At 57.9% G+C, this 53,863-nt stretch carries 64 protein-coding genes (2 of these 64 only partly in view); 26 read left to right on the forward strand and 38 right to left on the reverse strand.

What is annotated here, in order from left to right:
- The 6 genes from ACR0I7_RS12810 to ACR0I7_RS12835 form a co-directional block, all read left to right on the forward strand.
- Positions 1-785 carry the 3' portion of an MBL fold metallo-hydrolase gene (locus ACR0I7_RS12810; protein WP_480511602.1) on the forward strand. 187 nt of this gene lie to the left of the window's left edge, so the window shows 785 of its 972 coding nt (coding positions 188-972); its start codon lies beyond the left edge, outside the window; the stop codon is at positions 783-785.
- A 397-nt stretch (positions 786-1,182) separates the two neighbouring features.
- Positions 1,183-2,487 (forward strand): extracellular solute-binding protein, encoded by a 1,305-nt coding sequence (locus tag ACR0I7_RS12815; protein ID WP_480511604.1) that lies wholly within the window; start codon positions 1,183-1,185, stop codon positions 2,485-2,487.
- Between the two features lie 72 nt (positions 2,488-2,559).
- Positions 2,560-3,441 (forward strand): ABC transporter permease subunit, encoded by an 882-nt coding sequence (locus ACR0I7_RS12820; protein ID WP_480511606.1) that lies wholly within the window; start codon positions 2,560-2,562, stop codon positions 3,439-3,441.
- A 15-nt stretch (positions 3,442-3,456) separates the two neighbouring features.
- Complete coding sequence (locus tag ACR0I7_RS12825; RefSeq protein WP_480511607.1) at positions 3,457-4,350, forward strand: ABC transporter permease subunit; 894 nt, start codon at positions 3,457-3,459, stop codon at positions 4,348-4,350.
- 11 nt (positions 4,351-4,361) lie between these two features.
- Positions 4,362-5,408, forward strand: coding sequence for an ABC transporter ATP-binding protein (locus ACR0I7_RS12830; protein WP_480511609.1), 1,047 nt, complete (start codon positions 4,362-4,364; stop codon positions 5,406-5,408).
- Positions 5,405-6,442 (forward strand): endonuclease/exonuclease/phosphatase family protein, encoded by a 1,038-nt coding sequence (locus ACR0I7_RS12835; RefSeq protein ID WP_480511611.1) that lies wholly within the window; start codon positions 5,405-5,407, stop codon positions 6,440-6,442. Before ACR0I7_RS12830 ends, ACR0I7_RS12835 begins: the two co-directional genes overlap by 4 nt.
- 58 nt (positions 6,443-6,500) lie before the next feature.
- On the opposite strand, the gene ACR0I7_RS12840 is transcribed toward ACR0I7_RS12835, so the two are convergent.
- Entirely contained in the window at positions 6,501-7,433 is a 933-nt protein-coding gene (locus ACR0I7_RS12840) for a GlxA family transcriptional regulator (RefSeq protein WP_480511613.1), read from the reverse strand.
- Between the two features lie 72 nt (positions 7,434-7,505).
- On the opposite strand from ACR0I7_RS12840, the gene ACR0I7_RS12845 reads away from it, so the two are divergent.
- From ACR0I7_RS12845 to ACR0I7_RS12855, 3 genes are all read left to right on the forward strand, one after another.
- Entirely contained in the window at positions 7,506-8,321 is an 816-nt protein-coding gene (locus tag ACR0I7_RS12845) for an MBL fold metallo-hydrolase (RefSeq protein ID WP_480511615.1), read from the forward strand.
- Positions 8,322-8,588: 267 nt separating this feature from the next.
- Complete coding sequence (locus ACR0I7_RS12850; protein ID WP_480511617.1) at positions 8,589-8,960, forward strand: hypothetical protein; 372 nt, start codon at positions 8,589-8,591, stop codon at positions 8,958-8,960.
- Positions 8,957-9,520 (forward strand): TetR/AcrR family transcriptional regulator, encoded by a 564-nt coding sequence (locus ACR0I7_RS12855; protein WP_480511619.1) that lies wholly within the window; start codon positions 8,957-8,959, stop codon positions 9,518-9,520. The genes ACR0I7_RS12850 and ACR0I7_RS12855 overlap by 4 nt, the downstream gene beginning before the upstream one ends.
- A gap of 106 nt (positions 9,521-9,626) precedes the next feature.
- Here ACR0I7_RS12855 and ACR0I7_RS12860 read toward each other — a convergent pair whose 3' ends face one another.
- The gene (locus ACR0I7_RS12860) at positions 9,627-10,028 is read right to left on the reverse strand and encodes a RidA family protein (protein ID WP_480511620.1); all 402 of its coding nucleotides are present in this window, start codon (positions 10,026-10,028) and stop codon (positions 9,627-9,629) included.
- Positions 10,029-10,094: 66 nt separating this feature from the next.
- Here ACR0I7_RS12860 and ACR0I7_RS12865 point away from each other — a divergent pair, with 66 nt between their 5' ends.
- Positions 10,095-10,691 (forward strand): TetR/AcrR family transcriptional regulator, encoded by a 597-nt coding sequence (locus ACR0I7_RS12865; RefSeq protein ID WP_480511622.1) that lies wholly within the window; start codon positions 10,095-10,097, stop codon positions 10,689-10,691.
- Complete coding sequence (locus ACR0I7_RS12870) at positions 10,688-11,344, forward strand: hypothetical protein (protein ID WP_480511624.1); 657 nt, start codon at positions 10,688-10,690, stop codon at positions 11,342-11,344. Before ACR0I7_RS12865 ends, ACR0I7_RS12870 begins: the two co-directional genes overlap by 4 nt.
- 86 nt (positions 11,345-11,430) lie before the next feature.
- On the opposite strand, the gene ACR0I7_RS12875 is transcribed toward ACR0I7_RS12870, so the two are convergent.
- The 4 genes from ACR0I7_RS12875 to ACR0I7_RS12890 form a co-directional block, all read right to left on the reverse strand.
- Entirely contained in the window at positions 11,431-12,690 is a 1,260-nt protein-coding gene (locus tag ACR0I7_RS12875; protein ID WP_480511626.1) for an FCSD flavin-binding domain-containing protein, read from the reverse strand.
- Positions 12,691-12,713: 23 nt separating this feature from the next.
- Positions 12,714-13,025: a c-type cytochrome gene (locus tag ACR0I7_RS12880; protein ID WP_480511628.1), complete on the reverse strand. Its 312-nt coding sequence runs from the start codon at positions 13,023-13,025 to the stop codon at positions 12,714-12,716.
- A 77-nt stretch (positions 13,026-13,102) separates the two neighbouring features.
- Positions 13,103-13,432, reverse strand: coding sequence for a thiosulfate oxidation carrier complex protein SoxZ (gene soxZ, locus ACR0I7_RS12885; protein WP_480511630.1), 330 nt, complete (start codon positions 13,430-13,432; stop codon positions 13,103-13,105).
- Positions 13,433-13,447: 15 nt separating this feature from the next.
- Entirely contained in the window at positions 13,448-13,885 is a 438-nt protein-coding gene (locus tag ACR0I7_RS12890) for a thiosulfate oxidation carrier protein SoxY (protein WP_480511632.1), read from the reverse strand.
- Positions 13,886-14,064: 179 nt separating this feature from the next.
- Here ACR0I7_RS12890 and ACR0I7_RS12895 point away from each other — a divergent pair, with 179 nt between their 5' ends.
- The 9 genes from ACR0I7_RS12895 to pqqE all read left to right on the forward strand — a co-directional run bounded on the left by ACR0I7_RS12895 (position 14,065) and on the right by pqqE (position 21,144).
- A complete protein-coding gene (locus tag ACR0I7_RS12895) occupies positions 14,065-14,811 on the forward strand; it encodes an ABC transporter ATP-binding protein (protein WP_480511634.1) in 747 nt (248 codons plus the stop codon).
- Positions 14,808-15,599, forward strand: coding sequence for an ABC transporter permease (locus tag ACR0I7_RS12900; protein ID WP_480511636.1), 792 nt, complete (start codon positions 14,808-14,810; stop codon positions 15,597-15,599). Before ACR0I7_RS12895 ends, ACR0I7_RS12900 begins: the two co-directional genes overlap by 4 nt.
- Complete coding sequence (locus ACR0I7_RS12905; protein ID WP_480511638.1) at positions 15,596-17,197, forward strand: sensor histidine kinase; 1,602 nt, start codon at positions 15,596-15,598, stop codon at positions 17,195-17,197. Before ACR0I7_RS12900 ends, ACR0I7_RS12905 begins: the two co-directional genes overlap by 4 nt.
- A 9-nt stretch (positions 17,198-17,206) precedes the next feature.
- Entirely contained in the window at positions 17,207-17,890 is a 684-nt protein-coding gene (locus ACR0I7_RS12910) for a response regulator transcription factor (protein WP_480511640.1), read from the forward strand.
- A gap of 102 nt (positions 17,891-17,992) precedes the next feature.
- Positions 17,993-18,094 (forward strand): pyrroloquinoline quinone precursor peptide PqqA, encoded by a 102-nt coding sequence (pqqA, locus tag ACR0I7_RS12915; RefSeq protein WP_120634970.1) that lies wholly within the window; start codon positions 17,993-17,995, stop codon positions 18,092-18,094.
- Between the two features lie 23 nt (positions 18,095-18,117).
- Positions 18,118-19,014 (forward strand): pyrroloquinoline quinone biosynthesis protein PqqB, encoded by an 897-nt coding sequence (gene pqqB / locus ACR0I7_RS12920; RefSeq protein WP_480511642.1) that lies wholly within the window; start codon positions 18,118-18,120, stop codon positions 19,012-19,014.
- Positions 19,011-19,760 (forward strand): pyrroloquinoline-quinone synthase PqqC, encoded by a 750-nt coding sequence (pqqC, locus tag ACR0I7_RS12925; RefSeq protein WP_480511644.1) that lies wholly within the window; start codon positions 19,011-19,013, stop codon positions 19,758-19,760. Before pqqB ends, pqqC begins: the two co-directional genes overlap by 4 nt.
- Positions 19,760-20,032: a pyrroloquinoline quinone biosynthesis peptide chaperone PqqD gene (pqqD, locus tag ACR0I7_RS12930; RefSeq protein WP_480511645.1), complete on the forward strand. Its 273-nt coding sequence runs from the start codon at positions 19,760-19,762 to the stop codon at positions 20,030-20,032. The genes pqqC and pqqD overlap by 1 nt, the downstream gene beginning before the upstream one ends.
- A complete protein-coding gene (pqqE, locus tag ACR0I7_RS12935; RefSeq protein WP_480511647.1) occupies positions 20,032-21,144 on the forward strand; it encodes a pyrroloquinoline quinone biosynthesis protein PqqE in 1,113 nt (370 codons plus the stop codon). Before pqqD ends, pqqE begins: the two co-directional genes overlap by 1 nt.
- A 2-nt stretch (positions 21,145-21,146) precedes the next feature.
- On the opposite strand, the gene ACR0I7_RS12940 is transcribed toward pqqE, so the two are convergent.
- From ACR0I7_RS12940 to ACR0I7_RS12970, 7 genes are read right to left on the reverse strand one after another with little or no spacing between them, the layout of a single operon-like run.
- The gene (locus tag ACR0I7_RS12940) at positions 21,147-21,743 is read right to left on the reverse strand and encodes an ABC transporter ATP-binding protein (protein ID WP_480511649.1); all 597 of its coding nucleotides are present in this window, start codon (positions 21,741-21,743) and stop codon (positions 21,147-21,149) included.
- On the reverse strand, positions 21,740-22,489 hold the full coding sequence (locus ACR0I7_RS12945; RefSeq protein WP_480511651.1) for an ABC transporter permease: 750 nt from the start codon (positions 22,487-22,489) through the stop codon (positions 21,740-21,742). The genes ACR0I7_RS12940 and ACR0I7_RS12945 overlap by 4 nt, the downstream gene beginning before the upstream one ends.
- 6 nt (positions 22,490-22,495) lie before the next feature.
- A complete protein-coding gene (locus ACR0I7_RS12950; protein WP_480511653.1) occupies positions 22,496-23,461 on the reverse strand; it encodes an ABC transporter substrate-binding protein in 966 nt (321 codons plus the stop codon).
- 20 nt (positions 23,462-23,481) lie between these two features.
- Positions 23,482-23,730, reverse strand: coding sequence for a PepSY domain-containing protein (locus ACR0I7_RS12955; RefSeq protein ID WP_480511655.1), 249 nt, complete (start codon positions 23,728-23,730; stop codon positions 23,482-23,484).
- A gap of 15 nt (positions 23,731-23,745) precedes the next feature.
- Positions 23,746-24,183: a cupredoxin domain-containing protein gene (locus ACR0I7_RS12960; protein ID WP_480511657.1), complete on the reverse strand. Its 438-nt coding sequence runs from the start codon at positions 24,181-24,183 to the stop codon at positions 23,746-23,748.
- A gap of 19 nt (positions 24,184-24,202) precedes the next feature.
- Positions 24,203-25,174 carry a YVTN family beta-propeller repeat protein gene (locus tag ACR0I7_RS12965; protein ID WP_480511658.1) on the reverse strand — a complete coding sequence of 324 codons (972 nt, stop codon included), beginning with the start codon at positions 25,172-25,174 and terminating at the stop codon, positions 24,203-24,205.
- Positions 25,175-25,186: 12 nt separating this feature from the next.
- A complete protein-coding gene (locus ACR0I7_RS12970) occupies positions 25,187-26,377 on the reverse strand; it encodes an ABC transporter substrate-binding protein (protein WP_480511660.1) in 1,191 nt (396 codons plus the stop codon).
- A gap of 298 nt (positions 26,378-26,675) precedes the next feature.
- On the opposite strand from ACR0I7_RS12970, the gene ACR0I7_RS12975 reads away from it, so the two are divergent.
- The 3 genes from ACR0I7_RS12975 to ACR0I7_RS12985 are packed head-to-tail and all read left to right on the forward strand — an operon-like array spanning position 26,676 to position 28,964.
- On the forward strand, positions 26,676-27,215 hold the full coding sequence (locus ACR0I7_RS12975; protein ID WP_480511662.1) for an SRPBCC family protein: 540 nt from the start codon (positions 26,676-26,678) through the stop codon (positions 27,213-27,215).
- Positions 27,181-28,146, forward strand: coding sequence for a YncE family protein (locus ACR0I7_RS12980; RefSeq protein WP_480511663.1), 966 nt, complete (start codon positions 27,181-27,183; stop codon positions 28,144-28,146). Before ACR0I7_RS12975 ends, ACR0I7_RS12980 begins: the two co-directional genes overlap by 35 nt.
- The gene (locus ACR0I7_RS12985) at positions 28,143-28,964 is read left to right on the forward strand and encodes a quinoprotein dehydrogenase-associated SoxYZ-like carrier (protein ID WP_480511665.1); all 822 of its coding nucleotides are present in this window, start codon (positions 28,143-28,145) and stop codon (positions 28,962-28,964) included. Before ACR0I7_RS12980 ends, ACR0I7_RS12985 begins: the two co-directional genes overlap by 4 nt.
- 1 nt (position 28,965) lies before the next feature.
- Here ACR0I7_RS12985 and ACR0I7_RS12990 read toward each other — a convergent pair whose 3' ends face one another.
- The 7 genes from ACR0I7_RS12990 to ACR0I7_RS13020 form a co-directional block, all read right to left on the reverse strand.
- Positions 28,966-29,520, reverse strand: a complete 555-nt coding sequence (locus tag ACR0I7_RS12990; protein WP_480511667.1) for a PQQ-dependent catabolism-associated CXXCW motif protein — start codon at positions 29,518-29,520, stop codon at positions 28,966-28,968.
- A complete protein-coding gene (locus ACR0I7_RS12995; protein WP_480511669.1) occupies positions 29,517-30,359 on the reverse strand; it encodes a substrate-binding domain-containing protein in 843 nt (280 codons plus the stop codon). Before ACR0I7_RS12995 ends, ACR0I7_RS12990 begins: the two co-directional genes overlap by 4 nt.
- On the reverse strand, positions 30,343-30,846 hold the full coding sequence (locus ACR0I7_RS13000) for a c-type cytochrome, methanol metabolism-related (protein WP_480511671.1): 504 nt from the start codon (positions 30,844-30,846) through the stop codon (positions 30,343-30,345). Before ACR0I7_RS13000 ends, ACR0I7_RS12995 begins: the two co-directional genes overlap by 17 nt.
- A gap of 70 nt (positions 30,847-30,916) precedes the next feature.
- Positions 30,917-32,719 (reverse strand): lanthanide-dependent methanol dehydrogenase XoxF5, encoded by a 1,803-nt coding sequence (xoxF5, locus tag ACR0I7_RS13005; RefSeq protein ID WP_480511673.1) that lies wholly within the window; start codon positions 32,717-32,719, stop codon positions 30,917-30,919.
- 133 nt (positions 32,720-32,852) lie between these two features.
- A complete protein-coding gene (locus tag ACR0I7_RS13010; protein ID WP_480511675.1) occupies positions 32,853-33,209 on the reverse strand; it encodes a c-type cytochrome in 357 nt (118 codons plus the stop codon).
- 55 nt (positions 33,210-33,264) lie between these two features.
- A complete protein-coding gene (gene fghA / locus ACR0I7_RS13015; protein ID WP_480511677.1) occupies positions 33,265-34,098 on the reverse strand; it encodes an S-formylglutathione hydrolase in 834 nt (277 codons plus the stop codon).
- 1 nt (position 34,099) lies between these two features.
- Positions 34,100-35,212, reverse strand: coding sequence for an S-(hydroxymethyl)glutathione dehydrogenase/class III alcohol dehydrogenase (locus tag ACR0I7_RS13020; protein WP_480511679.1), 1,113 nt, complete (start codon positions 35,210-35,212; stop codon positions 34,100-34,102).
- Positions 35,213-35,376: 164 nt separating this feature from the next.
- Between ACR0I7_RS13020 and ACR0I7_RS13025 the strand changes: the two genes are divergently transcribed.
- Positions 35,377-35,991 (forward strand): hypothetical protein, encoded by a 615-nt coding sequence (locus ACR0I7_RS13025; RefSeq protein ID WP_480511681.1) that lies wholly within the window; start codon positions 35,377-35,379, stop codon positions 35,989-35,991.
- Positions 35,992-36,007: 16 nt separating this feature from the next.
- Positions 36,008-36,787, forward strand: a complete 780-nt coding sequence (locus tag ACR0I7_RS13030) for a pentapeptide repeat-containing protein (protein ID WP_480511683.1) — start codon at positions 36,008-36,010, stop codon at positions 36,785-36,787.
- A 6-nt stretch (positions 36,788-36,793) separates the two neighbouring features.
- On the opposite strand, the gene ACR0I7_RS13035 is transcribed toward ACR0I7_RS13030, so the two are convergent.
- A complete protein-coding gene (locus ACR0I7_RS13035; protein ID WP_480511685.1) occupies positions 36,794-37,825 on the reverse strand; it encodes a quinoprotein relay system zinc metallohydrolase 2 in 1,032 nt (343 codons plus the stop codon).
- Positions 37,826-37,947: 122 nt separating this feature from the next.
- Between ACR0I7_RS13035 and ACR0I7_RS13040 the strand changes: the two genes are divergently transcribed.
- Positions 37,948-38,760: a quinoprotein dehydrogenase-associated SoxYZ-like carrier gene (locus ACR0I7_RS13040; protein WP_480511687.1), complete on the forward strand. Its 813-nt coding sequence runs from the start codon at positions 37,948-37,950 to the stop codon at positions 38,758-38,760.
- 18 nt (positions 38,761-38,778) lie between these two features.
- Here the strand turns inward: ACR0I7_RS13040 and ACR0I7_RS13045 are convergent, their stop codons facing one another.
- The 17 genes from ACR0I7_RS13045 to ACR0I7_RS13125 form a co-directional block, all read right to left on the reverse strand.
- On the reverse strand, positions 38,779-39,150 hold the full coding sequence (locus ACR0I7_RS13045) for a hypothetical protein (protein ID WP_480511689.1): 372 nt from the start codon (positions 39,148-39,150) through the stop codon (positions 38,779-38,781).
- Positions 39,147-39,821 (reverse strand): hypothetical protein, encoded by a 675-nt coding sequence (locus tag ACR0I7_RS13050; protein WP_480511691.1) that lies wholly within the window; start codon positions 39,819-39,821, stop codon positions 39,147-39,149. Before ACR0I7_RS13050 ends, ACR0I7_RS13045 begins: the two co-directional genes overlap by 4 nt.
- Before the next feature lie 45 nt (positions 39,822-39,866).
- Positions 39,867-42,122, reverse strand: coding sequence for a hybrid sensor histidine kinase/response regulator (locus tag ACR0I7_RS13055; protein WP_480511692.1), 2,256 nt, complete (start codon positions 42,120-42,122; stop codon positions 39,867-39,869).
- Positions 42,123-42,124: 2 nt separating this feature from the next.
- Positions 42,125-43,282 carry an FIST N-terminal domain-containing protein gene (locus tag ACR0I7_RS13060; RefSeq protein ID WP_480511694.1) on the reverse strand — a complete coding sequence of 386 codons (1,158 nt, stop codon included), beginning with the start codon at positions 43,280-43,282 and terminating at the stop codon, positions 42,125-42,127.
- A 9-nt stretch (positions 43,283-43,291) separates the two neighbouring features.
- Positions 43,292-44,146, reverse strand: coding sequence for a response regulator (locus ACR0I7_RS13065; protein WP_480511696.1), 855 nt, complete (start codon positions 44,144-44,146; stop codon positions 43,292-43,294).
- Entirely contained in the window at positions 44,121-45,302 is a 1,182-nt protein-coding gene (locus ACR0I7_RS13070; RefSeq protein ID WP_480511697.1) for a hypothetical protein, read from the reverse strand. The genes ACR0I7_RS13065 and ACR0I7_RS13070 overlap by 26 nt, the downstream gene beginning before the upstream one ends.
- Positions 45,299-45,973 carry a hypothetical protein gene (locus ACR0I7_RS13075; RefSeq protein ID WP_480511699.1) on the reverse strand — a complete coding sequence of 225 codons (675 nt, stop codon included), beginning with the start codon at positions 45,971-45,973 and terminating at the stop codon, positions 45,299-45,301. The genes ACR0I7_RS13070 and ACR0I7_RS13075 overlap by 4 nt, the downstream gene beginning before the upstream one ends.
- On the reverse strand, positions 45,970-46,869 hold the full coding sequence (locus ACR0I7_RS13080) for a vWA domain-containing protein (RefSeq protein ID WP_480511701.1): 900 nt from the start codon (positions 46,867-46,869) through the stop codon (positions 45,970-45,972). The genes ACR0I7_RS13075 and ACR0I7_RS13080 overlap by 4 nt, the downstream gene beginning before the upstream one ends.
- Positions 46,866-47,843 carry a VWA domain-containing protein gene (locus ACR0I7_RS13085; RefSeq protein WP_480511703.1) on the reverse strand — a complete coding sequence of 326 codons (978 nt, stop codon included), beginning with the start codon at positions 47,841-47,843 and terminating at the stop codon, positions 46,866-46,868. The genes ACR0I7_RS13080 and ACR0I7_RS13085 overlap by 4 nt, the downstream gene beginning before the upstream one ends.
- Positions 47,821-48,192 carry a hypothetical protein gene (locus tag ACR0I7_RS13090; protein WP_480511705.1) on the reverse strand — a complete coding sequence of 124 codons (372 nt, stop codon included), beginning with the start codon at positions 48,190-48,192 and terminating at the stop codon, positions 47,821-47,823. The genes ACR0I7_RS13085 and ACR0I7_RS13090 overlap by 23 nt, the downstream gene beginning before the upstream one ends.
- The gene (locus tag ACR0I7_RS13095; protein WP_480511706.1) at positions 48,189-49,094 is read right to left on the reverse strand and encodes a DUF58 domain-containing protein; all 906 of its coding nucleotides are present in this window, start codon (positions 49,092-49,094) and stop codon (positions 48,189-48,191) included. The genes ACR0I7_RS13090 and ACR0I7_RS13095 overlap by 4 nt, the downstream gene beginning before the upstream one ends.
- The gene (locus ACR0I7_RS13100) at positions 49,091-50,047 is read right to left on the reverse strand and encodes an AAA family ATPase (RefSeq protein ID WP_480511708.1); all 957 of its coding nucleotides are present in this window, start codon (positions 50,045-50,047) and stop codon (positions 49,091-49,093) included. The genes ACR0I7_RS13095 and ACR0I7_RS13100 overlap by 4 nt, the downstream gene beginning before the upstream one ends.
- Before the next feature lie 84 nt (positions 50,048-50,131).
- Positions 50,132-51,058, reverse strand: coding sequence for a hypothetical protein (locus ACR0I7_RS13105; RefSeq protein WP_480511710.1), 927 nt, complete (start codon positions 51,056-51,058; stop codon positions 50,132-50,134).
- Positions 51,059-51,316: 258 nt separating this feature from the next.
- Positions 51,317-51,550 carry a hypothetical protein gene (locus ACR0I7_RS13110; RefSeq protein ID WP_480511712.1) on the reverse strand — a complete coding sequence of 78 codons (234 nt, stop codon included), beginning with the start codon at positions 51,548-51,550 and terminating at the stop codon, positions 51,317-51,319.
- Between the two features lie 5 nt (positions 51,551-51,555).
- Positions 51,556-52,197 carry a nucleoside/nucleotide kinase family protein gene (locus tag ACR0I7_RS13115; protein ID WP_480511714.1) on the reverse strand — a complete coding sequence of 214 codons (642 nt, stop codon included), beginning with the start codon at positions 52,195-52,197 and terminating at the stop codon, positions 51,556-51,558.
- A complete protein-coding gene (locus ACR0I7_RS13120; RefSeq protein ID WP_480511715.1) occupies positions 52,194-53,000 on the reverse strand; it encodes an ATP-binding cassette domain-containing protein in 807 nt (268 codons plus the stop codon). The genes ACR0I7_RS13115 and ACR0I7_RS13120 overlap by 4 nt, the downstream gene beginning before the upstream one ends.
- Positions 52,976-53,863: the 3' portion of an ABC transporter permease gene (locus ACR0I7_RS13125; RefSeq protein WP_480511717.1), read on the reverse strand. Its footprint extends 183 nt past the window's final position; 888 of the gene's 1,071 nt are visible here — the last part of the coding sequence; the start codon falls outside the window, past its right edge; it ends in the stop codon at positions 52,976-52,978. Before ACR0I7_RS13125 ends, ACR0I7_RS13120 begins: the two co-directional genes overlap by 25 nt.

Below are 53,863 nucleotides of genomic sequence, written 5' to 3' on the forward strand. Positions count from 1 at the left end.
TTGGGTCCGATTTGATCATCGGATTTGATCAGAAAAAGGCAGATCAGGCACTCAAACGCCAGCATCTGCCCCCTTTCAACGCAACACGGCCCCTGCCTGTCCTGGGGCATATCATAGACACGGGCAGCCAAAAGATCGCCATCGACACCGGAACCGTACCAGGGTTCTCTCCGAAAACAGGCGGGTATCATGCCGCGCTGAAACAGACCGGCATTGATCCGGCTGACATAGATACGGTGCTGATAACCCACCTACACCCCGACCATATCGGCGGCATGATGTCAGGCTCTGAGCGACTGTTCCCCAACGCAGAGATCAAGGTGAGCAAGACAGAGTGGGAGTTTTGGCACGGCGCGGCCGCAGATGCGCTTCCGGATCAGGTGCAGCCGTTTGTGCAAATTGCCCGCAACATGACCCTGCCCTACGGCGAACAGGTCACCCTTTTTGAGCACGAAGAGGAGTTGCTGCCCGGGATTCAGGCCCTCTCAATGCCGGGGCATACGCCGGGCCATGCAGGTTTTCAGTTGCACAGCAACGGCGACGACCTGCTGTTCTGGGGGGACTTGATCCATCTGCCCCGATTGCAGTTTGACAACCCAGACTGGCTCGTGGCCTTTGACATGGATCCGTCACAGACCGTCGCCACACGTTCGCAGATGCTGGACAGAGCTGTGGCAGACGGCATGCAGGTGACCGGAGCGCATCTCGAATTCCCCGGCTTTGGCTATGTCGATCACGTGGCCGGGCGGTACGAATTTGTACCATCTGCCTACGACTACTCATAAGTGTTTGCCCACCATTTCGGAGGCGCATGTATACTCTGACCACCTCCAAAAGAACGGCTGCGGTGCTGACTTTGCACCGCAGCGATCGATCACATCGGTCAGAGAAAAAGCCCCTGAGGTTAGGGACTGAGGTACGGCAGAGCAGGCCCTGCTGGTAGATTTTGCTCTGCCCTCAACCATCTCCAAGCAGTCATCCGGCCCCTCACAATTTATCAATACTGCAATAAATCTTTCACTGAACTGTCATACGACACTCGTACGTGACCGCCTGTGCACAGCCTGTGTACGGCGCGCGGGGTTCTCCCGTTTGCATCAAACTTTTCATGATGAGGGGTCAGTCCCAACAACAGGGCTTGTCTGCCAACACCTAGGGCTGTTCCCGAACCGGAGGATCGAAATGACCAACCTGAAACGCTGCGCGACCGCTGCCGTTGTCGCCTTTGCCGCGACCGCAGCCGTTGCTGAAACCGAAATCACTTGGTGGCACGCGATGGGCGGCCAACTGGGCGAAACCGTCAACAAAATCGCCGAAGATTTCAACGCATCGCAAGACGAATACACTATCACCCCGGTCTACAAAGGCAGCTACGAAGAAACGCTGACAGCCGGTATTGCTGCGTTCCGCGCGGGCGAACAACCCAACGTCATGCAGGTCTTTGACGCGGGTGCCGCCACCGTGATCGGCGCAAAAGGCGCGACCATCCCGGTTCAGGATCTGCTGGCCAACAATGGGGTTAACTTCGACATCAACGACTATATCGCCGGTGTTCGTTATTTCTATGCCGACAGCGATGGCAAGATGATCGGTATGCCGTTCAACTCGTCCACGCCGATCCTGTACTACAATGTCGACGCGCTCGAGGCCGCCGGTGTCACCGCGCCCAAAACCTGGGAAGAGTTTCAGTCGACCACCGCCCCAGCCCTGAAAGACGCAGGCTACATTGCACTGAGCCAATCGCATCTGCCCTGGATTTTCACCGAAAACTTCATGTCGCGCCACAACCTGCCGTTTGCGACCAACAACAACGGCTATGACGGCACGGACACAAAGATCCTGGTGAACAATGATGCAATCAAAGCGCATTTCACCGCTGTGACCGAATGGAAAGACGATGGTCTGTTCGAATGGTACGGCACCGGCTGGGGCGACAACGCAAAGCCGTTCGAAGAAGGCAAGGTCGCGATGTGGCTGGGCTCATCAGGTTCGTTCGGCGGCCTGCTGCAGAAAGACCTGCCGTTTGAATTCAGCGCGGTTGAACTGCCCTATTGGGAAGGTGTGACCGCTGAGCCAACACAAACCTTCATCGGTGGCGCTGCCCTGTTTGCGATGTCCGGCAAGTCGGACGAGGAAAACAAGGCAACGGCTGAATTTTTCCGCTTTCTGACCGCGCCTGAAACCCAGTATTTCTGGCATCAGGAAACCGGGTATGTGCCGATCACCGAAGCGGCCTATGACGTTGCCAAGAAAGACGGCCACTATGACCGGTTCCCGGCTGCCGAAGTGGGTGTGAACCAGCTGCAGGCTAAGGCCGGTGACAACACCAAAGGCTATCGCATGGGTTTTTACGTGCAGATCCGTGACATCATGAACCGCGAATATGGCCGCATCCTGACCGGTGAAACCGACGTGGAAACCGCTTTCAAAACCATCGAAGAGGAAGCCAACGAACTGTTGGCCCGCTTTGGTAAAACCCAGAGTTAACTCTGGGGATCACCCCCAAGGATGGTCGCATCTTTATGATGCGGCCATCATCTTTTTCGGAACGGACAAATCATGAAACGCGCGGGTTTTGATACCATCTGGCTGCCTGTGGCGCTTTTGCTGCCACAGATGATGATCATCGCCATCTTCTTTTATTGGCCTGCCGGCTGGGCGCTGCAATCGTCGTTATTTCTGCAGGACCCATTCGGGTTCGGTTCAACCTTTGTCGGCGCTGACAACTACACCTCGCTACTGGACAACCGTCAGTACAAACGCATCGCATGGTTCACGGTTGTTTTCTCGGTTCTCGTCACCTTTTTCTCGCTGGCTATCGCGCTATTGCTGGCAGTCAAGGCCGACAAGGTGATCCGAGGGGCGAAATCCTATCGAACCCTGCTGATGTGGGTCTATGCTATCGCGCCACCCGTTGCCGGGTTCCTCGGCATATTGTTCTTCGATCAGAGCACGGGCCCCCTGACCAAATTCTTCCAGATGTTCGGTTGGGATTTCAAACTGGGCGTCGACTACAACGCAACCGCAACGACGATGATCATCGTATCCGTCTGGAAACAGATTCCGGTGAACTTCATCTTTTTCCTGTCGGGCCTGCAATCCATCCCGCGCTCTGTACGTGAGGCGGCGATGATCGACAACCGATCCGCTACGGGGCGCTTCTGGCAGGTCACTTTTCCGCTGCTGGCCCCAACCGCTTTCTTTCTGCTGATCATCAACATCACCTATGCGCTGTTCGACACATTCGGCATCATCGATGCGCTGATGAAGGGGGAACCTGGGAACAATCCGATGACGCTGGTCTACAAGGTCTATCTGGACGGTTTCCGTGGGAATGATCTGGGGGGGTCATCCGCACAATCCGTTGTCCTGATGGTTCTGGTTCTGATCCTGACCGTATTTCAATTTCGGCTGGTTGAACGCCGGATTCACTATACCTGAGGGGGGTCTTTATCCATGGCTGATACAACACTTGAAACACCCGCTATCGCCCGCCGCCCTCGCAGAATTCGCTGGGCGGCGATCGGGGACCACGCCGTTCTGATGCTCGGCTCATTGCTGATGATCCTGCCGCCGCTGTTGGCGCTGACCACGGCCAGCCATGATGCGGTGACAATCCATCGCGAGGGGCTGCAACTGACCCTGGGTGATGATCTAGGTAAGAACTTCACTGCCGCCATGTTCGAAAAGGGCGGTTTTACCAAAACCGTCGACGGAATGCTGATGCTGATGAACTCGTTCATTTTGGGCATCGGCTTTGCGCTGGGCAAGATCATCATCTCGATGATGGCCGCCTATGCGATTGTCTATTTTCGGCTGCGGTTTGCAACGCTGGCCTTCTGGGTCATCTTCACCACGCTGCTGCTGCCGCTTGAGGTGCGTATCCTGCCCTCGTATGAGGCGATTCAAAAGCTTGGGCTAGCAAACACGTATACCGGCCTGATCGTACCACTGATTGCCTCGGCCACCGGCACGTTCTTCTTTCGCCAGTTCTTTATGTCCGTCCCTGAGGAATTGGCCGAGGCCGCCCGCATCGATGGCGCTGGCCCATGGAAGTTCTTTGTCGACATCCTTGTCCCGCTCAGCCGGACGATGATTGCGGCGATCTTCATCATCATGTTCGTCTTTGGATGGAACCAGTATCTGTGGCCGACACTGATCACGACCGATGAAAGCTTCTTTACGTTGGTCCGCGGCATAAAGCAGATCGTGCTGTCTTACACCGACGGTCAGATCCCCGAACATGGGCAGGCGTTGGCGCTGGCGATCGTTGCGATGATCCCTCCAGTGGCCATCGTCGTCTTTTTTCAGAACTGGTTCGTCAAGGGCCTCACAGAATCCGACAAATAAGGAATACGCGCATGGCTCAGGTTTCATTAGAGGGCATCCGCAAGGTCTATCCCAATGGGTTTCAGGCCGTAGAGACCACAAATTTCACTATTCGGGATGGCGAGTTTGTCGTTCTGGTCGGCCCCTCGGGCTGCGGTAAATCCACCCTGTTGCGGATGATCGCTGGCCTTGAAGACATCACAGAAGGAACGCTGAAAATAGGCGACCGCGTCGTTAATGACGTGGACCCGGCGGATCGGGACATTGCGATGGTGTTCCAGAACTACGCGCTCTATCCACATATGACGGTCCGCAAGAATATCGGCTATGGGCTCAAAAACCGGGGCACCCCGGTGGCCGAGATCGACGCCAAGGTTCAAGAGGCCGCGAGGATGCTGAACCTGACTGAATATCTGGATCGCAAACCAGCGCAACTTTCGGGCGGTCAGCGTCAGCGCGTTGCCATGGGCCGCGCGGTGGTCCGCGATCCGGCGTTGTTCCTGTTTGATGAGCCGCTTTCGAACCTCGACGCCAAGCTGCGCAATCAGATGCGGATCGAGATCAAAGCCCTGCAACGCCGCCTTGGCACGACAGCAGTCTATGTGACCCATGATCAGGTCGAAGCCATGACGATGGCTGACCGTATCATCGTTCTGAACAACGGCCAGATTGAACAGATCGGCACTCCGTCCGAGATTTACCACAACCCGGCATCGACCTTTGTCGCCTCGTTCATGGGCGCGCCGCCAATGAACCTGATCGAGGCGCGCGTGGACGCGCAGCAATTGTACATCAACGGATTTGATGGGCTGATGCCGGTCCCCGCCTCTTATACCGGCCCGGTCACGATGGGCATCCGCCCCGAGGATGTCGAACTGAACGCGCAGGGCAAAGTGCCGTTCCAAGTCGATATTCTTGAAGAGCTCGGCGCGCACAGGTTGCTGCACGGCACGATCGCCGATCAACCCTTTACGGTCATGGTCGGCAAGGACCACCCTGCCGAAACGGGCGAGACCCGCATTGCCCTCAATCCCGAAGCTTTGCGCCTGTTCAACCCAGAAACCGGAAAAATGCTTTGATTACCGAAACACTGGATGTCCTTCCGACCGTGACGCCCGAACAACGCAGGGAAATCCTGGCCGCGCCGCGTACATCTGCGGCGCATCGGAAACTCTTGTCGGCCCTGCCTGCGATGAACGCATTGCAGCAGGGCGGCGTGGGTATTTCGGATAAATTGCCCGGGCAGTTCACAGTCGCGGCCTGGAATGTCGAGCGCTGCCTGTTCCCCGCAGACACCGCCACTCACCTGGGCCAGATCGCTCCGGATATCGTATTGCTGTCCGAGGTCGACCACGGCATGGCGCGCACCGCCCAGCGCCATACAACCGAAGAGATGGCACGTGCGATGGGCATGGTTTACGCTTTTGGGGTCGAGTTTCTTGAGCTTGATCTGGGTGGCCCGACCGAGCGCGCGTTTTGCACCGATGATTTCAATGCACTAGGCTGGCACGGCAATGCGATCCTGTCCTCGGCTCCGTTTGAGCGCACGGCTTTGATCCGCCTTGACGATCATGGGCACTGGTTCACCGCCGATGATGGCGCCGCAGACCCCCGCCAACCCCGAGTCGGAGGCCGGATGGCTATTGCCGCCGTGGTCCCCACAACGGCCGGTTCAATCTGTGTGGTATCCACACATTTGGAAAGCAACGCAGATGCTATCCATCGGCACAATCAGTTCGAGCTGCTCCTGCAAGCCATCGAGAAGTTCGCCCCTGACCTGCCCGTCCTGATCGGTGGCGATCTTAACACCGGCAATCGTGTCCCCCCAGATTTTGACTGGCGCGATGAAATCTTGTTCGAACTGGCCGAAAACTGGGGCTATTCCTGGGATTTCACAGCCCCAGGCCATACGACGCGCCCCAGCCTGATCACACCTCACCCCGATCGGAGAATGAAACTGGATTGGCTGGCGGGTCGAGATCTGGTGCCGGTCACATCCGGCCTATTGACATCGATCTCTGCATCCGGGACGCCCCTGTCAGATCATGACTGCGTCTGGAGCAGGCTTGAAATTAAGGACCGCCACACATCGTCCGCAACTGCGGCCCAATAGGCCCCCTTGGCTCGACCAGCGCGACAAGACATCCATATGCATGAGGGCGGCGGGTCAGTCAGATGTTGTGCTGCATCTGAAAGTCGTTCCGAAAAGCCGCAGGCGACTGGCCAGCCGCCAACTTGAAGACCCGCAGGAATGAGGTTGTGTCAGCATATCCAACCGCACCCGCTATGGCTGCCACCGAAAGATCGGTGTCAAGCAACAGATCGCGCGCGTGCTCGACCCGGATCCTCTGCTGATACGTCTTGACCGTCAGGCCAGTGGCTTTCTTAAACCGGCGCAAAAACGTGCGCGTGGTCATGGCAGCCCCCTCTGCCAACTTGGCGACCGAAACAGGATCGGCCAGAGTCGCCTCTATCCGCTGTTGCGCCGCCAGGATTGCGGTGTCGCCATGGCGCAATTCAGGAAGAAACCGGCTATAGCGACGCTGATCGCGGCGGCCCGGATCGACCACAAAATGTCGCGCCACTTCGCGCGCCGCCTCGCGCCCGGCCAGCCGCTCGACCAAGACCAACCCAAGATCGACCCAGGACATGATGCCGCCCGCAGTGATCAGATCACTATGCTCAATCAGGATCTGGCTGGTATCCAGATGAAGCGCGGGCCAGTCGCGGTTCATTTGTTGATGCAATCTCCAATGGGTCGTCACCCGCCGCCCCCGATCAACACCAGATTGAGCCACCCACAGCAGCCCCGTGCAGGCCGAGCAGATGATCGCACCATTGCCGCTGCTGTGCTGCAGAAAATCGGCGATCCACGGTATGTCGTCCGGTATTACCTCGCCGGAGGATGGCGGCAGGATGACAGCCGACCAGTTGCGGGCTGCCGCGCCCTCGGGGGTTGAGACAACTGTCACCCCCAACGCAAGCGACGCCTGATCGGCGCCGTAGCCCAGCAGATCCTGAAAGCCCAGCACAGCCGACTCCATCACGCCAGGATGGCTGACAATACAGACCTGCACTGCAGAATTGTCCGATTTGATCATCATCTTGTCATTTTTGCCAATCGCCTGCGGGACGTCAATCCGGGACAGATGTCATGGCAAAACAGGAGACCCAACATGTTGGACAAAACAATACCCACAAATTCCCTGACCGTCGGTGCGGCCAAAGTGACGATCTTTGACGATGGCGAACTGACACTGCCTGTGCAGATGTTTGCCGGATTGCCCGAGGGTGCCGAGGCTGATCTGCCCACTGCCCTGACGGTTGGTGCAAACACCTGGCTTATTGAGATCGAAGACCGAAAGGTGCTGGTCGACACGGGCAGCGGTGACAATCTCAAGCAGCGGTTTCCCCGGTCCGGAGAGGCTCTGACAACGCTGCAGGACCTGACGGTCACCGATGTGGTGTTAACCCATTTACACCCCGACCATATTGGCGGGCTGACACGCGGCAACCCGTTCCCGGGTGCCAATATCCACATGGCCGACATCGAATGGGGGTTTTGGACGACGCCCGGCCTGGCTGACACGGTGCCGGCCGAACATCGGGATACCGTGCTGTTGATCCAGTCCATTGTCACCCCGCTGGAGGGGCGCATCACACGCCATAGTGGGGAAACCGATCTTGGCAATGGCCTGACGCTGGTGCCTCTGCCGGGGCATACACCGGGCCATTCCGGATTGCGGCTCACGTCAAAAGGCGAGACGCTTTTTATCATCGCCGATACCGTGATCTCAGAAGAGGTTCACTTCTCTTATCCTGATGTGGGCTATACCCTGGATCTTGATCCTGACGCCGCCGCACAGACCCGCGCCGCAACACTGGCTGAACTGGCGCAGGACGGCTCCCGCGTCGCGGCCACACATCTGCCATTCCCGGGGACGGGCACAGTGCGCCGCAAAGAGGATACCTACATGTTCGAGGCCGACTAAACGCCGCGTCGGGCACCTGAAACCCGGGTGCCCGCGCCTTTCCCGACAGCGCTATCCAATGCCAGCACAGTCCGAAGCGTTAAACGCCGAACGCGTCCTGAACCGAAACATTCAAACCGTTAGTTGGACTGCAAAAGGCCAAAGGTCCGTTTGCGCAATGTTGGTTCACACTGCGTCATTGCAGTTCTCCGCACGCCAAACGTACCTTATTGTATGTTTTACCCCAGAAGCATACAATAAGGTATGTTTATCCAAGAAGGACAGACCATGGGCTTTTGGCTTTTCATCTCTGCCGCGCTGATATCGCTGCTGTGGCTACTTGTTCACCTAACTGCTGGAGAGCGCGAAATTGCGCGCCCAATGTTGGGCGCGGCAGATCTGGACGAAGTCGTGCGAGAAACACAGTATCTGTGCTGGCATTTCACCAGCATTTCTATCGCCTGCATGGCGGGTTTCTTTCTGTTGGCCGCCATGCTGGACGACCGCGGGCTGGCGGTGGCCGGGACGGCCCTCGCCGCCGGGTTCGCGTTCTCAGGGATCGGCCTCGTTCTGACCCGCAAGAAGAGCCATCTCAAAATGCCGCAGGGCTGGCTGTTCGTTCCCGTCGCTGCACTGGGGCTATGGGGCCTTCTGATATGACCAGGAAACAAAGGCTCAGCGCAAAAGACTGGGTTGCATTGGGGTTGTCCGAGCTGTCAAAGCACGGCCCCGAAGCGGTCAAGCTGGAAGCCATCTGTAAAGCCGCGAACCTAACGCGCGGATCGTTCTACCACCATTTCGAAGACCATAAGGCATTTCTGCACGCCATGGCGCATGCCTGGACACAGCAATCGACGATGGATGTTGTGCAAGACATCTCGTATTCCGACACCGCCGAGACGCGCGCAGCATCCCTTACTAAGGCAGCATTGCAAGTTGACTATGGCCTGGAATTGGGCCTGCGCGAGCTTGCCCGGCGGATACCGGAAATCGAGGAAATCGTCGCAGCGACTGACCGAACGCGGCTTGAAATTCTGGCCAGCATATATGCAGATCGCTTTGGGTTGGGCAGAGACGAAGCTGCTGATCTGGCGCTTTTGGAATACGCGGCCTTTGCTGGCATGGTCCTCTTAAAGCCGGATATGCCCTTGGAAAATCAACAAAAACTGGCGGACAAATACGATACCCTGGTCAAATGCGCATTAGCGACAAGCCTATAACGAAACCGCTGTGCCATCGCCTCGCTGCTGCGAGAGCGTCAAATGAATTCGAAGTAACAGATGCTACGAGGTACGCGAGTGTCCAGAAGCGTCGGAACGTGCCGTTCTAGAGAAGCTTGGCAATTGTTTTGATCGCCAACAGCAGTTCGGGATCTGCAAGATTAACAGTGCCGATCGCGGTCCAGTTCGGGAAAGGTGGCTTCTGGAAGACCTTTCGCTTGGCCGCAGCAAATGCTTCGAAATGATCGTACATGTCCACTTGGAAGGTCGTCACGTCGACAATGTCGTCAAGGTCACACCCTGCCGCCTTCAACACGTCGCGCAAGTTGGCGAATGCCCTGTCAAACTGAGCGACCGGATCGGCCACGGCGGCACCTGTCTCGTCTACACCGTCCTGGCCCGACAGAAACAGAAATCCTCCACTTTTGACCCCAGCAGAATATCCATACGCTTCGTAGCTTGCTGGTTTTGGCTCAAGGAAGACAACATCTCTCATCTCACTTTCCATTTCTATGCGGTTGCATTGAAATAGTTACTATGCAACTGTATAGAAAAGTCAAACGGACCCAAAAAGATGCCTCGCCCCAAATCCTATGATCGACAAGAAGCCATCGAGAAAGCCTGCGCCGCCTTCTGGCAACATGGCTATCAGGCATTGGGCGTTCGAGAACTAGAGCAAATCACCGGCATAAATCAGTTTGCCATTCGCTCTGAGTTTGGCGGCAAAGAAGGGCTCCTTCTTGAGGCACTCGCCTACTACGGCGATGCTGCGATCACGCGAGAGATGGCGCCCATGCTGGACGGCGGAGTTGCAGAGGCCGCCGCGTTCTTAAGAGGGCTGGTGACTCCGGGTTCCATCACCTCAAGCGACTTTGGGTGTTTGATCGTGAATACCGGGATCGAAAATACACGGATAAAAAGTCGGCGCCTGGAGGAAGCAATTCAAGGCTATTGGACTGCGCTGGAACAGCATTTCCAACGCGCCCTGGAAAACGAACGCGACCGGCAAAACGGTTTGGACGGCATCGAACCTGCAGATATGGCAAAGGCTCTGGTGTCAGCGGTCATGGGCATACATGCCCAAAACCGCGCGCGCGGAGACCAAACGGCGGGCCGGGCACTGGTCGAACTTATGTGCAACATGCTCACGGAACTCGGAGCCTCAGAATGACAAAGCAATTCCTGCCGATTGACGGCTTTGAAGGTGTCTTAACATCACGGTTGGGTAAGTTGAGCAGCGCAGCCCTGCAGCTGCTTGATGGCAGTCTATGCCTTTACAGCCCGGTGGCCGGGCTGGAACAAGCCTTGGCTAAACAGGTGGATGAATTGGGGCCAGTGTCTGCCATTCTGGCGCCAAACCACTACCACAATAAGGGCCTCGCGGCTCATGCACAGGCGTTTCCAAATGCAGCGCTCTACTGCTCAGATGCCGCTCGCCCTCGCCTGTCAAAGATCACCGGAATGGGCTTTGCGGCCATTGCCGAATTGCAAGGGCATCTGCCCGATTCAGTCACTCTGCATGAACCAGAGGGCCTGAAGACGGGTGAGGTTTGGGTTGAGGTCGCTACGGCGACTGATCGTATGTTGATTGTCACCGATGCGTTTAGTGCGGAAATTCATCCACCGAGTGATTTCGGGACAAAAGCAGACATGTTGACCACCTTTCCACGCTATGGCGTCAAGGATGCGTCGACGTACAAGGCTTGGGCCATCGAAACACTGTCAAAGGTTGCGCCCACGATATTGCTGCCATGCCACGGTTCTCCTGTCCGGTCAGATGATATCACCAGTCAGCTTATCGGCTTGCTTCGTGAGAAGTTCTAAAACCCGTCGATGCGAAACGAACGGTCGCAATCTGAGCTAGCCAGTGATGCGACCGGGTAAGGACACCAGCGCCCGCGACAAAGCGATTACTGAAACATGTCCGCAGAGATGGCGGCGTACCAGGTCTCGGATTCTTCATACGTCGTCTTTCGAAGCGCCGAGTTTTCGCCGATCTGACTGATAAAGCCATCGACGCGGGCTATTTTCTCTTCAGTCGCCTCATATGTTGCGCCAACTTTGACGCCGTCATTCACGGCGATCAACGACCAACATGTGTTCGCGTATCTGGGCGGGAATACCCGTGACCCGGTCAGCGCACCACGAACGGCATTGGCGCAGACCTTGGCCTGCGAATTGGCCGAAAATCCGGATTTTGGCATATCCCCCTGTTCACTGGCATCCCCCAGAACATAAACATCCGGATCCGCTTTCGACGACATGTCAGCCGCGTTAACAGGGGCCCATCGGCCATCCGTGACACCGGCAAGCTCAGCAATGCGCCCTGCCTTCATCGCCGGAATGACATTGCAGACATCGACCGCCATTTCTTCGCCGTCAATCGTCAGCGTCATCTGATCGGGATCAACCGATACCTCTCCACCGCCAAAATCTTCACCGATCCAATCGATCATGCCCGGGTAATGTGTGGCCCAACCCTCTTCGAACAACGCCATTTTAGAGAATTTCGGCTTGGGGTCGGCAATGATGATTTTGGCCGTTGGATTGGTTGTCTTCAAAACATGCGCCACCATCGAAATACGCTCGTATGGTCCCGGCGGGCAGCGATAGGGGTTTGGAGGCGCAACCATCGCATACGTTCCGCCTTCGGGCATGTTCTCAATCTGAGCGCGCAGAAGCTGCGACTGAGAACCGGCTTCATAGGCGTGGGGCATTTTGTTCTGCGCCGACAGGGCCCACCCGGGAACGGACTCCTCGACGAAATCAATACCCGGCGCCAGGATCAGCTTGTTGTAGGGCAGTACCTGGCCACCCGCCAACGTCACGGTCTTACCAGCCCGGTCAACCGCTATGGCCCAGTCATGGATAACGTTGATCCCGTAGTTTGCAGCCAACGCGCCATAGGTGTGGCCGATCTCATCAATCGATTTCAGGCCGCCGATATAGAGGTTCGAGAAAAAGCAACTGAAATAAACCTGTGACGGCTCGACGAGGTTTACATCTATTGCGCCATCGCTGTCTTTGGCGATGTACCGGGCCGCTGTGGCACCGCCAGCCCCGCCACCAATGACGACGACCCGGGGCTTTCCGCTGCCTTCCGCAAGCACCGCCGGGGCTGACAGAACACCCGTCGCAGCGCCCAGAAACTTACGTCTATTCCATGTCATCTGCATCCCTCCCCGCGGTCTTGTCACTCAAGCGAGCTGAAATAGGCCGCCAACGCTGCGATTTCCTCGTTGTTCAGACGCCCCGCCATCATCTGCATGATGGGGTGGTCCCGCCGCTTGGTCTTGTAGGCCAGCATCGCATTCACAAATGCGTCCGGATCAAGCCCGACAATCTGCGGGATACCGCCCGTGACGGCATTTGCCTGATGGCAGGTCACGCATTCCGCAGACAAATAGGCCCCCAATTCGACATCGCCGCCCTCCGCACCGGCGCGCAACTCGGCTCCAAACAAGACGCCGAAACAGACGCAGGCGGCCAGAGCGGGTTTCCGCATCTCGCATCCGAGATCCCTCAACATCCAACGCTTGCAAATTCCGTACGCAATCAGAACCGCCACTTTCGTCGGCATGTTCATATCACCGAGATTGCGTGGCTGTTGGTATAGATCGCGCCGTCATCATCGAACCAGCTGAAGGTGAAGACACCCGGGCCCGGGACAATCGCCTGAAATTCAAAGAACGGATTTGTCGAGATACCCGGGCCGATATCGAGGTCGATAACCACCTCACCTTCGAACTCGCACAAAAAGCGATGAATGATTGACCGGGGGACAAGCTGGCCATCGGGATCATGACGCTGACCGGATTCCATGCGGTGGGTGATCTGCGTCTTGATCGTCACCACCTCTCCGGCGCGCGCCTCTTTGGGCACTTTGATGCGCGTTCTGACACCTGCAGCCATGTCAAAACACCTCCATCACGCACATCCGCCAACGACCACTGAAACAGATCGCGAGCCCTGTTGCACGCTGCCATCCGGCAGGCGCGCCAGGGCGAGCACCTCTTGGGATTGTCCCAACCGCATACGTGTCGAGATGGCATGCGCCCCGGCCAGCGGCCCGAACCGGGCCCGAAGCACCGGCAAAACCGGATTACCGGGGGCGATCAACATGACCTCATCCGCCGCAGGCGCAGTGATGACCACCGGAACGCGATAGCCGTCCTCTGCCATAGGCTCCATATCCACCGATACATCGCCGCTTTCAATCGGAGCTCCACCGGCAAAGCCGACGACCAGTTCTTCAAGAGTTGTGACATTCGGCAAAGCCACCAGATCCTGAGCGCGCAGCGGCAAAGCAAGGCACATCAATGCCCCAAGGCTTACCTGCATTGCGTCGCGCCGATGTAGGGACATTAGGGCCCTTTCCGATTGGTATAACGCCGATTTTATCAGCGCCGTCGCTGTTGGGATACATAACAAATCCGTGAAGCTTCGCATACTTAAGTCGCGGTGGCCCCCCTGACTGCATGGTTGAGAAACGCGACCCGACATTGCAAGCTGCCAGCAAGCCCACATCTGGGAACGGAGGAAGAATGCCAGAAACGCGGTCTTCAGCGAAAGCCAACACCGGTCTCGCCGTACGCGAGCTGAGCTTTCGCTATGGCGCCAAGGCCGCTTTGGACTCTGTCTCATTCGACGTGGCGCCCGGCACGTTCTGCGCCCTGCTCGGGCCGAACGGGGCCGGGAAATCAACGCTGGTGTCGCTGCTGACCCGGTTGCTTGTGGCACCGGACGGAGACATCAGTGTCGCGGGCTACGACCTGCGTCAGGCCCCTCGCAAGGCACTGGCGAAACTGGGCGTGGTCTTTCAGCAGCCAACTCTGGATCTGGGCCTGACGGTGCGCCAAAACATGACCTATTTCGCCGCTCTGCACGGGTTGCCGCGATCAGACACTCCCGCCCGCATCGACGCAGCGCTGGAACGACTGAACATGCGTGAGCGCGCGGGCGAACGCGTGCGCGACCTGAACGGCGGGCATCGCCGCCGGATGGAGCTGGCCCGCGCTCTGCTGCATGACCCCTCGGTGTTGCTGCTGGATGAGCCGACCGTTGGGCTGGATGCAGCGGCGCGGCACTCGATCACCGACCATGTGCATGATCTGGCAGCGCAGGGTCTTTGCGTCTTGTGGGCGACGCACCTGACGGACGAAGTGCGCGATGATGACCAATTGCTGGTGCTGCATCGCGGTCAGATCCTTGCCCGCGGGCAGACCGCAGACCTGCGCGGGGATCAAACCCTGTCCGATTGGTTCCTGTCACAGACCGAGGTTCCGGCATGAGCGGTTTCTGGGGCGTCGCACGCGCCATCATCGGGCGGGAGTTTCTGCGGTTCATTCATCAGCGCGAACGGTTCCTCGCCGCTCTGGTCCGGCCCATGGTGTGGCTGCTGATCTTCGCGGCGGGCTTTCGGGCGGCGCTTGGCCTGTCGATCATCCCGCCTTATCAGACCTACATCACCTATGAGACCTATATCGTGCCGGGCCTCTGCGCGATGGTTTTGCTATTCAACGGGATGCAGAGCTCTCTCAGCCTCGTTTATGATCGCGAGATGGGCTCGATGCGCTTGCTGCTGACCAGTTCCTTCCCGCGGTGGTGGCTGTTGTTCTGCCGTCTGCTGGGGTCCACGGCGATCTCTATCCTGCAGGTCTATACGTTTCTAGCGCTGGCCGCGCTGTTCGGAATTGTGTTGCCCCTGCCCGGCTATGTCGCGGTTCTGCCGGGGCTGGTTCTGGGCGGTCTGATGCTGGGCGCGCTGGGGCTGGTGCTGTCCAGTTTCATCAAGCAGCTTGAGAATTTTGCGGGCGTGATGAACTTTGTCATATTCCCGATGTTCTTCCTGTCTTCCGCGCTCTATCCGCTCTGGAAAATGGCCGAAAGCTCGCCTTTGCTGCGTGATATCTGCGCGCTCAACCCGTTCACCCATGTGGTCGAGCTGATCCGGTTTCTGCTTTATCTGCAAATCAACTGGGGCGCTTTGCTATGGGTTCTGGTGTCAACCGCCGTGCTCTGCACAATCGCGGTTTGGGGATATGATCCGGCCCGTGGTCTGATGAAGCGGAAATCATGACGACCGAGCCAAATCCAACCAAGCGCAGCCTGCTGTTGAAAACCCGTCTGGGCCTTGGCGCGGTTGTGCTTGGATCGGGCACATTATTGACGGCGGCCATCCTCTATTTCGGGATGCAGACGGTCGCCAACCGTTTGGAAACGGCGCTGGCCTCAGAGACCCGCATGGCGCGCTATGCCGCTCTGTCGACGCAGGCCGCCACCTTTCTTGTGATCGCAACCGAGTCCGTTCAGACCGGCCAATCTGCTGAAACCCGCATTGATCGCTTGTCCACGATCCGGGACCAGATCGGGACCACGTTTCAACACCTCCGCTCGGATGTGGAACAGGCGGTGGCCGCCGTTCAATCGCTGGGGCTGGATGAACAATCCCGATACGGCACGCAATCCCTCGGGCTGGCCAGAATGGAGGCGCTTCTTGCCAACACACTCAACGGGCTTGCAGATACTGAGGCCGATCAGGCGCGGTTGCGCGCCCATATCGACTCGTTTGCGTCTGCGTTTGACCCGTTGCTCAGCCAGGCCGTGAACACCGAGGTTCTGTTCCGCAATGCGATTCTGGCCGGGATCGAAAGAACCCGTCTGACATTGACCTGGGTCGCTCTGGCGCTCGCGGTGTTCGCGCTGCTCAGCACAGCGTGGTTCTACTTTGGTCTGGTGCGGCCGCAGTTTTCGCGGCTGGATCGGCTGCGCGGCGCCGCAGTACAGGTCGGTAAATCAGAGTTTGCCATTTCGCTGCCGGAAACCCGCAATGACGAAATCGGCCAGCTCTATGGTGAAACCAATCGCATGGCGGCTGCCCTGAGACACCGTCAGGACGAGGTTGCAGCAGAATGGGCCCAGTTGAATGAGACCATCGCCCAGCGCACGCGGGAACTCAGTGCGGCAAATAATACGCTATCGAAGACTGATGAAAACCGGCGCCGCTTTTTCGCTGATATCAGCCACGAACTGCGCACACCGCTCACGGTAATCATGATGGAAGCCCAGATTGGACAGCGCGATACCCAGACCGCACCCGAGGTTCTGGCTACCATCGAAAACAGCGCCGCAAAACTGAACCAGCGCATTGATGACCTGCTGCGGGTCGCACGATCTGAGACCGGTGAACTGGCGTTGGAGCCAACTCAAATCGCGCTGCCCGAATTGATGCAAACGGTTGTGAGTGACATTCAGCCTGAAATCGACAGCGCGAATATGCAGCTCGAAACAGGCGCGTTCCCAGGTTGTTTGTTGTCTTGCGATCCGAACTGGCTGCGCCAGGTCCTGCTCAGCCTGATACGTAACGCGATCCGGCATGCACGCGATGGCAAGACCCTGTCCCTTTCGGGCCATACAGCAGATGGGATGGCGCTGATACAACTTACGGATAACGGTCCCGGCATTCCCAAAAGCGCTCAGACCCAGGTCTTTGAACGGTTTGTCCAGGGCGGGGCGGCAAACAGTCAGGGGTTCGGCGTCGGGCTGGCGCTGGCCAGATGGGTCGTCGAGGCCCATGACGGATCGATCTCGGTCACCAGCCCTGTCCCGCAGGTCAGCGCTTTGGGCACCAATGCCGGTACAAATGTCTGCATTCGATTACCGCTGGCAGAGGCATAGAATATCTCCATGACTTCCAGATTGCTGATCATAGATGACGATCCCAAAATCACGTCAGCGCTTGTGCGGGGCCTGTCGCTGCACGGGTATTCAGCCGAGGCCGAAAACCGCGCCGAGCAAGGGCTGGAGCGACTGAAAAGCGGTGCATTCTCGGGCGCGATTGTGGATGTCATGCTGGGAACGGACAGCGGCGTCGAACTGGTCCGGGCTGCGCGTGCGGCTGGCGTTGCGATCCCGATACTGATGCTCTCGGCCCTGTCTGATGTCGACCATCGCGCCGCAGGGCTTGAAGCCGGGGCCGATGATTACGTGGTGAAGCCTTTCAGCTTTGACGAACTTGTCGCCCGGTTGCAGGTGCAGGAACAACGCGTCCTGTCGCAACGCCCCGATCCCGCGCGGATTTCGGCACAGGACAGAACCGTTGCCATCCGGGAAACCCGCATTACCCTGACCGAACGCGAGTTCGATCTGCTTACGCTGCTCAACAGCAAAGCCGGATCCCCGATCTCACGCGGTGAGCTGTTTGACACGCTCTGGTCGCAGGAGGGGTCCAGTAACGAAAATGTGGTCGACGTCTATATTGGTTACCTGAGGAAAAAGTTAGGCTCCTCTGATTTTGGGTTTGAAATCAAAACTATACGCAACCAAGGATTTTGCCTCAAAGGGATCGCGCCACTGCCGGATGATGCCTGAGTACCGACCAAAGTCTAAAGCCCTCTTATGAATTAAGAGTCGCACGGGCGCATTAGACCTGCCACATTGATTGCAAGCACATCTTAGGAGGAGGACCCCGATATGGCTTGGAACAAACCTGTTATCCGCGAAATCGAATGCGGTATGGAAATCAACATGTACGGCCCCGATCATGATGATGAGCGTGGTGGCGGCCTGATCTGATCAGCCGCAAGCGCCAACATTAGATGACGTTGCGCGCAATAATACTTGGGGCCGCTGCTGGCGGCGGCCTTCCGCAATGGAATTGCGGATGTGAGAACTGCAATCTGGCGCGACGCGGAGCGATCCCTGCGCAGACGCAATCGTCGCTTGCCGTTTCCCCCGATGGTCAAAACTGGGCCATCCTTAACGCTTCACCGGACATTCGAATGCAGCTGGGCGCCACGCCCCTCTTGTTTCCGACGGGGCTGCGAGAGATGCCTGTTCAATCGGTGCTGGTGACAAACGGCGATATCGACCACGTGGCCGGTTTGCTCACATTGCGAGAAATGCAGCCGTTCACGCTGTTTGCGACCCAGAGCATTCAGGACGTTATTGCACAAAACCCGATTTTCGACGCCCTGAACGCTTCCGTTGTGACACGCACGCCGATCTCGTTGAATGAACCGTTCGAGTTGATTTCCGGTCTCGAGGCGACCCTGTTCCCGGTGCCCGGAAAAGTACCGCTGTATCTCGAAGGGGACCATGTTCAGACCGATCTGGTGGGCGAACAGACAGTAGGGGTTGCGCTGAGGGTACAAGGGAAAACGGCCTATTATATCCCGGGCTGCGCGGCTTTGACGCCCAAATTGCGGGCACAGCTCGACGGTGCCGACCTTCTGTTTTTTGACGGCACCCTCTGGCAGGACGATGAGATGGTGCGCGCCGGGCTGGGGCAGAAAACAGGTAAGCGTATGGGACATATGTCGATGGATGGCCCTGACGGCTCGATTGCCGGTTTTGCGGATATGCGGATCGGGCGCAAAGTCTTTGTCCATATGAACAACACCAACCCGGTTTTGCGCCCCGACAGCGCCGAGAAGGCAGAGGCGCAGGCCAAAGGCTGGACGATCGGCCAGGATGGAATGGAGATCACGCTATGACCCAAAGCCGCGAAGAGTTCGAAGCCCGGCTGCGCCAGATCGGAGCTGAGCGGTATCACGACCTACACCCCTTTCATCATCGCCTGCATGGCGGTCAATGCACCCCGGATGAGGTGCGCGCCTGGGTGATCAACCGTTACTACTATCAGCATTCCATCCCGATGAAGGACGCGGCCTTTATGTCCCGCGTCGAAGACCCGGCCCTGCGTCGGGCCTGGCGGTCTCGGATCGAGGATCACGACGGCACGGATGACAACGAAGGTGGCATCCAGCGTTGGTTGCGGCTAGCCGAAGCGGTTGGGTTGGACCCTGACTACGTCGCCTCTTGCGAAGGCGTGTTGCCTGCAACCAAATTCGCGGTGGATGCTTATGTGCGATATGTCCGTGAAAAGACCCTGCTGGAGGCGGTTGCGGCCTCGCTCACCGAGCTTTTCGCGCCCAAGATTCACGCCAACAGGATCGAAGGCCTGCTTCAGCATTATGATTTTGCGGATGACAGCTCGCTGTCTTACTTCCGCAACCGCCTGCAAGAAGCCCCCAAGGATGTGGCCTTTGGTCTGGCCTGGGTGTTGGATCATGCGGACACCGCTGAAAAGCAGGACGCGGCGACCAAGGCGCTGATATTCAAGACAGATGTCCTTTGGTCGCAACTGGATGCCTTGTGGGGCGCTTATGTAGAACCTGCGCGAATTCCTCCGGGGGCCTGGCAGCCGGACACTGGCTTGCTGATGCGGCGGGCCTCGTGATGCTGGCGCAGGAGGTCCCCTTACTCCCGCGCGGTGTTCGCATTCAATACGATTCCGTCCGCGAGAAATGGGTCCTGTTGGCCCCCGAGCGCGCCGTGACCCTGGATCAGATCGGACATGCGATATTGAGCGAGGTTGACGGCCAGCGCAGCTTTGGTCAGATCACCGCGATATTGTCCGAGAAATACAGCGCGCCGGAAGAACAGATTGCCGAAGACAGTTCCGGCTTTCTGGATGCCCTGCGGGCGCGGCGTTTTCTGGATGTGATTTGATGCAGGCAAAGGCCCCGCCCCCCATTGCCATGTTGGCCGAGTTGACGCATCGGTGCCCGCTGTCCTGCCCCTATTGTTCCAACCCCGTCGAGATGGCCAAGCTCGACAGCGAGTTGGACACCGAAACCTGGGCGCGTGTGTTCAGAGAAGCGGCGGCGCTTGGTGTTTTGCAACTACATCTGTCAGGCGGTGAGCCTGCCTCGCGCCGGGATCTGATCGCGCTGGTCGAGGCTGCGCGCGAGGCTGGGTTATACACCAACCTGATCACCTCGGCGATCGGGCTGTCTGAACGCCGCCTGCATGAGTTGGACGAGGCCGGTCTGGACCATATCCAACTTTCTCTTCAAGGCACTGATGCCGTGATGGCGGATAAGGTGGGCGGTTACCGGGGCGGGTTTGATCGCAAGATGAAAACGGTCGGGTGGATCAAGCAGATCGGATTTCCGCTGACCCTGAACTTCGTCCTACACCGTCACAATGCGCACCAACTGCCACGCGCGCTGGAACTGGCACAGGAGATGGGCGCGCGGCGGATCGAGGTTGCAACAGTTCAGTTCCACGGCTGGGCCTTGAAGAACCGGGACGCCTTGATGCCCACGCGGGAGCAAGCGCACGACGTCACGCAACAGGTGACAGAAGCTCGCAAAGCGCTGAAAGGGCAGTTGGTCATCGATTACGTTCCGGCGGATTACCACGATGATTATCCCAAGCGGTGCATGGGCGGTTGGGGCACCACCGGATTGAACGTCGCGCCCGACGGTCAGGTTCTGCCATGCCATGCGGCCCAATCCATCCCGCATCTGACCTTTGACCGGGTGCAGGACAAACCGCTGGCGGATATCTGGTACCATGGCAGCGCGTTCAACGCTTATCGCGGCACCGAGTGGATGTCGGACCCGTGCAAAAGCTGCGAACGCAAAACCATCGATTTCGGGGGTTGCCGCTGTCAGGCCATGGCCGTTATCGGAGACGCAAGTGCCACCGATCCCGTTTGCATCAAATCGCCCCATCATCAGGCGTTGCAGGATCAGGCGAATGACCATGCCGCCAAAGCGGATGCGCCTTTTATCTACCGTGTCGCCCCCGGCGCGGCCACCGAACCTGCGGAGTAGCCCTATCCTAAAACCGCCCCCTCTGGTCCGGAGATCAGGGTGAGTATCCGGTCAGAAAGCCGTTGTGCCTCGGGGCTCGAATGGGTGACGAACAGGGTGGCCGGGCGGTGCTGCGCGATCAGAGCCTCGGTCAGGGACAGAATCGTTTCGGCTGTTTCGGAGTCCAGAGAGACAAAGGGCTCGTCCATAATCAGGAACTCCGGCTGCCCGGCAAAGGCGCGCGCCAGCGACAGCCTACGCTGCTGACCAAGGGACAATTGGCCGGGGAACAGCTCCCCCTTTCCTGCCAACCCAACGTCAGACAGGACAGCTTCTGCATCAGCGCGTGACAATTCGCGATGGATCAGGGTCAGATTATCCAATGCCGAACGCCACGGCAGCAGAGTGGGTTCCTGAAACACGATCGCCAGCCGATCCGGCCGCGCTATCTGGCCATCAAAGTCTGGATCAATCCCCGCCACCACCCGCAGCAGCGTCGTCTTTCCGATGCCCGATGGCCCGGTCAGCGCAACCGTTTCTCCGGCTGCGATGTCGAATGAGATCGGTCCCAACACGGCATCATCTCCAAACTGCTTTTGCCGGATGTCGATCTGGATCATGCGGCTCTCCAGCGTCGGGCTTTGCGTTCCCACGGCTGCAGAACCAGCCACTCAACAACCAGCATAACCGCGATGAAGGAGAACGCATAAACCAGCACCATCGCCACATCAAAAAGCTGAAAGTACAGGTGGATTTGAAACCCGACGCCGGAGGAGCGCCCGAGGAACTCGACCACCAGCACGATCTTCCAGATCAGAGAGAGGCCCGACCGTGCAGCCGCCGCGATGAACGGGGCAAGCTGTGGCAGGATCACATGGCGCAGACGCGTTTGCCATGGCATCCGGTAGACCTGCGCCATCGCATCCAGATCGGGGCTTAAGGCCCTGCCCCCTTCGCGGAGGATCGTTGCAACGTTGGGGATTTTGTTCAGCGTCACCGCCGTGATCGCCGCCGCTTCAGTCAGCCCGATCCAGAGATAGCAGAGCACGATCAGAACCAATGCGGGCAGGTTCAGGAAGATCACCAGCCAGGGGTCGAGCCAACGGTTCAGCGCATCTGACCGCCCCATCGACAGGCCAATGATCGTGCCCAAGGTCATCGCCAGCGCAAACGCCCAGATCACCCGCAACAGGGTTGCGCCAAGGCTCCGCAGCAATTCTCCGGAAGCGAGCTCCTGCTGGAACCGGGGGATCAAATCCCAAGGCTGCGGCAGAATCTGGTGGTCTGCGGTCAGCGAGGCGGCAACAATCCATAACGCCACGAGGCCCGCGATGGATAAAAGCGGCGTGAGGCGCGTGTCTTGCATAAAACCCTATTCCACGTCAGCAAACAGACCCTGTGGCACTGTTGTCGCATCACCCACAAGCTCAGCCCCGCCCAGTTCGGCCATCAGTTCCAGCATCTTGTTGGCGGCAGCGGCATCAACGGGGCTGCGATCAGGAATACCCGCGATCCAATCGGTCTTGAGCTGTTCGAACTGCGCATCGGACTTGGCGTTCATGCGGGGCCTGATCGCCTCCCAAGCGTCGGGTGAGCTGGCCAGAAAGTCCTTGGCCTCGCGGCTGGCCGCGAAGAGGCTTTGTGCAAGCTCCGGGTTTTCGTTCAGAAAGCTCTCTTTCAGGTAGTACCCCAGCAGCGGCGTATCGGTGTCGAGCCCCAAAGCTTGTCCGGCCTCCTCCACCGAGATCAGCTCTCTCATACCCGACGCTTTCATCTTGGCCAGAAAGTGCCAGAAGTTGATCGCCCCGGCGTAATCGCCGCCAAGCGCGGATTTGAAGATCAGGGGCGGCGCGCCAAAGACCTGTTCGGTCTCTGCCTTCAAATCCATCCCATATTCCTGCGCTGCATAGGCGCGCAGGATCAGCCAGGATTTATCCAGCGGGCCACCGGCGATGCCGATCTTGCCACCCGCAAGGTCCTTCAAACTGGTCGCGGTGCTGTCGGCGGGCACGACCACGCCGCCCACAGCTTTAGAATACGGGATGAAGACGTAATTCTTCCCGGCCGCCCTTTGTCGCGCAACCCAAATCCAGTCGGCCACGGCCAGATCAGCCTCATCACCTTCAACCGCGATGCGGGTTGCGCCATTGTCGGCAAAGGGTTGGACATCAAGGATGAAGCCATGTTTCTGGTCCAGACCGTTCTGGCGAATGGTCTCAAGCTCCCAATTCACCGTTCCGATCTTGAGCACCGCGGCGCGAATAGTCGGCAGGGTCTCAGCCGCCACCGTGCCCGTGGTGAGCGCGACAGCGAGGCAGGCGAGAAACAGTCTGATCATGGCTTCATCCTGTTCGTCTATTATTCCGCCTTACGGCTGACTTCGTTCAGGTCCTTGTCCAGCTTGATATCAAACTGGTTGCCACCCTTGCAGATGACGTCATCCAGATCATAGCCGTCGTCTTCAACCTCGATATCGTCAGGGTCCATCTGGCATTCGATGGAGGCAAGGTAGGCTTCAATCTTGCCAACAGTTTCCGCGTCAACCTCATCTGCAAAGGCCGGGGCGGCCATAAGACCGGCGATCATCAAAACTCCAAGATTTTTCATCGCATTATCCTTTCTCTATTGAATGCTGACGGTGATACGTTGCGAGTCACCCGTGGACCCGGGGATGCGAATTTCGTGGCTGCCGGGTTTGATGGCGATGAACGACAGTTCCGCCACGCCGGCCTTGTCAAACTCGATGCTGTCCACCGCCATCGGGCGGACTTCGATCTTGTTGATGACGATCTCGTTCATCCAGATCGCGCGGAAGAACGACGGCCCTTCGATGGCCAGCTCTGCTGAGCCATCCGCCGTAATCTCAAGCTTGTAATAGGCACCGGATTGCAGGACCACATCCTCACCCAGCGGTTGCCCCGACGCGAGTGTGAGCGCGATGGTCTCACCGCGGTTGCACTTTGCCAAAAGTCCGGCAAACCCCAGATCATCGCAAAGCGGGGCCCCCGATATCGGCCCGCCTATCAGTGCGACGCATGCTGCAATCAAAAATCTCTTCATTCCCGTCCCTCCCAGAACTTTAGTCAATGGTCACCACGCCCCAGGGCTGTTGACCGACCTGTACCGATTTGATCGCCTTCTCAGAGGCCACATCGATGATGGTGATGTCGTTTGAATTGCCATTTGTGGTCAGCAGGTATTTTTCATCCGGCGTGAAATCGAGCTGCCAGACCCTCTGCCCCACAAGGATATAATCCAACACTTCAAGGCTTTGCGCGTCCACAACGGCAACCCGGTTTGCGGGTCCCAAAGCGACAAACAGACGCTTGCCATCCGAGGTCACCTTGGCACCCACCGGCTGCAGCCATTCCGGCTGCACGCCGGGAACCTCAAAGCTGATCTTGCCAACAACTGTGGGCGTGCCATCCTCCGCGATGTCCATGACCGAGACCGTGCCGCCAATTTCCGAGGTGACGAACAGGCGTTTGCCATCCGCCGTGTACTGGGCATAGCGCGGGCGCTGGTCGACCAAAACGTTGTGCTTGATAGTATAGTCTTCGGTGGAGATGAAATGCGCCATGTTCGTAGTCTCGGACGTGTTGACCACGAACTTTGCATCTGGGCTCATCCCCATGCCTTCGGGTTCGACGCCAACCGGCACTTCGGCCAGAATGGTGCGGGTTTCCGTGTCCGTCACCGTCACCAGATTGTCGTCCTCATTGGCGATATAAAGCCGCTTGCCCGAGGGTTCGAGAATGAAGAGTTCAGGGTCCGGGCCAGACGGCAAGCTGGGCAATTCCTCATAGGTCGAGGTGTCGAAGACCCGAACAATATTGTCATCGGAGGCGCAAACATACAGCTTGGTGCCATCCGGGCTGACGGTGATGCCGCGTGGGCGGTTGCCGCCGGGGAACTCGGTGATCACCTCCCATGTGTCGGTATCCACCACCGTGATGGTGTTGCCCCGCTCGTTTGAGACAAAAGCCTTGCCCGCCAGCGCGGGACCCGAGGCAAGCGCAGCAAAGGCGACAGTTAGCAATAGTCGTTTCATCAAAACCTCCGGTTATTCAAATGCCTGACAGCTGGATTCCGCCCGATCCAGACCCATCGTATCGAGTGGTGAGACCTGATGCAGGAACCCCTCCTGCGGGCTGACGCTGACGGTGATCGACCCGTCATACAGAAGGATCGGCTGGCGCAGCTGCCCGTTCCAGTCGCGGAACGTCACTTTCTGCCCCTTGAAGGCTGCAAGTTCGAATTCATCCGACAATGCATAGTCGCGCACCCCGTTCGGTTCCGCCGTACTGGCGCGGGTCACGGCCTCACCAATCACGCGAAGGGCCAGCCAGGTGTTGTAATCCTCGGGCCGGACATAGCGGCCCGTCAGCTCTTCGAAACGGGTCTGGAATTGGGTTGCGCCCCAGGCCTCATGCGCGCCATGGAACGTCGTTGGGCGCAGACCGCCAGAGCCCATCACCGGGCGCGGGGTCCAGAGGTGGTATGACAGATAACGCCCGAAATAATCGGTTTCGTCTGCAGCAATCACCACGTCATGATCCCGCACATCCTGTGTCTCCAGCGGCAATTGGCGCTGAACCAGGACATGGCCGGAATCCGTCCGCCGAGAGCCGCCGGTATCCACAAAGGTCCGGTCCTCGGCAATCTTCGCACCAAACTTGGTGGCCGCGCGGCGGTAGGCGTCGGCGAGTTTCACATCCTCGGGGTTCGACCCGGCCAGCAGGAACCAATCGTCCCATTTCTTCCAGACCGCAAACTGCGCAACCGCGTCCGCCTTCATCGCGCGGGACGGCGCGATATGAAGCAGGTTGCCCCGGCAATTTGCATCGCGCAATTCGATATCCGGGGCCGCGGCATTAAAGACCAGCGTCCCCGCCTCTGCCGCCTTGTCCGTCAGGCGCAAAACGTCAGGAGCGTCGGCCACTAGCACGATCAGGCGTACACCGTCGGCAAGGATCTGATCCATCGCGGCGTCCGCCTGTTCCGGTGGAACGGCGACCGTTGCAGTCTCATAAGTATGTCCCAGAAAGCCACCCGTGGTGCCGTTGTCCTCATCTCCCAGCGCGGCACCTGCAAAACCCAGATCGTCAGGCTTCAGGTCATATCGCGAGATGGGCAGTAGCGACGGGTAGTCAATCCGCAGCACCGCAGCTTTCACATCGATTGCCGCCGCGGTTACAGCTGACACACACCAGAAAAGCGCCGCAAGCAGCGGCAGCACGCGAATATTCAACATGTCCTCCCCTTGCCTGCACGTCTGAGATCAGGCTTGATTCATCAAGGGCGAAGCGCCCCCAAAACGGAACCGATACTTTTGGCCGTGTTGTAAAACAAATCCTAACAGCTTCATCATTATGCTCGATTCTTATTTTATAAGAATGCGCGTATGCGGTTGATCTTGCTATGGTTTCCCGCGACTCTCTGCAATTTTGTAGGGGTTGCTTCGGGTGGCCGGTTCGGCATGTTTGCATGTCGCAACACGCGGTAGAGGAGCCGCGCCAATCGACACTCAGCGCATTCAGGGAGGACATAGAATGAATCGACGAACTCTTCTTGCGGTAACCGCCGCGCTGCTGGTTCCGGGTGTGGCTCTGGCCCATGGCCCGACCCGGCAGAAAGTCACGCTGACCGCCGAGGTATCCGCGTCGCCCGAAGACGTCTGGGCGGTTGTCGGGAACTTCGGAGACATGTCCTGGCATCCCGCAGTCTTTTCGACTGAAGGCAAAGGCGGCAATGAGATTGACGCAACACGTCTGCTGACGCTCGGCCAGGAAGGCGGGCCGACGGTTGACGAAATTCTCTATAAGTTCAGCGATGAGAAGATGAGCTATTCCTACCGGATCACTGAGGTCGCGGTTGAGGTCCTGCCAGTCACCAACTACTCGTCACATCTGACGGTCAAACCGCGAGATGGGGGCGGGTCGATCATCGAATGGCGCGGTGCGTTTTATCGCGGCTATCCGAACAACGATCCGCCAGCCGAATTGAATGACGAAGCTGCCATTGCCGCCGTAACTGCCGTATATCAGGCGGGCCTTGATGCCCTGGTCGAACGTTTCGGTGCGGCAAGCTAGCCGCGCTCTGACGGTGTTGATGGCGCTCTCTGGCAGCCCCGCGCTGGCAGAGACGGCGTTTATCACCTGTCAAAACGGCGAAGAGCTCAGCCGGATCGAACTTGCCAAACAGCGGGAAACAGCGCGCTGGCCTCTGCCCGGCAAACCTGCGGGCGTGGCCGTTGGCCGCGACGGAACGCTTTTTACCGTGTCGCCGGACAACAAGACGGTGCAGCGTTTATCTGCTGAGACAGGTGAGACGATAGCGCAGGTTACGCTCGACGGAGGACCAATCGGCATCGCACTGGATCATCCGCGCGGACGGGTCTTTGTCTCTGACTGGTATTACGCCCGTCTTTGGGTATTGGACAGCGAGTATCTGAACGTTCTGTCCGAGCTTTCGACCGGTGCCGCCCCCGCTGGGCTCTCGCTTTCGGCGAATGGGAGGTATCTTGTGTCGGCTGACAAAGAGGCGGATCAGGTTTCGGTATTTGATGCAGAAACCCTTCGGCCTCTGCGCCACATCCCGGTCGGCACCCGCCCTTTCGGATTGCGTTTTGCACCAGATGGGCGGCTGTTTGTCGGCAATGTCGGCAGCAACGATGTCAGTGTGGTCGATGTCGAAACCGGTGTGGTTACGGCGACGGTCCCGGTTGGCGAACGCCCCTATGGCATCGCCTTCGCCCATGGCCGCGCATTTGTCACGAACCAGTATGCCAACACGCTCAGCGTCATCTCTGTGGATACGCTGCACCATGAAGCGCTGATCGAGGTCGGAGAATACCCCGAAGGTATCGACGCGACGTCCAGCGAGGATCTTTTGGTCATCGCAAACTGGTTCGACAACACCGTCAGCATCGTGGACCCAAAGGCGCTGTCTGTGGTAGAAACGATAGAAACCTGCGACGGGCCACGTGCTTTTGGCAGATTTCTACAAGGAGGAAGACAATGAAGGCTTCTCACCTGATTGCAGCCCTGTTCTGCATACTGGCCGCCCCCCCGGCCATGGCATCAAATGAAGCATGGGATAACGTCCGAACCCTGCTTTATGGCGACCGAGAGATGCAGAACGGCGACGCGTTGATCGCGATTGATGCACCCTATCGCACACCCGATGATGCGCGGGCCGAACTGGCGGCGCAGGTTGTAGCCCCTCAGGGGAGCAAAGTGGCCAAGGTGACCTTGGTGCTGGATGAGAACCCGATGCCGGTTTCTGCCGTGTTCGAGCTGGAAGAGCCGCTGCCCAGTTTTTACTTCGACGTGACCATGCGCGTGAACGGGCCAACGCCGATGCATGTCATTGCCGAGACCACGGATGGCCGTCTCTGGGTGTCGGAAACCTTTGTCAAAACATCCGGTCTTGGCGCTTGCGCGGCGCCTCCGGGCACTGAACCGGAACTGGCATTGGAAAGTCTGGGCACCATGGAGGCCGAACTGGTCGGTCGCGTGCCCGCGCTGGACACGCGGGCGCGCCTGTCCAATCTGGGCGCGGATCGGGCCAACAAGATGGACCTGAGCATCGACCACCCATCGCATTCGGGCATGCAGATGGACCAGATTTCTCTTCTGTTCATACCAATGCGATACGTGGAAACCGTGGATATCGATCTTGATGGCGCGGGCTATGTTCAGATGACGGGATCGATTTCACTGTCCGAAAACCCGCGGGTCGGCATATCCGTTCCCAGCCGTTCGCAAGCGGTGGATGTGACGATGACCGACACGGATGGCACGGTCAGCCATCTGCATAAGAAACTGGCGGGCTTCTAAATCAACCCCCTCCGGTCACGGGTTGGCCGGGCGCGGGTTCGACACGCTCCAGCGGATAGCCCCACAAGGCCCAGCCATCTGTGCCTTCGGGGAACCAATAGACGTTGGTATAGCCCCATTCGATTGCGCGTCGGGCGGCGTTCCAACTCATCCAGCAGTCTTCAAGGCAAAAGAACACAACGCCGCGCGCCGTATCGCCCTTGGTGCTGGCCTCTAATCCGGACCGGAAATACTCAGTTGTCACATCCGCAATTGCGCCGTAGCCGACATTGGGCAACCAGAGCGTTCCGGGAATACTGTTACGCGGCTTGTCCCGCCAGATCGTGCCTTTAGGCAAGTTTGCCGGTTTGGGCGGCTGGGGCAAAACGTCGATAAACGCAGCACTCTGATCTTGCCAAAGGGTGTGTGCCTCTTCCGGGCCGATGGTTGTGCCGCCGGTAATCTGATCCGGCACCGGCGCGCGATAGTGATCCATGCGGTAATCGCCCGGCTCGGGCACAGTCTGCGCTATGGCGGCGGTCGAGAGCAGGGCAAAAGCCAACACGGCGCGGATCATTGCGACAGATCCAGCACCTCGGTTCCCAGATCATTCACAAGCGGAACTCCGGCTTCGGCCAGCAACGCGTTGATCTCATCCTGATTGCGCCGGATCAGAGAATTCAGTTGCCTTTGCCAGACCTTCTCACCCTGCCGAACGCCCATTGTGATGCGATAGAACAAACGTGGAGGCAGCTCTTCATTGACCAGAGGGATCACCTTAAAATCAGGGTAGTCTGCCTTGACCAACGGCCCGCCTAGAGGGCCCCAAAGGACAGCCGCGTCAATCTCACCCGCTTGCAGGTCCTCCAACATATCGACAGCCGGGCTTTCAACACGCCGGTCGACAAACAAGTTGTAAGGTTTGGCCTGCCCGATCAATCCGTTCCGCGCCATATGCGCCGCCGGAGGCGTCCCGGCCACAATCCCGATCTTTTGCCCCTTGAGCGCGGGATCGTTCAAAGTAGCCACCTGAGCCAGTTCGCTATCCATGGGCACGATCAACGCATAGGCCGAGGTGTAATAGTGGTTGGTGTTCTGCACCAGCTCATGCCCCTGCGCATAGCCGATCACAACGTCACAGCGTTTGGCGGCCAACGTGTTGCGAATGAACCCTGTCGCTTGCGGGAACCAAACATATTGCACGGGCAATTCCAGCTTTGCGGCGATCAGCTCTGCCAGCTGGTTTTCGTATCCGGATTCGTCTTTGGACGATACGGGATTGTTGCCCGGATCCGCGCAGACCCGCAGGGCAGTCTTGGACACCAGATCAGAGGTTTGCGCCTGCGCGGGCAGTGCCTGGCCAAGCCAGACACCAAGCCCCGTCAGAACAAGGCAAACCTTAGCCCATGCACGCATCTTCATCCTCTCGGATCACGTCCGATTTAGCCTCTTTCTGGGGGGGGCGACCACGCGGGATCGCACCAGATCCATGTGCTTTCAGATATACATAGATGTCATCTAGAAAGCACATCACATTCGGATTGTCACCAAATCCCGGCATCACCGAATTTTCGGCGGCATTTACCACCTGACGACCGTTTGTAACGATATCTACAAAGTCATAATAATCCATATCCAGGGCCGACTCTTTCAGAGCCGGCGCATAGGTCGAACCCTCACCATCCGGACCGTGGCAGACATGGCATTCCGCGTGATAGCGGCGAAAACCGGAAAATGTCATCCAGTCCACAGTGCCATCCTCGGCCACATTGAACGTCGGGATATCGTCTTCGGTATAATACCGTCCATCCTCGGAATACGAGACTGTCAGATTGTCCGCCGCCGCAGCAATGGGAAGGCAGGACACAAGAACAGATGCCAGAAGACGTACAGAGTGGTTCATGGAAAGCTCGTTTCTTTAGAGGTGAAAAACCGGCGCGGTCCTGCTGGGCCGCGCCGGTCAGATCTTTGGCTTAGTTCGGCAGTGCGAACACGGTCAGCTGACCACCCAGCGCGGTATAATCGCTGAGCGCAGCATAGCCACCAACAGCACCCAGACCGTCATTCGGGTTGGTCAAACCAGCTGCCAGGCCAATACCGGCCCAGCCGCCAACACCCGACAGGATGCCGATATACTGCTTGCCGCCTTGCTCATAGGTCATCACATTACCGATGATCCCGGACGGGGTTTTGAACCTATAGAGTTCCTCACCCGTTTCAGCGTGAACAGCCTTCAGATATCCTTCGAGTGTGCCATAGAAGACGACGTCACCCGCAGTTGCCAGAGCCCCGGACCAGACCGAGAACTGCTCGGGCAACGACCACTTGATGGTTCCGTCGGTGTTATCCCAGGCGATGAAGTTACCCATGCCGCCATGGCTGTCCGGTGCCGGATACATCGCCAGGGTCGCGCCCACATAAGGCTGACCTGCGGTGTAGGACACGCGGAACGGCTCATAGTCCATGCAGACATGGTTGGTCGGCACGTACATCAGCTGAGTCTTCGGCGAATAGGCTGCAGGCTGTTGGTCTTTGGTCCCCAGAGCCGCCGGGCAGATACCAGTCGAGTTTACGTCCTCGCCGTTCTGTTCCGTCGAATACTGAGCAACCACAGCCGGGCGGCCATAGGTCTCGCTGTTGGGGTCCATGTCGACACCAGTTGTCCAGTTCACAACCGGATCGAACTTTTCGGCCACCAGCAGCTCACCCGTGACGCGGTCCATGGTGTATCCCAGACCGTTGCGGTCGAAATGGGTCAGCAGCTTGCGCTCGGCGCCATCAATTTCCTGTTCCGTCAGGATCATTTCATTGATGCCGTCATAGTCCCATTCGTCATGCGGCGTCATCTGGTAGAACCATTTGGCCATACCGGTGTCGATGTCGCGGGCCATGATGGTCATTGACCAGCGGTTGTCGCCCGGGCGCTGGGCCGGGTTCCAAGTCGACGGGTTACCGGTGCCATAGTACATCAGGTTTTCGTCCAGATCGGCAGAATACCAGCCCCATGTGGTGCCACCACCGATCTTCCACTGATCGCCTTCCCAGGTATTCGTTCCCGAGTCTGCTCCAACGGGTTTACCCAGATGCGTGGTTTTTTCCGGATCAACCAGGATGTCCGAGTCCGGCCCCATGGAATAGGCACGCCAGACCTGCTCACCCGAGTTCATGTCGTAGGCTGTGACTGACCCGCGTACACCGAACTCACCGCCCGAAATACCAACAATGACCTTGTCCTTGATGGGTAGCACGGTGGCTGTGTTGGTTTCACCAATCGCCGGGTCGCCATTCTGAACTTCCCAAACCACGTCGCCGGTATTGGCGTCAAGTGCCACAACTTTGGTGTCCGCCTGATGCAGGAAAATCTTGCCATCCGCATAGGCCACACCACGGTTCACAGTGTCACAGCACATCACCGGAATCACATCCGGGTTCTGTTTGGGCTCGTATTTCCAGACAATTTTTCCATCGTTGGCCAGATCCAGCGCATAAACGATGTTCGGGAACGGCGTGTGGACGTACATCATGTCGCCAATCACCAGCGGAGACCCCTCGTGCCCGCGCAGAACGCCAGTCGAAAAAGTCCACGCCACCTGCAGATCACCAACGTTGTCCGCGTTGATCTGATCCAGCTCGGAATAGCGCTGATTTTTGTAGTCACCCGTCTGGATCGCCCATTGTTTCGAGTTTTCCATCTGGGCAATCAGGTCGTCATTGGCATAAGCCGCAGTGGCCAGCGCAATGGCGATCCCGGAGGTCCAAAGCGATAGATTTCTCATTCAATCTCCTCCCTTTCGTGCAGCGAAATCGCTGCATTGCAACACCTCACCCAGACTGGGTTGCGGTGTCTGTTGATGCGCGCCCTGACCGGCCCTTTTCCGGGTCCTATCTGCGGGCGGGCAGTACGATTTCTTACAACCCTGTCTCCTCAAAGGTCGCAAGATATGCGATGATATTGGTGCGATCGTCCTCCTTACGCAGCCCGGCAAAGGTCATCTTGATTCCCTTTGCGTAGTCGCGCGGTTTGGTCAAAAACGCATCCAGTTCTTCGGGTGTCCAGATCAGCCCTTCCTCAGAAAGCGAAATCAGCACAGGCGAATAGCCAAACCCCTCGACGGTCGCTGCCTGACGGCCAACGATACCGTTCAGCGCAGGACCCACTTTGTTTTCAGCACCTTCGCCCACAGCGTGGCAGGCCTTGCACTTGCGAAAGACTTTCTCTCCCGCTTCGGGATCGCCGTCGGCACTTGCAAAGGCGGGTGCAAGCATGAAGCAGGTTGCTGCGAATACCGTTCTGAACACTATCTATCTTTCCTTGCTTTTTTCATTGGCTAAGACGTTCTGCGTGCCATTCGACATGGTCACGCGCAAAGCTGTTCACGAAGAAATAGGAATGGTCATACCCCTCCTGAATTCGAATCTGTCCGGGCTGGCGGCGCTTGGCCATCATGTTGGCCAGCGCCTCGGGTTTGAGCAGATCGAGGAACTGATCATCGGCCCCCTGATCGATCAGCAAATCACTCTTCCAGCCGTGTTCTTCCAGCAGCAGAGTGGCGTCATGCTCGACCCAGGTGTTTTCATCATCGCCCAGATAACTGCTGAGTTGTTTACGCCCCCAATCCGAGCGTGTCGGGTGCGCAATCGGGGCAAATGCGGAAAGCGAGCCAAACTTGTCGGCATTCCGGATCGCAATTGTGATCGCGCCGTGACCGCCCATAGAATGACCAGTGATGCCATGACGATCCTGAACCGGAAAGTTCTTGAGTACGATGTCGCGCAGCTCGTCAACGATGTAATCATACATCCTGAAATGAGACCGCCAAGGATCGCGGGTGGCGTTCACGTAGAACCCCGCGCCCTGACCCAGATCATAGGCGTCATCGTCCGCAACATTGTCACCGCGCGGGGATGTGTCGGGAAACACAACCGCAACTCCGTAATCGGCTGCCGCCTCTTGAAACCCGCCCTTGGTCATCGCATTTTCATGGGTGCAGGTCAGGCCGGACAGGTACCATAGCACAGGCACCGGCCCTACTTTGGCCTGAGGCGGCAGGTAGATGGCAAAAGTCATGTCACAATCACAAGTCTCGGACGGATGAGAGTAAACAGTCTGTTCTCCTCCGAAACTGCGGTTTTGTGAGATAACTTTCAGATCCATATCAGAACTCCACCACGGCACGGATCGACTTACCTTCGTGCATCAGGTCAAAGCCGTGATTGATCTCATCCAGCGACAGCTTATGCGTGATCATCGGATCGATCTCGATCTTGCCATCCATGTACCAGTCGACAATCTTCGGGACATCTGTCCGACCCTTGGCCCCACCAAACGCAGTTCCGCGCCACGACCGGCCCGTGACCAGTTGGAAGGGGCGAGTCGAAATCTCGGCACCGGCAGGGGCCACACCGATGATGATGCTTTCGCCCCACCCCTTGTGTGCGCATTCCAGTGCGGTGCGCATCACGCCCACATTGCCCGTGGCATCAAACGTATAATCCGCACCACCCCCGGTCAGTTCGACCAGATGCGCCACGAGATCACCGCTGACTTTCGAGGGGTTCACGAAATCGGTCATACCGAAATGGGTTGCCATTTCAGCCTTGCCGTCATTCAAATCCACACCAACGACCTGATCACAACCCGCCATCCTGCAGCCCTGAATGACGTTCAGGCCAATTCCGCCGAGACCAAAAACCACACAGCGCGATCCGATCTCGACCTTGGCGGTGTTGATCACGGCACCGATGCCGGTAGTAACCCCGCAGCCTATGTAACAAATCTTGTCGAACGGCGCGTCCTTGCGCACCTTGGCCAGCGCGATCTCAGGCACCACGGTGTGGTTGGCAAAGGTCGAACACCCCATATAGTGATGGATCGGCGTGCCATCCAACATGCTGAAGCGAGTCGTGCCATCGGGCAGTAAGCCGGCCCCCTGCGTGGCGCGCACTTTCTGGCACAGATTTGTTTTTGGGTTCAGGCAGTATTCACACTCGCGGCATTCAGGGGTGTAGAGCGGGATAACATGGTCCCCGACCTCAAGGCTGGTGACACCTTCGCCAACCTCCAGAACAACTCCGGCACCCTCATGGCCCAGAATTGCCGGAAAAATCCCTTCGGGGTCGTCACCCGAACGGGTGAACTCATCCGTGTGACATAAACCGGTCGCCTTAACCTCGATCAGGACTTCGCCTGCTTTCGGGCCATCCAGCTCGACCTCCATGATTTCCAGAGGTTGGCCTGCCGCCACAGCAACCGCCGCGCGTGTTCTCATGTCTGTCTGTCCTCCCTTGGCGCCGGAATCATTCACAGCCGGCTGCTTGGGTCGAGTATGAGGGCCAGCCTGAGGATCAAACAATTAAGACAATGGTGTGTATTGGGTTGAATGGACTTAGCGCGCAGATTTCATGCATAGTATCCGCGTGGAGGAGAGCTGTGATGTCGAACGGCAAGCTTATTGTTATGGCGCTGGCCTGGCTTGGCGCGGCCAGCCCAAGCCTTGCCGCGGATTTTTCCGATCCAACCTGGCCGTGTATCCAACGCAAAGTCGAGGATCTGTCGCTAGGTCTTATGTGGCCGCACCAAATCGCCGAGAACGCGGCCGCTCAACACAGTGCAGAGATCGACGAAATCGCCGGGCTGCTGTCCCTAAGGCGGATCGAGCTGGAAGAGTTGCAGCCTCAGGTCGCCGAATTTGCAGCGCGCTATAATGGCGACCCGGATGTGTTGGGATTGGTGTTCCAACACGTCTTCGACACCCTATCGAAACGCCGCAAACGTATCATCGCCGGGATCGGAGAGTTTTCGCTGAACCAGATCGATATGGCCGAAAAGATTGACCTGACCCGTGTGGAAATGGAGCAGGCGCTGTCTGCTGAGCCGCCGGACTACGATCGCGTAGACGCTCTGGAAGAGCAGTTGGATTGGGACCAGCTGATCTATTCCGACCGCCAGCGCTCGATCACTTATCTGTGTGAAACCCCGCAAATCCTCGAACGTCGCCTGTTTGCGATTTCGCAAATGCTGCAGCAGTTGACGACGGATCAGGGTTAACGCGCAGGAGGGGCACATGAGACCCTTACTGATCATACTACTCGCTTTCACGCCTCTGTCGGCCCTTGGTCAGTCACCGCTCAGTGGTGTGGATATGTCATTGCCCAAAATGACCGAGGCGCAGATGACCCGCGCCGATGTCGTCGCCCGGCTGAACGCCGCCACACCCGACGCCCCTGCCGATTTCACCCGGATCTGGCTGAACAATCTAGACTTGTCCGGGCTGGATTTTAGCAATGCGATCCTGCGGGCTGCATCGTTGAACAGCTCTGATTTGTCGGGATCCACCCTGGACGGCGCGATTCTGAGTCAGGCCTGGATGCTGGGCGCAAACCTATCAGGCGCATCGCTTGTCGGGGCTGAGCTGTTTCAGACCCAGCTTGGCCAGGCAGACCTGAGCGATGCCGATTTCACAAAGGCCAGAACCGCCGCTGACTTCACCAAGGCGAACCTGACCCGGACCATATTCAAGGGAGCGGATTTCTCGGCCGACATGCGCAACCAATCGATGGGCCTTATGCGCGGCGTGCTGACCTCGGCACAGGGAGCGGACGTCGATTTCACCGATGCGAGAATGTCCCGCGCTGATCTGGAGTTTGCCAAGCTCCCAAACGCGGATTTTACTGGTGCGGACATGTCGATGACCACTCTGGGTGGGGCAGACCTGACCGGCGCCAAGGTCTCTGGCGCGGATTTTACAGATGCTGATCTGACCGCAACGCGACTGACCGATATTGAAGGGGCAGATCAAACTAATCTGGACGCCGCCAAAAACCTGAATCGGGCCATTCGCTGACCGGCGCTATTCCCATTCAAGCTCGGTAAACGCAACCGTTGCATTGCGCGGGTTATACGCCTCAAACAGGTCCCATTCAGCCGCTTCCCCCTGCGCAATTGTTTCAACCGCATCACCCAGACGCTGGCCACTGTCGATGGCCGCCCGCGTGTCGGTTTCCAGCACATTTAGATAACGCGCCATATCCCGGGCACCGTCGGGCCAGGCCAGAATAGGGCCGCCATGACCGGGGACAATTTGAGTGACGTCCAGCCCGGTCATCTGTTTCAGAACACGCTGCCAACCGATCAGCTGGCCGTCCAACGCCGGAGTATGCCGGTGAAACACCAGATCGCCCGTGAACATGACGCCCGAGTTCACATCCGTCACTGTAAGGTCATTCCCGGTATGGGCTCGGGGCCAGGCCCGCAGGACCAGCGTGCGCCCGCCCAGATCAATTTCTTCTTCGCTCTCAACGGTCAGATCGACCGTGATTGGACCAACGCCTAGATAGGCACCGGGACCTATGATCGCGCTGAGGCTTTCGACATAGTTTCCCAACCGGTCCAACAAAGCTCTCTCTAACCCGGCATGACCAACGACCTGCGCGCCCGTCAGGATCAAAGGTGCGGTTCCGAGTGTGTGATCGGGATGCATATGGGTCAAAATGACGTGACTGACGGGTTTGTCTGTCTCTGCGCGGATGGCCCGCCAAACCGCCTCTCCCATCCAGGGGGCCGTTCCGGTATCGATCACGGCGACACTGTCCTGCCCGATGACAAATCCGATATTCGACACATCCCCCAGATTGTCGGCGTTGGGCTCTTCAATCCACCCGCGATGTACAAAAAGACCGGGTGCGGCCTCTTCGAATTCCAGTTTCTGACCAACGGGTTGGCAGACCGGATCACCACTATGCCGCTCGGAGAGCTGCGGCGGCGTGATCTCCAGCTTCTGTTCGCAATCGGCCTGAGTTGCCGCTTCGTAGCCCGGCAAAAGCTGTTCCCGGCAAGGCTCTTTCGCGGCCTGCGCGCATAGCAAAATCACGGCTTCGAACATGATATCCCTCCGCCTCAGAACTTGGCACAGATCACCACCAGCGCCACACCGCCTTTCGTCGGCATATATTTTTTGGGTGTTTTGTGGCATATTCTGCGGCACCGGTTGCCGGAGGAGACAACATGGCCAGAGCATTAGCACCCGCAGCGATCCTTTCACTTGCGCTGTCCCTGCCCGCATGGGCGGAACAGCCGGTCAAGAATCCGCTTGTAGACGGCGAAACCTGGCAGGACCTGCGATATGATGTTGTCGGTGACGCCCAGATCGGTGATGCGGACACGTTGATTGCGCTTGAAGCGCCCTATCGGGCACATGATGCAGCAACGGTGCCCATCGTCTTGAAGCAACTGGATCCCAATGCCGAGATATCTGCCGCTACAGTGGTCATCGACGAAAATCCGGCGCCGATCGCAGGTGTCTTTACCTTTTCAGAGGCCATGGGCGCGCTGGATTTCGAAATGCGGGTTCGCGTGAACCAATACTCCAACGTCCGCGTGATTGCCGAAACGCCTGACGGTCTGCACATGACGGGCCGCTTTGTCAAAGCGTCGGGCGGCTGCTCGGCCCCGGCCAGCAAAGACCCCGAGGTCGCCCTGGCGTCGATGGGCAAGATGAAGCTACGCAGCTTTGGACAAGAGGCGCAGGTTTCGACACCGCGCCGCGAGGCTCAGATCATGATCCGGCATCCGAACTATTCCGGCCTGCAGCGCGATCAGGTCACGCAACTGTTCATACCTGCGCATTTCATCGACCATATCGAGGTCTGGCAGGGCGAAGAGCTGTTGTTCACCATGGATGGCGGCATTTCGATCTCGGAAAACCCGGCATTCCGTTTTGCCTATAACGACAACGGCTCGACCATGTTGACAGTCAAGGCGACAGATACCGAGGGCAACACGTTCGAGAAAGACCTGCCGAAAGCGGCGGCCAGTTAAGCGCCATTCGCGTTTAGCTCAGAAACAGACAACCTCGGCCTCGGCCTGCGCCCGACGCAGGTCAATCACTAGGTTTTCGGCCATCACTGCGCTTTTGAAGAACGCCATGCGTTCGCCTCCGACCCTACGCATCGACAGAACGGTTTCCGCCTGTTCGTATTGCTCAAAAGGCAAGATCGAAGCGATCAGATCAATCGAGCAAGAGCACCTGTCCAACATCTCGCGCGTCTGGCCATTGGTGATCATGCAGGCGAATACATAGTCCGCGCGTGCCGCAGTTGGATAGTCGTTGAGCCGGTCCGCAACGCTTTGCGCAGATGCTGACGGGGCCGCCAGACAGGCCGCAATTACAACTGCAATGGGCTTCCACACATGGCCTGAGCCAGTCATTCGCGCTCCTCCTGTAATCCTTCAAACTGCATTTCCGACCGATAAACAGCCGCGCCTCCCCCTTCGGGCATGGCTTCGGCAACAAGGCTCAGATACCAGCCCGGAACCTGATCCGATACGGTGACGCTGAGGATGAGATCCCCAAAGCCCCGCATACGGTCCCGGTTGGGATCTTCGGCAAAGGGACGCATGAAGATGGTCTGCACGGGCACGGTTTTGCCATCGACCACCGCCTCACCCTCGACCACTTCGGCGGGCTGGACCAGCGCGTCTTTGACGCGGTTGCGGATATAAAACGGGCTTCCCCCGGCAGACTCAGCCATATCCCGGATAACGCTTTCATAGAACACCATGATCATCGGATTTCCAACGCTGGCCGGGAAGACACCCATCGCGCGGTGCTTGTTGTCCTGCCGAAACTCCAGATGTGCCATTTCGGTTCCGTCGTCCCGAAAGCTGAGCGCGATATCTCCGGTATCGCGTTCCGCCGCATCGGGCCTCAGTTGGTTTGTGACCGTACGCTGATAAACCAGTTCCTTATCGCGCGAGATGGTATCCAAAACGCCGTTTTGGAACAGCAAATCATAAGCCTGCTCGGCATTGATTGGCGCAGCCGACACCGGCTGCAAACTCAACACTGAAAAAGCCAGCCCGCAAAGAAGCAATCTCATGACTTTGTCCTCCCATGGATGAGAGTATGGGCTAATCGCTCCATGTCACCGCCGACTTTTGTCTGTGTTGAGCGTTTGGGAGATCAACGCGCGCTGGGTCTTCCAGATGATCAGGGATCGCAGCCGCGGCAGTTTTACCGGTTTCGTCATCACCGAGATCTCATGCCGCAACCCGTCTTTGCGCAGCGTTTCGCTGCGATTGGCCGTGATTAATATCGCCGGCACCTGAGCCTGTGTCATCTCCCGAATCTGGCAGATTGCGTCTACGCCAGTTTCTCCGTCATCCAGTTGATAGTCTGCCAGAATGATATCCGGTGGCATCCCAATATCCGTGACGAATTGCATCGCTTCTTGCGGCGACCGGGCTGCCAGGACACTGGCCCCGTTCTGCTCCAACCACTGCGTTGTACCAAACAGTACATCGCGGTCGTTTTCGATCACCAGAACGATGAAATCCAATGGCACATCACCCGAATTCGCCAGAAGGTCCAAAGGCTCAATGGTGCTTTGCGCTGCTTCGACCCTGTCCATTTCGATGCTAAACACCGATCCCATACCGGGCTTTGACCGCAGCGACAGCTTGTGACCCAAGAGACGGCAGGCACGGTCCACCACAGACAATCCCAGCCCCATGCCAGACCCCAATGGCACGTTCTCGGCTCGCGTGAATTCCTCGAACACGCGTTCCTGATCTTTGCGTGCGATCCCGATACCGGTGTCCCAGACCTGCAAAATAACTTTGTCACCGCGCCTGCGACACCCCACCAGCACCCGGCCTCCGGGCTCGGTATACTGGATGGCATTCACCACCAGATTCTGGATTGATCTCAAAAGATAAACCGGATCGGAATTCACGATCTCTGAACACGGAACCACGTCAAGCCGGACATTCTTGTTCTCAGCAACCAAGGTCTGGTCACCCTGAATCCCAGCAATCATCGACGCAAGACTGACATCGGTAGGGGACACTATGTCAGGATCAGCCGTTTCCAGCCGCGAGATGTCCAGCAACGAATGCAACAACTGTTCGGCTGAACCGAATGCACCCTCCAACCGCTCCATCATCTCATGAAACTCGGTCTCTCGCGTGATCTCCAAAAGGGTCGAGATCATCAGTTTTGCCGCATTGATCGGCTGCAGCAAATCGTGACTGGCCGCCGCCAGAAACCGTGTCTTGGAAGATACTGCGGCTTCGGCACGTTCCTTTGCGATCCGCAGCGCCTCTTCGACCTGTGCTTTTTCTTCATATTCCTTCACAAGCTTAGCGTTCGCATGGGTCAACTCAGCCGTGCGTTCCATGACCCGGTTTTCCAGTGTCTCGGTTGCGCGTGCTTCCAGCGTCACGTCTTTCAGTTCGACCAGAAAACCACCATCTGGCAGTTGATTGACCTGTATGTCGAGCACGTGATCCGCCCCGTCTCGGACGCGTTTGCGCAGCCAGCCGCGGCTTCTGAGTTCATGTTGCCACTTGTCGACTTCAAGCTCGTCATCTGCCTTGATCAACCCGCGTGCGCGCATCAGATCCAAAAGGGTTTGCACCGGCATGTTTCCCTGCAAGAGGGACAGGGGCAGGTTCAGAATTTCCCGGAACCGTGCGTTGTGCATCATGATCTTGGCATCAGAGGAAAAGGTGCAAACACCCGAGCTCATGTTCTGGAACACAGCCTGAAGATAGTCTTCCTGCCGATCAATCAGGGTTTCTTTCTCATCGCGGTTCCGACGAACAACCGACGTAATATCGGTGAGCAGAATGACCACATTCTGGGACGACGTGTATTGCGCGCTAAGCTGATACCAGCGGTCGCCGCGCAGCTCGATCACATCGCTTGACACCATGCCTGTGTGACAGTTGCGCTCGAGCGTATCCAACATATTCGATATGCCGTGATCGGATGATACGAACTCAGGGCTGTTCTGCACCAGCAGAAAGAACCGCCCCAAGGTGAGGCCGGGTCTGATCATGTCGGACATGTCAGGAAAAATCGCCTGAAACAACTCGTTGCACAGGTTCAGCTCACCATCGGTGAACAGCGCGAACCCTTCCTCCATAGAGGACAGCGCCTTAACAAGGCTCTTACGGGTTTGTTCGCGTTCGTATCGGGCGCTTTCCAACTCGGTGGTTGCACGCTCCAGATCGCGACTCTGCTCCATCACTTGCTGCTGCAGTTCGATCGCCGACTGAAAGGCCAGAAACGCCGATGGTCCGACATCTTTCTGGCGACTCGCGCGCCGCATCAACGCATCAATGATCTTGGCCTGTTTGGAAACCTGAATCTCAAGCGGATCGTCTGGATTAAGCATGCTCAGCTCAGGTCCCGCTTCTCTGGTTCAAAGAAGGCGACCCCCACAAAGGTCTGGTTCATATGAACACCGGATTGCTGCTCTCCGTAGGTATTGAAGCCGACCACCCGGTGGGATTGCAGAACGTCCGAGACCTGATTGCTCAACTGCTTCTGCTCGATTTCCAGCTTGCGCAAGATACAGTCGAACCCAAGAATGAAGTCCGGTGCGGTTCCCGTATTGTCCCGCACATCCAGCCCGGCCTTGAGCGTTTCGATGATTTCTTTCCCACGCCCGAGGGTCATAATAAGCCCGTCATCAATCGCCGCGAGAAAAGACAGGGAATCCCCCTCCATCGGCTCGCGAATAGCACGCACATAGTAGTTCAGGTTCTGCCTCAGAAGCAGCGGGTTTTCAGCGAACACCAGCGGCGAAAGATCCTCGGCGGCACAACCAACCAGGCGCGCATATTCCTGCGCGGCCGGGGCTCCGTTGATCTCATAGACGACACGCTCTTCGGGGTCTGCGTCAGTAATAATAACCTCTGATCCGATAGGCAGGAAATGATCAAATCCGATACCCTGGAAACCAAGATTGGTTTCAATCAGCAGCAGAACTGCCGCATTGGAGTGCGCGCTGCCGCCATGAAAAACAAAAGTCTCTTCATATTGCAGCCCATCTCCGGCAGAGCCGCCAAATATCGGCAACCCGTCCAGAACGGTTTCCAGAGTTGAGACCAGCAGGTCTTCCTGCTTGGACAAGCCGTCTGTGAACACCAGTGCCAGCCTGTTCCACCCGGCGGTATGGCGGAATCGTTCGGCTTGCCGCTGTGCGGTGGCCGCGATTTCGGTCGAATCCAACGGCCTGAGGTCTTCGAACAGAATGGACGAACATCGAAAGTTGGACCTGGGAAAGGCCAGCAACAAAAGGGCATCCGATTCATACCCCGACCGCGTGATCTGTCCCGCAGTGGTGCAACCGAAAACAGGAACACCCGCGAGGTTCTTGTCCAGGCAACGCGACACCGCCGCAGGGTCCAGGCTGCTGGGAATAAAGGCCAAGACAAAACAGGATAAGTGACAATCGATTTCCGCACAGGCTTCTTCAACGGCCGTCGTCGGGTCCACGGCAACGGAACGGCCTATCGCGATGAAATTCGGCCCGTGCTCAAGATCCCGCATGTGTACCCCCTAGTGTTGAAGAAAGGACTTAACCTCCGGCTCATGTCGCGACTGACGGGCGACAACTGAATCGACCAGCACGGCAGCCTGGGTCCGATTGCGCACCCCAAGGCGGCGCAGCAAAGCGGTGATATGCGCCTTGACTGTCGCCTCAGCCAAGGACAGTTCATATGCGATCTGTTTGTTGGATTGGCCGACGCAGATAAGCTTGAGAATCTTGACCTGCTGTGGGGTCAGCGAGGAAAGCTCGGGGCTTGACTGATAAACCGCACTTTCGGGTGGCTTAGTCTCTTCCAAACGGCTGTATTCGGTCGGAACGTACTTACGGCCGGCTGCGATCTCCTGAATGGCCAGTTTGAGCGTTTGCGCCGGGGTGTCCTTGGGCAAAAAACCCATTGCGCCGTGATCCAGTAAAGACCGCACAAGCTCACCCGAGGCCAGCGAAGAAATCACCAGAACCCGAGCCTTTGGGCAGCGCTGCCGCAACTGCTGAAAACCTGAAATACCGGTCACGTCAGGCAATTTGAGATCGAACATAATCAGATCAGGTTTGAAGCCGTCGCCGAGTATCTCAAATGTCTGCTTGAGCGTATTGGCTTTTTCGATCCGGCAATTCTCGAAATTCACTTTCAATGCCGATGCCAGTGCATCGCTGAACAGCGGATGGTCATCCACGATAAGCACGCTGGACACCTGGTCCACCGGTTTAGGGCATCCCCCAGTATACATTGCTTCTCCTCCGAGAGGAAAAGTACAGCATTTCGTGATCAGTTCAACTGTTTCGTTTTTGTGCAACCGAAAGATACCATAAATAACAAAAGCTTGATGAGCCACGGGTCTAATTGTCGAGGAACCTCTTTGCAAAAGCCTTCAAATCGGGTGCCGCCGCTTCGGGATCAAATATCTGGCGGTCGAAGGCTCTAATGCGCTCAAGGCGCCCCAGTGACGGGCCATCGCGGCCCAGAATCGCAACCGCCGCTTTTCTTACGCCATCTGCGCGGCCCGCTTTTGCAAAACGCCGCATATCACGCACCAGAGGATCAAAAAATGCAAAGCGCTGCAGCGCCTTTGATACCGCGACCCTGTGCCCCAACATGCCCAATGCCAGACCCGCCCAAAATACCAGAACCGCCAACGCAACCGCAGGCCAGCCGGGCAGCTTCGCCGCGGGCCGCGCCGCCTCAGCTCCATCAGTAGGCCCCTCTGCGGTGGCCGTACCATAGGCAATGCGCTGCGGCGAGATGACGACCTCGCGCGCTTCTCGTGCCACGGTGTCGAAATAGCTGAACTCCAATGGCTCAACGATGCCCGACGTGCCATTTGAGGGGCGAATGGTCCAGCGCCAGAACGCATAGGTTACAGGCCCCTCTGGGGTCAGTTCGACCAGCCGTTTCTCAGGATGCGCGAAGATCAGAGCCGAGGGTGATTTCAGCTCGGGCATCGGGGGGATCATCTCGGGCGTTGCGCCCAAAGCCTCCAGCCGGATGACGCGCAAGACACCTTCGCCCGCCGCAAGTTGATCCGGCGCATTCGACCACTGGTCCGAGATTTTCAGTTCACGCACCGGGAACCACCAGTCCCGCGTCGCCGGTGCCTCGGCCACCTGCAGAGTCAGGGGTTCCGATTGAATCTCATACTCGAACCAGTCGTCATGCTCGTCGGTCAGGGTCAGCTTGTGGACAAACGGACCAATTATCAGATCGCCCGACTCGACCGGGTAAATCGCCATCTGCCGGGTAAACACCTTGTATTGCCGGCCATTGATCCTTTCTTCCGACCAGTTGTCCGGCCCTAGCTGTGCCCAACTGAACCCTTCGAAATCGGGTTGGATCAGCTCTTCGCGCGTGATGTGCCGACGATAAACACCCCGGATCGTCAACAGCACCATCTCACGGGTGAAAGGAATGGCGGCATCCTCTTCAATCGTGACCTCGATGGACACCTCGGAGGGCAGCACTGTCTTTGATTGCGCCAACACCGGAAACGGCAAGGCAAGGAATAGAAAGATCAGCCACTTCATTCAGGGCTCTCCGGCTCGGGAGGGGAAAGGCCAAGTTTCTCTCTGCGTTTGTGTTCCTGCGCAATTCGGGCCGCCATGAACTCGCCCGGAACATCGGACAACTGGCTGAGCCAGCGTTGGTCTGCCACCATGAACTTGTCATCAAAAATGCGCCGCACCCCCAATCGTCCGCGGCCGTCCAGCTCGGCAAGCCCCAGCATCGTGTTCGAGTTCGTGACCTCGCTGCCCGTTCCCGCCGCGCGCGCATCCCCACGCGCCACAAAGCTCTCGACCTTAGGGCCGGATTTGCGTTCAGGCAAAAGACCCAAAGCCTCGGGATCGATCTGCAACCCCGCATAATAGGCCGCCAACACATCAAAGTTCACCTGAGCGTCCGCGTTACCCTGGCCGATGGCCTGATCATAAGCCTCAAGCGCGGCGGCCAGACGGCCATTCTGCGCCTCTGCATTACCAAGATTGTATGGATCACCGGCGCTTGCGAACGCCTCGGCGGCCTTGTTGAAATCCCCGGAGCGATAGAGGGCAACACCTTGCCAATCCGGATCGGAGAACAGCTTTGCTGCCATTGGGTGCAGGCCAAGCGCAAGCGCAACGCGGCCAAAAGGGGCAGCGCCGCCTAGCGCAAAGGCAAGCGCAACACACGCGGCCCCCGCTATCGCAAGCCATCTCATGCCCGCTCCCTCCAGAACAAAAACAAGAGGGGGAGCAGAGCGAGAGACAGCAGATATCGCCCCAGATCGTGCCAGAACAGGATCGGATAGTCTGCGCGCTCCAGCCGGGTTGCCGCATCGTCGGCCAACCAGAGGGCCAGATCATCTGTTTGGTCCGCTGTGAATACGGCACCACCACCGACACTCGCATGGGTTTGCATCTGCGCTGTCGGAGTGTCCAGCGAAACCAAAGACACCCGCGCCCCGCGCGCGGCAAGAGACGCGGCCTGTTGAAGCGAAGGTATACCCAGCCCGTCTCCGTCGGTAAACATCATCACATCACCGGCCAGGATACCGGCCTCTTCAATCCGTTGCATCGCCAGAGCCAATGCGCGTTCAGGTCGCGATCCCTTGTCGGGAACGGTTTTTCCGTCGATCAGCGAGAGCGTTTGCCCCAACTGCCGATGATCGGTTGTCATATCTGTTGCGACATAGGCATCGCCTGCAAACACGATAATCCCACCAGGCCGAGAGCCCAGCGCGCTGATCCCGAAGCGCCCCATGCTTAGTAATTGGGGCCAGCGGTCATGGTTTGCCACGCTTTCTGAGGCATCGACAACCAACAACACCCCATCCAGATTACGATAAGTCAGCGCGCCCCGCCGTTCGATTGCGGGACCGGTCAGAGCGATGGCAATGATTCCGGTAGTTAACAGAAGGGCGGCAGGCGTCAGCGGGAAAGAGCCGCCTTCGATCCGGCCAATCACGGCCATCGCTTTCATAAGCTGAGGGTCGGTGACCCTGTTCCAGGCGCCGAACCCTCCGGTGCGAGACAATATCCACCAGCCAAGCCCAAAGAGTATGAGCACAGCAAAGCCCCAATACGGTCTGAGCAGGGTGACATCCAACTCACTCATCGCGCTTGCCTCCAAGCCGCCAACAGGGAGAATGCGGCCGCCAGCGCTGCAGGCCAGATCCAAAACGCCTTGTGAACTTCAGCCGCTAGGCCTGCGCTATCTGTTGCTTCCAACCGGTCCAGTACTTGTGTCACGTTGATCAGGTCATCGGTGGTTTTAACACGAAAGGCCTCGCCGCCCGACACCTCTGCAATCGCGCGCAGAGTGGCCGCATCGACAACGCCGCGTTCACCGGCCTCAGCGGTTTGCAGGTCTTTGGGGCCAAGTGCAATTGTATGAACCCGCACTCCCATCTCGGCCGCCAGTTCCGCCACGCCACGTGGATTTGTCGCCCCTGCGTTGTTCACCCCATCCGACAACAGGATCACAACCCGCGACGCTGCCTGGCTGTCGGCCAGACGCTTCAGGGCAAGGCCCAGACCATCTGAAATATTGGTCGCGCGGCCCGAGATACCGATCGTGGCCTCTTCGATCCGTCGCGCGACAGCTTCGGTGTCAAATGTGAAAGGCGTTGCGAAATAGGCCTCGGATCCGAACACGATCAGCGCCACCCGATCGCCCGCGCGGCGGCGGGCGAACTCGGACCCAACATGCGTCACCGCCTCCAGCCGGGTAATGGGACGGTCATCAAGATGAAAGTCATCCCGCACCATCGAGCCCGAAAGATCCAGAACAATCGCAAGGTCTCGTCCGGACACCTTCAAAGCGCTGACCGGCTGCAGTTCTCGCGGGCCGGACATGGCAAAGACAACCAGCGCCCAGATGCCCCACAACACGAGGCGGTCAGCGAGACGTCGGTTCGCTGTGTCCCCTTGCGGGGCGGCTGCCAAGAGCATCGCGGCGATGCGGTCCGGAACCGGAAATCCGCGTTCGAATACCGGACGTGGTTTCAGCAAAAGCACGATGACCACAGGCAGGGGCAGCAACAGCAAAGCCCAGGGATCCGCAAGCTCAAACACGGCCCGAAACCTCATCTTGCAGGGTCTCCAGATCGGGGCCCCCGCCGGGTTGGTATAGATCGCCGGTCAGTTCAGAGTACCGCGTCGGATTCTGAGCCCGTAACCTGTGCAACAGGGCCACCCGGCGCCGCTCAGTGGACCATCCCGGTGGTTCAGCAAGTTGATCGGATGATGCAAACGATCTTTTTGCGGCGGTCTTGATGCTGAGGAACCGCAAACAGGCAACGCAACCAACAGAGGCCAGCGCAGCGACACCAAAAACAGCGGCATATTCGGCAAGCGCCCCGCCCGCGGCCTCGGGCGGCAAATGAATGTCCCGCAGGCTGGCCAGCATCGTGGCCTCAGAGAGGGCTTTCTCGCTCATACCATGTATCTTGCGGCAAAGGCAGATGAAATGCGGCGCGAGGTGTGTTCAACCGGGTCGCTGGCATTCAACACGAGCGCAGGATGTGTCGCAACTTTCTGATAGGTCAGCTCATTCAACGGCTGATCCTCAGCCAGATAAACACGCTTTTGCTGCCCATCCGACAGGCGGACCGGATACCAGCCATGCGGCATTTCATGCGTTTTGCTTTCGGTCACAAGAACCAGACGCGGGTTGCGGCGATGATCCAGCCGGTTCAACAGGTCTGAAAAGCCATCCCCAGGCTGATCAAAACCCGATGCGATGATGACCTCGGACCCCGTGGGCGCCAGACGTTCGATGCCGGACAGCGCCTGCTCCAGCGTCCAATGCGCGTCTTCGCCATTTTGCAATGCGGTCAGGCTGCTTGCATGCGCCTGCACCAGACCGCCGATCACGTCCAGCATACCACGCGTTTTGCCCCGCGGCGCTACAATGACGGATACCCCGGTCGTAAGGGCCAGCAAACCCACGCGGCCACCGCTTTCCACCATGTGCCATCCAATCAGAGCCAAAGCCTCGGCTGCGGCAACCGAAAGGAACGCCCGCTGCAGGCCCCAGAACATCGGCGTACGAAAGTCGGCCACCAGCAAGGCAACCCGATCCCGTTCCTCCTGAAATTGTCGGATATGCAAACGTCCGGTGCGCGCGGTGGTGCCGCGATCCAGATGCCGGATGTCATCCCCGGCCACATATTCGCGCACATCTGCGACCTCTATCCCCTGCCCGCGCTTTTGGGTCAGAAATCCTCCGGGCAAAGCTGCCACATTAGGATTTTCATGATCTGTCAGCGCAATGTGTCGCAAGGCGATCAAGGCATCTGTTGTCAGGCTTACGCCTGAATGTGCCAGCGCATCCGTCACAGCGGCTCGACCATATTCAGGATATCGGCCACCAGCTCGCGCGGCTTTTTCCCATCTGCAACAGCCCGCCATGTCAGCACCATACGATGCGCCAGCGCATCCGGCGCAACGGCGGCCACATCCTCGGGCAAGGCGAAATCGCGGCCGCGCAGATAGGCGCGCGCACGTGAGGCCGACGCCAGCGCCAGCGACCCCCGAGGCGAGACGGCATGTTCCACATGTTCGGCAAACGGGCCTTCGCGGGTCGCAGTTACCAGCCGCACAATATAGTCCCTTAATTCCGGGGCCACGTGAACCGCCTGTGCTGCGGCGCGCGCAACCTTCAGCTCTTCGAGCGTCATCTGCTGCACCTCCGGCGGCCCATCCTTGGTTTCCGCGATGACCAGATCCAGAATCTGACGTTCGGTTTCCAAATCAGGTAGGGTCAGAACGACGTGTAGTAGGAATCTGTCCAGCTGCGCCTCGGGCAAGGGAAAGGTTCCATCATGTTCAATCGGATTCTGGGTCGCAATCACCAGAAATGGGTCTGGCAGAGCATGTGTCTCATTGCCCACTGTGACCTGATGCTCTGCCATGGCTTCCAGCAGGGCAGACTGCACCTTGGGCGGCGCGCGGTTGATCTCGTCAACCAGCACCAGAGTGTGAAACACGGGTCCCGGAACAAACTCAAAACCGCCTTCATGAGGCTGGTACACGGGCGTGCCGGTCACGTCCGACGGCATCAGGTCCGGCGTACACTGAATACGCGCAAAACTGCCCTCGACAGCGTTCGACAACCATTTGACCGCGCGTGTCTTGGCCAGCCCAGGCGGCCCTTCGACCAGAAGATGGCCGCCTTCCAGCAAGGCGATCAGCAGCGTTTCCACCAGATGCTCGTGGCCAACAAGCCCCTGTGACAAGCACCCCAACAGGCCCGCAATCGCGCGCGGCGGGTTTTCAGGCCTTGTGTCCATATGTCCTCCCATAGGCCCTGAGGGCGCAATACCTGCGCTCAGGCTAACCGGACTCCGCCAGTCATAAAAACCTACCCGATGGTATTACCTTGGCACCCGAGCAGAGGCTGTGCAGCCTTCGTCAAACAGGGTTGCAAACGCCGGGTTTTCCAATGTTTCGTCTGTCTGCGCCCAAAGGCGATCATATTGGCTGTCGATGTAGTCGATAAAGCCGGGATCAATGGTCTGATCCACAGGAGATTGCGCCACAGCGTGCATCATGAAGATGTCGAACGCGCAAAGACCGCTGGGGTTCGAATTCAAAAGCGCACGCATAAAGTCATGCGAACTCCATGGCAGCCGCTGCAGGTTCACCGGTGTCTCCTGCAGTTTGGACATGAAGCCCGTCGACTTATCATAGAGCAGGACATCCATGCCGAATGTGAAGGACTGAAACAGCTCTTCCAGAAGGATCGATTTGTGAAAGTCTTGTTCAAGCTTGCCTGGGCGATCATGGGCGGGTTGCTTGACCACAATATGGGTCCCCTGCCCCCGGTAGCCAAAGAATGTCTGCGCCATCGCAGGAGATGTCACCACATAAGCGCGCCCCGCAGGCAGCCCAAGCTGATAAACGTCACTGAGCCAGTCGATATCTGCCGACAGATCGCGATTGGGCGGGTATCCTGAATAGAGCCGCAAAATCACAGTTCGGCCGGTGCCGCAATCCCGCGCCGAGGGGCCTGCATACCGCATGGGTGTCGGTTGCCCAAAGCTGTGTTTCAGCAACTCTCGAAAGGTATTCAGAACCGCCAGCGTCTGCGGATGCGGCTTTTCACCGACAAGGCAAAGGGCGGCACCGGCCAGATCGCGCCCGTTTATATGAACGGGTATCGCCATATCGCGGCGCAGCATGGTTGCGCGCAGTTCGTACCCCCACCCTTGCTGCGCAAGCTCGATATAGTCGCGCTTATCCGCATGAAGCACGTTTGCAAAAGCAGTAATCGTTATGATTTGCAGCAGAAGATAGCGCATACAATCCCTCTTAAGGTGAAACGCATCGTATCTTGAATGCCCCCACCATCCAAGCCGAGAGATACCCTTGCCACACTCAGGCCGGCCCATCGCGCGCCGGGCATGACCACGGATTCAAACCGTATGTCACAACATCTATGCCCAAAACCAAGCCACTATCCCCGGCATTCGCCCTATCAGAGGCGATGGTTGAGACAGATTTGATCCGACATGCCTCTATGACCACTTAATGCGCTGGGTCGGTACGCGGCAGGGTCGCTACAGTTGCACCCGCATCGACCGGAAACTGCCGGCAAGATTGATATCGAGAAGCGCCAGCAGGTCGGCATCCGTCGTGTTCCAAAGCGACCGGTCCAACAACGCCTCGGCCGCGTTGATCAGACAGTCCACTCCGCCAAGGCCATCAACGGCCTCCGAAAACCGTGTGTCATTTGAATGGGCGAGGATCAGCGTCAGAGGATCGCCTCTGAGCCCGGCGGCCCGATGGCGCAATCAGTTTAGCTCTGAGTCAATGTAAGATCGGCTTTCCGGCTCTCGCTGATGACAAGCCTGGCATTGGGCAGATCGTTTGTCTTTGCTCGTTGCAAGGCGGTTTCGGGATCAAGCCCATGCGTGATCCATCTTTGTTGCAGCCTGGCTTCAAGTTCCGCCAAAGGAGGGCTGACAAATACCGTTGCGGCATAGACATCCGCCAATGTTCTCCACGGGTCGCGATTCATCAAGAGGTAGTTCCCCTCGACCACTACAACCGGTGTTGTCGGATCAACGGCGATCGCGTTGGCAATGGCTTGATCCATCTGGCGATCGAATTTGGGGTGAAAGACCTCATGTTGCGCAGACTGCAACGCTCTGATCGCATTACAAAATCCGACGTCGTCGAAGGTTTCTGGCGCGCCCTTTCTGGCCAGCAAACCGCGCGCCTCAAGCAGATGATTGTCCAGATGGTAGCCATCCATAGGGACCAACGTCGCAAAGGGAACAGCTGAGCTTTGTCGCATGTTCAACGATTGCACGACAGTCTCTGCCAGTGTGGATTTTCCCGATGCAGGGGGCCCGGCAATCGCAACGATCATCCGCACCCCAACCTGCCTGCGTGCGGAGATCAGGTCGCAAACGCGCATCGCATCCTGCTCAATCACGCCGCGTCCTCTTTTGGGGGCTCTTTGGCACCGGTCATAAAGGCCACCGCGTCGGACATTGTGTAATCTTTGGGGTCGATCGTGCAGAGCCTTCTACCCAGCCTGTGTATGTGGATACGGTCGGCAACTTCGAAGACATGCGGCATGTTGTGGCTGATCAGAATGATCGGAATGCCGCGCGCGCGCACATCCTGGATCAGTTCAAGCACCTTGCGGCTTTCCTTGACCCCCAAAGCCGCTGTCGGTTCGTCCATGATGATGAACTTGCTCGCAAACGCGGCGGCGCGCGCAACCGCGACGCCCTGACGCTGACCGCCCGAGAGCGTCTCGACCGCCTGGTTGATGGATTGAACGGTCATCAGCCCAAGCTCGGTCAGCTTTTCACGGGCAAATTTTTCCATAGCGGGCCGGTCGAGCTGGCGCAGGTATTTGCCCGCGAAGCCCTGTTTGCGGATCTCGCGCCCCATAAACATGTTGTCTGCGATGGACAGGGCCGGCGACATTGCAAGTTGCTGGTATACGATCTCGATCCCCATGTTGCGGGCGTCGATCGGCGAGGTGAAGTTGACCTTTTTGCCTTCAATCAGAATTTCGCCCTCATCCGGAATCGTTGCGCCACATATCGCTTTGACGATAGACGATTTGCCGGCGCCATTGTCTCCGATCACGGCAAGGATTTCCCCCTGCCGTAGTTCAAAGTCAGAATGGTCTATGGCGGTAACGTGGCCGTAACGTTTTACGATACCACGGCCCTGTACCACTGGTGTTGTGTCCGACATCAGCCCGATACCTTTCTGATCCATTGGTCGACCGCGACCGCTGCGATGATGAGAAGCCCGATGAGGAGGAAGGTCCATTGCGCATCTGCACCCAGCAACCTGAGCCCGAGAGTGAAAACACCAACGATCAACGCACCAAAGAGTGAGCCCAGGATCGATCCGCGCCCGCCGAACAACGAAATGCCGCCGATGACAACCGCAGTGATGCTTTCTATATTGGCAAGTTGCCCGGATGTCGGTGAGACCGAGCCGATCCGGCCGATCAGGGCCCAGCCGGCAAAAGCACAGATCAGGCCGGACAACATATATACGGACATGAGTGTTCTGTGAACGTTGACGCCGGACAATTCGGCCGCCTCGGGGTCGTCCCCGACGGCGTAGACATGCCTGCCCCAAGCAGTGTGCTTGAGCGCATAGGCCAACACAAAGATCAGGACGAGCATGAAGATGACGCCGACCGTAAACGTGGCCCCTCCAATGCTGAACTTGCTGCCAAAGAACTGAAGAAACGGTGCATTTGCCTCAATATCCTGGCTGCGGATGGTTTCATTTGCAGAATACAGAAAATTGGTGGCCAGAATGATCTGCCACATGCCCAGCGTGACGATGAAAGGTGGGAGCTTGACTCGGCTGACAAGCCAGCCGTTGACGGCGCCGATCAGGGTGCCCATGGCAAGGCCGCACATCACAGCTATTGGAGCCGGTATGCCATATCGGAATGAGAACTGCCCCATGATGACCGACGAAAAGACCATGATCGCGCCCACGCTCAGGTCAATCCCGGCTGTCAGAATAACCAGGCTTTGCGCCGCAGCCACGATGCCGACAATCTGAACCTGCTGCAGGATCAGGGTCATCGCGAAGGGTGAGAAAAACTTTGATCCCAA

It is taken from the genome of Ruegeria sp. AM1, from assembly GCF_056540745.1.

Bases quoted from the DNA above. Each gene is read 5' to 3' on its own strand.
- ACR0I7_RS12990 (WP_480511667.1), bottom strand. From the start codon at position 29,520: ATGATCCGCGCCGTGTTGGCTTTTGCCCTGCTCTCGACCGCCGCCATA.
- ACR0I7_RS12815 (WP_480511604.1), top strand. From the start codon at position 1,183: ATGACCAACCTGAAACGCTGCGCGACCGCTGCCGTTGTCGCCTTTGCC.
- ACR0I7_RS13050 (WP_480511691.1), bottom strand. From the start codon at position 39,821: ATGAGATTGCTTCTTTGCGGGCTGGCTTTTTCAGTGTTGAGTTTGCAG.
- ACR0I7_RS13000 (WP_480511671.1), bottom strand. From the start codon at position 30,846: ATGAACCACTCTGTACGTCTTCTGGCATCTGTTCTTGTGTCCTGCCTT.
- ACR0I7_RS12945 (WP_480511651.1), bottom strand. From the start codon at position 22,489: ATGCAAGACACGCGCCTCACGCCGCTTTTATCCATCGCGGGCCTCGTG.
- ACR0I7_RS13040 (WP_480511687.1), top strand. From the start codon at position 37,948: ATGGCCAGAGCATTAGCACCCGCAGCGATCCTTTCACTTGCGCTGTCC.
- ACR0I7_RS12900 (WP_480511636.1), top strand. From the start codon at position 14,808: ATGAGCGGTTTCTGGGGCGTCGCACGCGCCATCATCGGGCGGGAGTTT.
- ACR0I7_RS12825 (WP_480511607.1), top strand. From the start codon at position 3,457: ATGGCTGATACAACACTTGAAACACCCGCTATCGCCCGCCGCCCTCGC.
- ACR0I7_RS12870 (WP_480511624.1), top strand. From the start codon at position 10,688: ATGACAAAGCAATTCCTGCCGATTGACGGCTTTGAAGGTGTCTTAACA.
- soxZ (WP_480511630.1), bottom strand. From the start codon at position 13,432: ATGGCTGCAGGTGTCAGAACGCGCATCAAAGTGCCCAAAGAGGCGCGC.
- fghA (WP_480511677.1), bottom strand. From the start codon at position 34,098: ATGGATCTGAAAGTTATCTCACAAAACCGCAGTTTCGGAGGAGAACAG.
- ACR0I7_RS13035 (WP_480511685.1), bottom strand. From the start codon at position 37,825: ATGTTCGAAGCCGTGATTTTGCTATGCGCGCAGGCCGCGAAAGAGCCT.
- pqqA (WP_120634970.1), top strand. From the start codon at position 17,993: ATGGCTTGGAACAAACCTGTTATCCGCGAAATCGAATGCGGTATGGAA.
- ACR0I7_RS12880 (WP_480511628.1), bottom strand. From the start codon at position 13,025: ATGCGGAAACCCGCTCTGGCCGCCTGCGTCTGTTTCGGCGTCTTGTTT.
- ACR0I7_RS12850 (WP_480511617.1), top strand. From the start codon at position 8,589: ATGGGCTTTTGGCTTTTCATCTCTGCCGCGCTGATATCGCTGCTGTGG.
- ACR0I7_RS12845 (WP_480511615.1), top strand. From the start codon at position 7,506: ATGTTGGACAAAACAATACCCACAAATTCCCTGACCGTCGGTGCGGCC.
- ACR0I7_RS12910 (WP_480511640.1), top strand. From the start codon at position 17,207: ATGACTTCCAGATTGCTGATCATAGATGACGATCCCAAAATCACGTCA.
- ACR0I7_RS13120 (WP_480511715.1), bottom strand. From the start codon at position 53,000: ATGGATCAGAAAGGTATCGGGCTGATGTCGGACACAACACCAGTGGTA.
- ACR0I7_RS12890 (WP_480511632.1), bottom strand. From the start codon at position 13,885: ATGTCCCTACATCGGCGCGACGCAATGCAGGTAAGCCTTGGGGCATTG.
- ACR0I7_RS13060 (WP_480511694.1), bottom strand. From the start codon at position 43,282: ATGCGGGATCTTGAGCACGGGCCGAATTTCATCGCGATAGGCCGTTCC.
- ACR0I7_RS12995 (WP_480511669.1), bottom strand. From the start codon at position 30,359: ATGCGTGCATGGGCTAAGGTTTGCCTTGTTCTGACGGGGCTTGGTGTC.
- ACR0I7_RS13105 (WP_480511710.1), bottom strand. From the start codon at position 51,058: ATGCGCTATCTTCTGCTGCAAATCATAACGATTACTGCTTTTGCAAAC.
- ACR0I7_RS12940 (WP_480511649.1), bottom strand. From the start codon at position 21,743: ATGATCCAGATCGACATCCGGCAAAAGCAGTTTGGAGATGATGCCGTG.
- ACR0I7_RS13045 (WP_480511689.1), bottom strand. From the start codon at position 39,150: ATGACTGGCTCAGGCCATGTGTGGAAGCCCATTGCAGTTGTAATTGCG.
- pqqB (WP_480511642.1), top strand. From the start codon at position 18,118: ATGACGTTGCGCGCAATAATACTTGGGGCCGCTGCTGGCGGCGGCCTT.
- pqqE (WP_480511647.1), top strand. From the start codon at position 20,032: ATGCAGGCAAAGGCCCCGCCCCCCATTGCCATGTTGGCCGAGTTGACG.
- ACR0I7_RS13080 (WP_480511701.1), bottom strand. From the start codon at position 46,869: ATGAGTGAGTTGGATGTCACCCTGCTCAGACCGTATTGGGGCTTTGCT.
- ACR0I7_RS13020 (WP_480511679.1), bottom strand. From the start codon at position 35,212: ATGAGAACACGCGCGGCGGTTGCTGTGGCGGCAGGCCAACCTCTGGAA.
- ACR0I7_RS13100 (WP_480511708.1), bottom strand. From the start codon at position 50,047: ATGGACACAAGGCCTGAAAACCCGCCGCGCGCGATTGCGGGCCTGTTG.
- xoxF5 (WP_480511673.1), bottom strand. From the start codon at position 32,719: ATGAGAAATCTATCGCTTTGGACCTCCGGGATCGCCATTGCGCTGGCC.
- ACR0I7_RS12860 (WP_480511620.1), bottom strand. From the start codon at position 10,028: ATGGAAAGTGAGATGAGAGATGTTGTCTTCCTTGAGCCAAAACCAGCA.
- ACR0I7_RS12955 (WP_480511655.1), bottom strand. From the start codon at position 23,730: ATGAAAAATCTTGGAGTTTTGATGATCGCCGGTCTTATGGCCGCCCCG.
- ACR0I7_RS13055 (WP_480511692.1), bottom strand. From the start codon at position 42,122: ATGCTTAATCCAGACGATCCGCTTGAGATTCAGGTTTCCAAACAGGCC.
- ACR0I7_RS12960 (WP_480511657.1), bottom strand. From the start codon at position 24,183: ATGAAGAGATTTTTGATTGCAGCATGCGTCGCACTGATAGGCGGGCCG.
- ACR0I7_RS12895 (WP_480511634.1), top strand. From the start codon at position 14,065: ATGCCAGAAACGCGGTCTTCAGCGAAAGCCAACACCGGTCTCGCCGTA.
- ACR0I7_RS13090 (WP_480511705.1), bottom strand. From the start codon at position 48,192: ATGAGCGAGAAAGCCCTCTCTGAGGCCACGATGCTGGCCAGCCTGCGG.
- ACR0I7_RS12855 (WP_480511619.1), top strand. From the start codon at position 8,957: ATGACCAGGAAACAAAGGCTCAGCGCAAAAGACTGGGTTGCATTGGGG.
- ACR0I7_RS13075 (WP_480511699.1), bottom strand. From the start codon at position 45,973: ATGAGATGGCTTGCGATAGCGGGGGCCGCGTGTGTTGCGCTTGCCTTT.
- ACR0I7_RS12820 (WP_480511606.1), top strand. From the start codon at position 2,560: ATGAAACGCGCGGGTTTTGATACCATCTGGCTGCCTGTGGCGCTTTTG.
- ACR0I7_RS12905 (WP_480511638.1), top strand. From the start codon at position 15,596: ATGACGACCGAGCCAAATCCAACCAAGCGCAGCCTGCTGTTGAAAACC.
- ACR0I7_RS13070 (WP_480511697.1), bottom strand. From the start codon at position 45,302: ATGAAGTGGCTGATCTTTCTATTCCTTGCCTTGCCGTTTCCGGTGTTG.
- ACR0I7_RS12975 (WP_480511662.1), top strand. From the start codon at position 26,676: ATGAATCGACGAACTCTTCTTGCGGTAACCGCCGCGCTGCTGGTTCCG.
- pqqD (WP_480511645.1), top strand. From the start codon at position 19,760: ATGCTGGCGCAGGAGGTCCCCTTACTCCCGCGCGGTGTTCGCATTCAA.
- ACR0I7_RS12840 (WP_480511613.1), bottom strand. From the start codon at position 7,433: ATGATGATCAAATCGGACAATTCTGCAGTGCAGGTCTGTATTGTCAGC.
- ACR0I7_RS12980 (WP_480511663.1), top strand. From the start codon at position 27,181: ATGCCCTGGTCGAACGTTTCGGTGCGGCAAGCTAGCCGCGCTCTGACG.
- ACR0I7_RS12965 (WP_480511658.1), bottom strand. From the start codon at position 25,174: ATGAAACGACTATTGCTAACTGTCGCCTTTGCTGCGCTTGCCTCGGGT.
- ACR0I7_RS13085 (WP_480511703.1), bottom strand. From the start codon at position 47,843: ATGAGGTTTCGGGCCGTGTTTGAGCTTGCGGATCCCTGGGCTTTGCTG.
- ACR0I7_RS12865 (WP_480511622.1), top strand. From the start codon at position 10,095: ATGCCTCGCCCCAAATCCTATGATCGACAAGAAGCCATCGAGAAAGCC.
- ACR0I7_RS13025 (WP_480511681.1), top strand. From the start codon at position 35,377: ATGTCGAACGGCAAGCTTATTGTTATGGCGCTGGCCTGGCTTGGCGCG.
- ACR0I7_RS13030 (WP_480511683.1), top strand. From the start codon at position 36,008: ATGAGACCCTTACTGATCATACTACTCGCTTTCACGCCTCTGTCGGCC.
- ACR0I7_RS13010 (WP_480511675.1), bottom strand. From the start codon at position 33,209: ATGCTTGCACCCGCCTTTGCAAGTGCCGACGGCGATCCCGAAGCGGGA.
- ACR0I7_RS12950 (WP_480511653.1), bottom strand. From the start codon at position 23,461: ATGATCAGACTGTTTCTCGCCTGCCTCGCTGTCGCGCTCACCACGGGC.
- pqqC (WP_480511644.1), top strand. From the start codon at position 19,011: ATGACCCAAAGCCGCGAAGAGTTCGAAGCCCGGCTGCGCCAGATCGGA.
- ACR0I7_RS12970 (WP_480511660.1), bottom strand. From the start codon at position 26,377: ATGTTGAATATTCGCGTGCTGCCGCTGCTTGCGGCGCTTTTCTGGTGT.
- ACR0I7_RS12830 (WP_480511609.1), top strand. From the start codon at position 4,362: ATGGCTCAGGTTTCATTAGAGGGCATCCGCAAGGTCTATCCCAATGGG.
- ACR0I7_RS12985 (WP_480511665.1), top strand. From the start codon at position 28,143: ATGAAGGCTTCTCACCTGATTGCAGCCCTGTTCTGCATACTGGCCGCC.
- ACR0I7_RS12875 (WP_480511626.1), bottom strand. From the start codon at position 12,690: ATGACATGGAATAGACGTAAGTTTCTGGGCGCTGCGACGGGTGTTCTG.